At 45.1% G+C, this 55,337-nt stretch carries 71 protein-coding genes (2 of these 71 running past the window's edge); 65 read left to right on the top strand and 6 right to left on the bottom strand.

The annotated features are described in order from the left end of the window. The 5 genes in view from mtaB to OM95_RS07200 are tightly spaced (at most 1 nt apart) and all read left to right on the top strand, a layout consistent with a single transcriptional unit that may run on beyond the window. Positions 1–767 carry the 3' portion of a tRNA (N(6)-L-threonylcarbamoyladenosine(37)-C(2))-methylthiotransferase MtaB gene (gene mtaB, locus OM95_RS07220; RefSeq protein ID WP_041871934.1) on the top strand. The gene continues 577 nt to the left of window position 1, outside the view, so only the last 767 of its 1,344 coding nucleotides appear in the window; its start codon lies off the left edge, out of view; it ends in the stop codon at positions 765–767. Further along, positions 764–1,453: a ribonuclease III gene (gene rnc / locus OM95_RS07215; protein WP_041871932.1), complete on the top strand. Its 690-nt coding sequence runs from the start codon at positions 764–766 to the stop codon at positions 1,451–1,453. The genes mtaB and rnc overlap by 4 nt, the downstream gene beginning before the upstream one ends. A 1-nt stretch (position 1,454) precedes the next feature. Continuing rightward, complete coding sequence (era, locus tag OM95_RS07210) at positions 1,455–2,366, top strand: GTPase Era (RefSeq protein ID WP_041871931.1); 912 nt, start codon at positions 1,455–1,457, stop codon at positions 2,364–2,366. After that, positions 2,344–3,684: a ribosome biogenesis GTPase Der gene (der, locus tag OM95_RS07205; protein WP_041871928.1), complete on the top strand. Its 1,341-nt coding sequence runs from the start codon at positions 2,344–2,346 to the stop codon at positions 3,682–3,684. The genes era and der overlap by 23 nt, the downstream gene beginning before the upstream one ends. Next, positions 3,684–5,057, top strand: coding sequence for a sodium-dependent transporter (locus tag OM95_RS07200; RefSeq protein WP_041871924.1), 1,374 nt, complete (start codon positions 3,684–3,686; stop codon positions 5,055–5,057). The genes der and OM95_RS07200 overlap by 1 nt, the downstream gene beginning before the upstream one ends. Here OM95_RS07200 and OM95_RS07195 read toward each other — a convergent pair. Then, on the bottom strand, positions 5,040–5,807 hold the full coding sequence (locus OM95_RS07195; RefSeq protein ID WP_291515782.1) for an outer membrane beta-barrel protein: 768 nt from the start codon (positions 5,805–5,807) through the stop codon (positions 5,040–5,042). The two genes, OM95_RS07200 and OM95_RS07195, sit on opposite strands and share 18 nt — an antisense overlap. A gap of 154 nt (positions 5,808–5,961) precedes the next feature. Then, entirely contained in the window at positions 5,962–6,516 is a 555-nt protein-coding gene (locus OM95_RS07190) for a glutathione peroxidase (protein WP_291515780.1), read from the bottom strand. A gap of 161 nt (positions 6,517–6,677) precedes the next feature. Here OM95_RS07190 and OM95_RS07185 point away from each other — a divergent pair, with 161 nt between their 5' ends. The 7 genes from OM95_RS07185 (at position 6,678) to OM95_RS07155 (ending at position 17,678) form a co-directional block, all read left to right on the top strand. Further along, positions 6,678–7,973, top strand: coding sequence for a hypothetical protein (locus tag OM95_RS07185; protein WP_041871921.1), 1,296 nt, complete (start codon positions 6,678–6,680; stop codon positions 7,971–7,973). Then, the gene (gene purB / locus OM95_RS07180; protein ID WP_041871918.1) at positions 7,970–9,253 is read left to right on the top strand and encodes an adenylosuccinate lyase; all 1,284 of its coding nucleotides are present in this window, start codon (positions 7,970–7,972) and stop codon (positions 9,251–9,253) included. The genes OM95_RS07185 and purB overlap by 4 nt, the downstream gene beginning before the upstream one ends. A gap of 2 nt (positions 9,254–9,255) precedes the next feature. Continuing rightward, entirely contained in the window at positions 9,256–10,188 is a 933-nt protein-coding gene (locus tag OM95_RS07175; protein WP_041871916.1) for an LD-carboxypeptidase, read from the top strand. Continuing rightward, the gene (locus OM95_RS07170) at positions 10,185–11,246 is read left to right on the top strand and encodes a serine hydrolase (RefSeq protein ID WP_041871914.1); all 1,062 of its coding nucleotides are present in this window, start codon (positions 10,185–10,187) and stop codon (positions 11,244–11,246) included. Before OM95_RS07175 ends, OM95_RS07170 begins: the two co-directional genes overlap by 4 nt. A 27-nt stretch (positions 11,247–11,273) precedes the next feature. Then, on the top strand, positions 11,274–12,707 hold the full coding sequence (mpl, locus tag OM95_RS07165; RefSeq protein ID WP_291515779.1) for a UDP-N-acetylmuramate:L-alanyl-gamma-D-glutamyl-meso-diaminopimelate ligase: 1,434 nt from the start codon (positions 11,274–11,276) through the stop codon (positions 12,705–12,707). 148 nt (positions 12,708–12,855) lie between these two features. After that, a complete protein-coding gene (gene mutS / locus OM95_RS07160) occupies positions 12,856–15,360 on the top strand; it encodes a DNA mismatch repair protein MutS (protein ID WP_291515776.1) in 2,505 nt (834 codons plus the stop codon). Between the two features lie 5 nt (positions 15,361–15,365). Further along, positions 15,366–17,678 carry an HD domain-containing protein gene (locus OM95_RS07155; RefSeq protein ID WP_041871911.1) on the top strand — a complete coding sequence of 771 codons (2,313 nt, stop codon included), beginning with the start codon at positions 15,366–15,368 and terminating at the stop codon, positions 17,676–17,678. Here OM95_RS07155 and OM95_RS07150 read toward each other — a convergent pair. Continuing rightward, positions 17,675–17,869 carry a hypothetical protein gene (locus tag OM95_RS07150; protein ID WP_041871908.1) on the bottom strand — a complete coding sequence of 65 codons (195 nt, stop codon included), beginning with the start codon at positions 17,867–17,869 and terminating at the stop codon, positions 17,675–17,677. The genes OM95_RS07155 and OM95_RS07150 overlap by 4 nt on opposite strands. A 93-nt stretch (positions 17,870–17,962) precedes the next feature. Beyond that, a complete protein-coding gene (locus OM95_RS07145) occupies positions 17,963–18,226 on the bottom strand; it encodes a hypothetical protein (protein ID WP_041871906.1) in 264 nt (87 codons plus the stop codon). Between the two features lie 240 nt (positions 18,227–18,466). Here OM95_RS07145 and OM95_RS07140 point away from each other — a divergent pair, with 240 nt between their 5' ends. The 5 genes from OM95_RS07140 to OM95_RS07120 all read left to right on the top strand — a co-directional run bounded on the left by OM95_RS07140 (position 18,467) and on the right by OM95_RS07120 (position 21,949). Next, on the top strand, positions 18,467–18,937 hold the full coding sequence (locus OM95_RS07140) for a hypothetical protein (RefSeq protein WP_041871904.1): 471 nt from the start codon (positions 18,467–18,469) through the stop codon (positions 18,935–18,937). Positions 18,938–18,943: 6 nt separating this feature from the next. Next, positions 18,944–19,750 carry an App1 family protein gene (locus OM95_RS07135; protein WP_291515774.1) on the top strand — a complete coding sequence of 269 codons (807 nt, stop codon included), beginning with the start codon at positions 18,944–18,946 and terminating at the stop codon, positions 19,748–19,750. A gap of 3 nt (positions 19,751–19,753) precedes the next feature. Next, the gene (locus OM95_RS07130; protein WP_041871902.1) at positions 19,754–20,566 is read left to right on the top strand and encodes a hypothetical protein; all 813 of its coding nucleotides are present in this window, start codon (positions 19,754–19,756) and stop codon (positions 20,564–20,566) included. 2 nt (positions 20,567–20,568) lie between these two features. Continuing rightward, positions 20,569–21,003: a SufE family protein gene (locus OM95_RS07125; protein ID WP_041871900.1), complete on the top strand. Its 435-nt coding sequence runs from the start codon at positions 20,569–20,571 to the stop codon at positions 21,001–21,003. Positions 21,004–21,079: 76 nt separating this feature from the next. After that, entirely contained in the window at positions 21,080–21,949 is an 870-nt protein-coding gene (locus tag OM95_RS07120; protein WP_041871897.1) for a serine protease, read from the top strand. A gap of 58 nt (positions 21,950–22,007) precedes the next feature. On the opposite strand, the gene OM95_RS07115 is transcribed toward OM95_RS07120, so the two are convergent. Both OM95_RS07115 and OM95_RS07110 read right to left on the bottom strand, forming a co-directional pair. After that, positions 22,008–22,364, bottom strand: coding sequence for a hypothetical protein (locus tag OM95_RS07115; protein WP_041871894.1), 357 nt, complete (start codon positions 22,362–22,364; stop codon positions 22,008–22,010). 138 nt (positions 22,365–22,502) lie between these two features. Then, positions 22,503–23,180: a response regulator transcription factor gene (locus tag OM95_RS07110; RefSeq protein WP_041871891.1), complete on the bottom strand. Its 678-nt coding sequence runs from the start codon at positions 23,178–23,180 to the stop codon at positions 22,503–22,505. A 186-nt stretch (positions 23,181–23,366) separates the two neighbouring features. Between OM95_RS07110 and OM95_RS07105 the strand changes: the two genes are divergently transcribed. The 48 genes from OM95_RS07105 to OM95_RS17520 all read left to right on the top strand — a co-directional run. Beyond that, entirely contained in the window at positions 23,367–24,053 is a 687-nt protein-coding gene (locus OM95_RS07105; protein ID WP_041871889.1) for a class I SAM-dependent methyltransferase, read from the top strand. Between the two features lie 275 nt (positions 24,054–24,328). Beyond that, positions 24,329–24,490: a hypothetical protein gene (locus tag OM95_RS17180; RefSeq protein WP_291515773.1), complete on the top strand. Its 162-nt coding sequence runs from the start codon at positions 24,329–24,331 to the stop codon at positions 24,488–24,490. Then, on the top strand, positions 24,483–25,160 hold the full coding sequence (locus OM95_RS07095) for a hypothetical protein (RefSeq protein ID WP_041871885.1): 678 nt from the start codon (positions 24,483–24,485) through the stop codon (positions 25,158–25,160). Before OM95_RS17180 ends, OM95_RS07095 begins: the two co-directional genes overlap by 8 nt. Beyond that, positions 25,160–25,444 carry a hypothetical protein gene (locus OM95_RS07090; RefSeq protein WP_041871883.1) on the top strand — a complete coding sequence of 95 codons (285 nt, stop codon included), beginning with the start codon at positions 25,160–25,162 and terminating at the stop codon, positions 25,442–25,444. The genes OM95_RS07095 and OM95_RS07090 overlap by 1 nt, the downstream gene beginning before the upstream one ends. Positions 25,445–25,453: 9 nt before the next feature. Continuing rightward, positions 25,454–25,633, top strand: a complete 180-nt coding sequence (locus tag OM95_RS07085; RefSeq protein WP_041871880.1) for a hypothetical protein — start codon at positions 25,454–25,456, stop codon at positions 25,631–25,633. A gap of 341 nt (positions 25,634–25,974) precedes the next feature. Next, positions 25,975–26,202: a helix-turn-helix transcriptional regulator gene (locus OM95_RS07075; protein WP_041871875.1), complete on the top strand. Its 228-nt coding sequence runs from the start codon at positions 25,975–25,977 to the stop codon at positions 26,200–26,202. Beyond that, positions 26,186–26,512, top strand: a complete 327-nt coding sequence (locus OM95_RS07070; RefSeq protein WP_041871873.1) for a hypothetical protein — start codon at positions 26,186–26,188, stop codon at positions 26,510–26,512. The genes OM95_RS07075 and OM95_RS07070 overlap by 17 nt, the downstream gene beginning before the upstream one ends. 44 nt (positions 26,513–26,556) lie before the next feature. Beyond that, positions 26,557–26,775, top strand: a complete 219-nt coding sequence (locus tag OM95_RS07065) for a hypothetical protein (RefSeq protein WP_041871871.1) — start codon at positions 26,557–26,559, stop codon at positions 26,773–26,775. Positions 26,776–26,785: 10 nt separating this feature from the next. After that, positions 26,786–27,091: a hypothetical protein gene (locus OM95_RS07060; RefSeq protein ID WP_041871869.1), complete on the top strand. Its 306-nt coding sequence runs from the start codon at positions 26,786–26,788 to the stop codon at positions 27,089–27,091. Continuing rightward, entirely contained in the window at positions 27,088–27,492 is a 405-nt protein-coding gene (locus OM95_RS07055) for a hypothetical protein (RefSeq protein ID WP_041871867.1), read from the top strand. Before OM95_RS07060 ends, OM95_RS07055 begins: the two co-directional genes overlap by 4 nt. 400 nt (positions 27,493–27,892) lie before the next feature. After that, positions 27,893–28,123, top strand: a complete 231-nt coding sequence (locus OM95_RS07045; protein ID WP_041871862.1) for a hypothetical protein — start codon at positions 27,893–27,895, stop codon at positions 28,121–28,123. After that, positions 28,116–28,958 (top strand): DNA cytosine methyltransferase, encoded by an 843-nt coding sequence (locus tag OM95_RS17175; RefSeq protein WP_291515771.1) that lies wholly within the window; start codon positions 28,116–28,118, stop codon positions 28,956–28,958. The genes OM95_RS07045 and OM95_RS17175 overlap by 8 nt, the downstream gene beginning before the upstream one ends. A gap of 237 nt (positions 28,959–29,195) precedes the next feature. Further along, positions 29,196–29,606, top strand: coding sequence for a hypothetical protein (locus OM95_RS07030; protein WP_041871854.1), 411 nt, complete (start codon positions 29,196–29,198; stop codon positions 29,604–29,606). Positions 29,607–29,834: 228 nt separating this feature from the next. Further along, positions 29,835–30,170: a hypothetical protein gene (locus OM95_RS07020; protein WP_041871849.1), complete on the top strand. Its 336-nt coding sequence runs from the start codon at positions 29,835–29,837 to the stop codon at positions 30,168–30,170. Continuing rightward, positions 30,167–30,382: a hypothetical protein gene (locus OM95_RS07015; RefSeq protein WP_041871847.1), complete on the top strand. Its 216-nt coding sequence runs from the start codon at positions 30,167–30,169 to the stop codon at positions 30,380–30,382. Before OM95_RS07020 ends, OM95_RS07015 begins: the two co-directional genes overlap by 4 nt. A gap of 163 nt (positions 30,383–30,545) precedes the next feature. After that, positions 30,546–30,872: a hypothetical protein gene (locus tag OM95_RS07010; RefSeq protein WP_041871845.1), complete on the top strand. Its 327-nt coding sequence runs from the start codon at positions 30,546–30,548 to the stop codon at positions 30,870–30,872. Between the two features lie 70 nt (positions 30,873–30,942). Further along, positions 30,943–31,665, top strand: coding sequence for a hypothetical protein (locus tag OM95_RS07005; RefSeq protein ID WP_041871842.1), 723 nt, complete (start codon positions 30,943–30,945; stop codon positions 31,663–31,665). A gap of 154 nt (positions 31,666–31,819) precedes the next feature. After that, on the top strand, positions 31,820–32,164 hold the full coding sequence (locus OM95_RS07000; RefSeq protein ID WP_041871839.1) for a DUF1064 domain-containing protein: 345 nt from the start codon (positions 31,820–31,822) through the stop codon (positions 32,162–32,164). Beyond that, a complete protein-coding gene (locus OM95_RS17170) occupies positions 32,164–32,337 on the top strand; it encodes a hypothetical protein (protein WP_291515769.1) in 174 nt (57 codons plus the stop codon). Before OM95_RS07000 ends, OM95_RS17170 begins: the two co-directional genes overlap by 1 nt. Further along, positions 32,337–32,732 carry a hypothetical protein gene (locus OM95_RS06995; RefSeq protein ID WP_041871836.1) on the top strand — a complete coding sequence of 132 codons (396 nt, stop codon included), beginning with the start codon at positions 32,337–32,339 and terminating at the stop codon, positions 32,730–32,732. Before OM95_RS17170 ends, OM95_RS06995 begins: the two co-directional genes overlap by 1 nt. 18 nt (positions 32,733–32,750) lie before the next feature. After that, the gene (locus OM95_RS17165) at positions 32,751–33,101 is read left to right on the top strand and encodes a hypothetical protein (protein WP_291515768.1); all 351 of its coding nucleotides are present in this window, start codon (positions 32,751–32,753) and stop codon (positions 33,099–33,101) included. A 308-nt stretch (positions 33,102–33,409) separates the two neighbouring features. Then, positions 33,410–33,550, top strand: a complete 141-nt coding sequence (locus tag OM95_RS17160) for a hypothetical protein (RefSeq protein ID WP_291515765.1) — start codon at positions 33,410–33,412, stop codon at positions 33,548–33,550. A gap of 52 nt (positions 33,551–33,602) precedes the next feature. After that, a complete protein-coding gene (locus OM95_RS06985) occupies positions 33,603–33,845 on the top strand; it encodes a hypothetical protein (RefSeq protein WP_041871834.1) in 243 nt (80 codons plus the stop codon). A gap of 20 nt (positions 33,846–33,865) precedes the next feature. After that, a complete protein-coding gene (locus OM95_RS06980; RefSeq protein WP_291515763.1) occupies positions 33,866–34,285 on the top strand; it encodes a hypothetical protein in 420 nt (139 codons plus the stop codon). Further along, positions 34,282–34,644 (top strand): hypothetical protein, encoded by a 363-nt coding sequence (locus tag OM95_RS06975; protein WP_041871829.1) that lies wholly within the window; start codon positions 34,282–34,284, stop codon positions 34,642–34,644. The genes OM95_RS06980 and OM95_RS06975 overlap by 4 nt, the downstream gene beginning before the upstream one ends. Further along, on the top strand, positions 34,637–36,016 hold the full coding sequence (locus OM95_RS06970; RefSeq protein WP_041871826.1) for a terminase family protein: 1,380 nt from the start codon (positions 34,637–34,639) through the stop codon (positions 36,014–36,016). Before OM95_RS06975 ends, OM95_RS06970 begins: the two co-directional genes overlap by 8 nt. Next, the gene (locus tag OM95_RS06965; RefSeq protein WP_041871823.1) at positions 36,016–36,330 is read left to right on the top strand and encodes a hypothetical protein; all 315 of its coding nucleotides are present in this window, start codon (positions 36,016–36,018) and stop codon (positions 36,328–36,330) included. The genes OM95_RS06970 and OM95_RS06965 overlap by 1 nt, the downstream gene beginning before the upstream one ends. Continuing rightward, entirely contained in the window at positions 36,330–36,608 is a 279-nt protein-coding gene (locus OM95_RS06960; RefSeq protein WP_041871820.1) for a hypothetical protein, read from the top strand. The genes OM95_RS06965 and OM95_RS06960 overlap by 1 nt, the downstream gene beginning before the upstream one ends. Positions 36,609–36,655: 47 nt before the next feature. Beyond that, complete coding sequence (locus tag OM95_RS06955) at positions 36,656–38,698, top strand: hypothetical protein (protein WP_291515761.1); 2,043 nt, start codon at positions 36,656–36,658, stop codon at positions 38,696–38,698. A 139-nt stretch (positions 38,699–38,837) separates the two neighbouring features. Beyond that, the gene (locus OM95_RS06950) at positions 38,838–40,082 is read left to right on the top strand and encodes a hypothetical protein (protein WP_041871813.1); all 1,245 of its coding nucleotides are present in this window, start codon (positions 38,838–38,840) and stop codon (positions 40,080–40,082) included. Between the two features lie 61 nt (positions 40,083–40,143). Then, on the top strand, positions 40,144–41,337 hold the full coding sequence (locus tag OM95_RS06945; RefSeq protein ID WP_041871811.1) for a phage major capsid protein: 1,194 nt from the start codon (positions 40,144–40,146) through the stop codon (positions 41,335–41,337). A gap of 59 nt (positions 41,338–41,396) precedes the next feature. Then, positions 41,397–41,750: a hypothetical protein gene (locus OM95_RS06940; RefSeq protein ID WP_041871809.1), complete on the top strand. Its 354-nt coding sequence runs from the start codon at positions 41,397–41,399 to the stop codon at positions 41,748–41,750. A 79-nt stretch (positions 41,751–41,829) separates the two neighbouring features. Next, a complete protein-coding gene (locus OM95_RS06935) occupies positions 41,830–43,221 on the top strand; it encodes a hypothetical protein (protein WP_041871807.1) in 1,392 nt (463 codons plus the stop codon). A gap of 7 nt (positions 43,222–43,228) precedes the next feature. Next, the gene (locus OM95_RS17155; protein WP_291515759.1) at positions 43,229–45,037 is read left to right on the top strand and encodes a hypothetical protein; all 1,809 of its coding nucleotides are present in this window, start codon (positions 43,229–43,231) and stop codon (positions 45,035–45,037) included. A 9-nt stretch (positions 45,038–45,046) separates the two neighbouring features. After that, positions 45,047–45,238: a hypothetical protein gene (locus tag OM95_RS06925; RefSeq protein ID WP_041871802.1), complete on the top strand. Its 192-nt coding sequence runs from the start codon at positions 45,047–45,049 to the stop codon at positions 45,236–45,238. A 40-nt stretch (positions 45,239–45,278) separates the two neighbouring features. Next, positions 45,279–45,521 carry a hypothetical protein gene (locus tag OM95_RS06920; protein ID WP_041871799.1) on the top strand — a complete coding sequence of 81 codons (243 nt, stop codon included), beginning with the start codon at positions 45,279–45,281 and terminating at the stop codon, positions 45,519–45,521. Positions 45,522–45,611: 90 nt separating this feature from the next. Continuing rightward, positions 45,612–45,872 carry a hypothetical protein gene (locus tag OM95_RS06915; protein WP_291515757.1) on the top strand — a complete coding sequence of 87 codons (261 nt, stop codon included), beginning with the start codon at positions 45,612–45,614 and terminating at the stop codon, positions 45,870–45,872. Beyond that, positions 45,811–46,176 (top strand): hypothetical protein, encoded by a 366-nt coding sequence (locus OM95_RS06910; RefSeq protein WP_291515755.1) that lies wholly within the window; start codon positions 45,811–45,813, stop codon positions 46,174–46,176. Before OM95_RS06915 ends, OM95_RS06910 begins: the two co-directional genes overlap by 62 nt. Positions 46,177–46,237: 61 nt before the next feature. Then, positions 46,238–46,561 (top strand): hypothetical protein, encoded by a 324-nt coding sequence (locus OM95_RS06905; RefSeq protein WP_041871793.1) that lies wholly within the window; start codon positions 46,238–46,240, stop codon positions 46,559–46,561. After that, positions 46,561–46,935 carry a hypothetical protein gene (locus tag OM95_RS06900; protein ID WP_041871791.1) on the top strand — a complete coding sequence of 125 codons (375 nt, stop codon included), beginning with the start codon at positions 46,561–46,563 and terminating at the stop codon, positions 46,933–46,935. Before OM95_RS06905 ends, OM95_RS06900 begins: the two co-directional genes overlap by 1 nt. Then, complete coding sequence (locus OM95_RS06895; protein WP_041871788.1) at positions 46,932–47,150, top strand: hypothetical protein; 219 nt, start codon at positions 46,932–46,934, stop codon at positions 47,148–47,150. Before OM95_RS06900 ends, OM95_RS06895 begins: the two co-directional genes overlap by 4 nt. Then, positions 47,150–48,058 (top strand): hypothetical protein, encoded by a 909-nt coding sequence (locus OM95_RS06890; protein ID WP_041871786.1) that lies wholly within the window; start codon positions 47,150–47,152, stop codon positions 48,056–48,058. Before OM95_RS06895 ends, OM95_RS06890 begins: the two co-directional genes overlap by 1 nt. Before the next feature lie 8 nt (positions 48,059–48,066). After that, on the top strand, positions 48,067–50,802 hold the full coding sequence (locus tag OM95_RS06885; protein WP_041871783.1) for a hypothetical protein: 2,736 nt from the start codon (positions 48,067–48,069) through the stop codon (positions 50,800–50,802). Then, positions 50,799–51,353, top strand: a complete 555-nt coding sequence (locus OM95_RS06880; protein WP_041871780.1) for a hypothetical protein — start codon at positions 50,799–50,801, stop codon at positions 51,351–51,353. The genes OM95_RS06885 and OM95_RS06880 overlap by 4 nt, the downstream gene beginning before the upstream one ends. Before the next feature lie 18 nt (positions 51,354–51,371). Next, positions 51,372–52,028: a hypothetical protein gene (locus OM95_RS06875; protein ID WP_041871778.1), complete on the top strand. Its 657-nt coding sequence runs from the start codon at positions 51,372–51,374 to the stop codon at positions 52,026–52,028. Between the two features lie 8 nt (positions 52,029–52,036). Next, entirely contained in the window at positions 52,037–53,413 is a 1,377-nt protein-coding gene (locus OM95_RS06870) for a hypothetical protein (RefSeq protein ID WP_041871775.1), read from the top strand. Beyond that, entirely contained in the window at positions 53,398–54,957 is a 1,560-nt protein-coding gene (locus OM95_RS06865) for a hypothetical protein (RefSeq protein WP_041871773.1), read from the top strand. Before OM95_RS06870 ends, OM95_RS06865 begins: the two co-directional genes overlap by 16 nt. Then, positions 54,854–55,337, top strand: partial view of an HNH endonuclease signature motif containing protein gene (locus tag OM95_RS17520; RefSeq protein WP_363228101.1) — the 5' portion only. The gene runs 71 nt beyond the window's last position; the window shows 484 of its 555 coding nt (coding positions 1–484); its start codon is at positions 54,854–54,856; its stop codon lies beyond the right edge, outside the window. The genes OM95_RS06865 and OM95_RS17520 overlap by 104 nt, the downstream gene beginning before the upstream one ends.

Here is a 55,337-nt window from a genome sequence, read left to right as displayed (position 1 = left end):
CGCGTGAAGTCGTCCTCACTGGCGTGCATATCGGGGATTACGAAGATGAGGTCAGTGGCAAGAAATACGTGATGGAAGATTTAATCGAAAATCTTTTGGCGCGTACGAAAATGCCGCGCTTTCGTTTGTCGAGCCTAGAACCTGTTGAAGTTTCAGAAAGACTTTTGGAACTTTATCAGGATCCGCGCCTGTGTCCTCATTTTCACATGAGCATTCAAAGCGCCAATACTGATGTTCTTTTCCATATGAAGCGTAAATACACGCAAGAGGATGTGCGAAATTCGCTCAACGCGATTGCCAAAAAAGTTCCGAACTCTTTTGTCGGTATGGATGTGATTGTCGGTTTTCCTACGGAAACGGAAGAACAATTCCAAGACACCTATAACACCCTGGCTGAGCTTCCCTGGACGAAGATTCACGTCTTTCCCTACAGCGAAAGACAGGGGACCCGAGCGGCGGCGATGGATGTTTCCGTTTATCCTCATGTTCGTGCGGAAAGAGCGGCGCGCCTGCGTGATTTGAGTCTTTCCCGGTACGCGGATTTGGCGAAGTCGCAAGTCGGGTTGGTGAAGAAAGTATTGATTCTGAAGAATGCGGCGAAAGGTGGTCAGGGGCTAAGCCATGACTACTGGCCGGTGGATATTTTGGGCGCCGACAGCTTTATTGATCACTGGGCAGGACAAGAAATCGACGTGAAGATTTCTGGTTATGATCATTCCAACAAGCAACACATGGAAGGTCATTTGATTGGCGAGGTGGTGCCGTGACACATCTTGAAAAAAGGCTGGGTTATAGTTTTAAAAACTCGGCCCTGCTACAGCGAGCTCTGACTCACAAGAGTTACGCCAATGAGTTAAAAAATGCGACGGAACACAACGAGAAGCTGGAATTCCTTGGCGACGCCGTTTTGGATCTGGTGGTCGGGGAATTCTTGTTTGAGAAATTCCCAGAGGATACCGAAGGCGGGCTTTCGAAAAAACGCGCCAGCATCGTCAACGAAGAAGTTTTGTCAGAACTCGCTTTGGATATGGAGCTGAATAAACTTATGCATCTGGGAAAGGGCGAGACCATGACCGGGGGCGCGCAAAAGCCCCGCTTGATTGCCTCCTCTTTTGAAGCGATCGTGGGTGCGATGTATTTGGACGGCGGTTTTGAGGTTGTGAAAAAGTTTATCCGCGGTGAGTTTACCACGTTGACGGAAAAGGTCTGTGGTACCGAGGATTTTGAAAGAGATTATAAAACACGCCTTCAGGAACTGGTGCAAAAGTCCCTCAAAGAAACGCCTCGCTACGAGGTGTTGGCGGAAGAGGGACCACCGCATGACAGACAGTTTTTGGTGTGTGTGAAAATTAAAGAAGATGTTTGGGCCCAAGGGCGAGGGCGCAGTAAGAAAAATGCAGAGCAATCTGCGGCAAAACAAGCCCTGGAAATGAAGTATAAGGAGACAAATTAAAATGGGTTATAAAGCTGGATTTTTGGGATTGATTGGACAACCCAACGCAGGGAAAAGCACTTTGATGAACTACCTTGTGGATGAAAAAGTCTCTATCGTATCAGCAAAACCGCAAACGACACGCCGTCGTATTCTGGGTATCTGGAGCACGGAACAGGGGCAGATTGTTTTTGTCGATGCTCCCGGTATTATTAAAGCGGATAAAGGTCTGAATAATTTTTTGGCGAAAGAGGCCGAAGAAGTTATTGCGGATTCTGACGCGCTCTTGGCGATCGTCAGTGTCGATGAAGGCAAGCCTGAAGACGCAGAAAAAATTCTGGATTTGGTTTCGAAAAGTGGCAAACCTTGGATTGGCATCGTAACGAAAGCGGATATCGAAGAAAAAGCTCATCGCGTCCTGATTCTGAAAAAAATGATTGAAGATCGCGGCGGAAAGGCGATGTCTGTTTCCGTTAAGGATTCTTTGAACGATCAGGAAGAGCGTGAGGCTATGCTGATTGAGTTCTTAGAACTTCTGCCTGAAACACCGGCGCCACTTTATGATGTCGAGCTTTTCACAAATGAAAACGTGCGTGAAATGGCGGCAGAGATCATCCGTGAAAAGTGTTTTGAGTCTTTGCATCAGGAGATTCCGTATTCGCTTGCTGTGCGTATCATAAAATTTGATGAAAGTGCTGAACCCGTTCCGAAGATCTTTGCCGAGATCATCGTTTCCAAAGACAGCCACAAAGCAATCGTCATTGGTAAAGAAGCCAAGGTGATCAAGCAAATCGGCATGGATGCTCGTAAAGAAATTGAAAAACTAATGGGTGAAAAAATATTCCTCGACCTTCAAGTCATCGCGAAGCCTGAGTGGTTTGAGAACAAAAGAATGATGAAGGAGCTGGGTTATGCAACCAAATCTGAAAACTGAGTTTGCGCCCAAGGTGGCCATTATCGGCCGCCCGAATGTAGGAAAATCAACCTTGTTTAATATTATTACCGAGACTCGCAAAGCCGTCGTGAAAGACCAGGCCGGTGTGACTCGTGATATTATCATTGAGCCTGTGGATATCTGGGGAAAACAATTCGACTTGATTGATACCGGAGGTATCACTGAGGCGGGCGATATTTTCTCGAAGTTGATCCGTGAGCAAGTGACTGAATTTTTGCATTCCGTGGATCTGATTATTGCCGTGATGGATGGCCGGGCGGGATTGGTTCCCGAAGACCGCGATATTATCCGTGTCGCCAAACAGACGGGAAAACCCTTTCTGCTGGTGATCAACAAGGTTGATAAAGTAACCGAAGAAGAAATCGCCAAGGCTGATTTCTATGAGTTCGGCGTCGATATTATCTCGGCGTCCTTCGAACAACGTCGCGGCCTTTCCGACATCCTGGAATGGGTGACTAAGCAGATTCCGGAAAATCCTGGAACGCTTAAAGAGGGGATGAATATCGCCATCGTTGGTAAACCGAACGTGGGCAAAAGTTCCATCTGCAACTGTATTTTGGGTGCAAAACGTATGATCGTTTCAGACGTCGCGGGAACAACCATCGACTCGGTCGATTCCCCTTTCATCTTTAACGGACGAAAGTACACCTTGGTGGATACGGCGGGTCTGCGTAAATCCGCCAAGCGGGAAGAGGGGCTCGAAATTATTTCCGCTTTCAAATCTCAGGAAGCCATTCGTCGCGCAGACATCGTCTTGTTGATGGTGGACGGCACCCTTGGTCCCACGGATCAGGATGCGAGAATCATGCAGGCGATCCTGGAAGATCATAAAGGTGTGATCCTGGTTGCCAATAAATCTGACTTGGGCGGTAAAGAAGTTCCTGAATATCGCAAGACCTTCCGCGAACAAGTAGAACGCGTGTTCCACTTCTTTAAAGATGTTCACGTGGTGTTCACAAGTGCGAAAACGGAACAGGGTATCGGCGATCTTTTTGAGATGATCGAAAAAGTTTCTGATCAAATGAATTTCCGTGTGCCGACGTCGGAACTGAATGACTTCTTCTTTGAGACAATTCGCAAAGCGCCGGCGCCAGTGTGGGGAACGACGAACGTGAAGTTCTACTATTTGACTCAGACGTATCAACGTCCTCCGGCCTTTATTGCGTTTGCCAATCATCCTGACGGTGTGACAAATTCTTATCGTCGCTTCTTGATTAAAAACATCAAAGAGCGTTGGAATTTGCATGGGATGCCGATTCGCATCTTCTGTATGAAGTCTCGTCGAGGTAGCGAGTAATGATGAAACGCGGCTCGTGGCGAACACGCTTTGGATTTTATCTTTTGGCCATTGGTTCCGCCTGTGGTCTGGGAAATCTTTGGCGTTTTCCCTACGTGGTGGGTGAAAACGGTGGCGGCGCTTTTATCTTGATCTATGTTTTCATGTCTTTAGCAATTGGCGCTCCGATGTTGATTGCAGAGCTGATGATGGGGAAAAACAGCCGTCGATCCGTGATTGTTGCAACTCAACAGTTGGGACAAAAAGCTGGCAAGGGGTTTCGTTGGGCGGGGCGCCTGGCGGTGATCTTAAGCATCGTTGTGCTGTCGTACTATGCGGTTATCAGCGGCTGGGTGCTGCACTTTATGACCCAGTTCCTGATCTCTCTTTTCAGTCCGCCAGAGATGGTGACGGCGAAAACCAATTTGGCGGCGCTAATGTCCAATGGCTGGCTGCAACTTATGCTGGCAAGTGCGCATTTGCTGATTACCGTTGTGGTTGTGGTGAAAGGTGTGCAAGAGGGGCTTGAAAAATTCATCAGCTACACGATGCCCCTTTTTGCGATTTTGGTTTTTGTTCTGGTGATGCGCTCGTTCTCGTTGCCTTCGACACCAGAAGTTTTGCGTTTTCTGTTTTATCCTGACTTTTCAAAATTGACGTGGGCCTCTTTGAATCACGCTCTGGGACATGTGTTTTTCACTCTGTCGGTTGGTTTTGGTACCATGGTGACGTTCGGTTCTTATATGCGCGAAGAAGACCATGCGCCGACGGCGGGTTTTCGGGTGACGTTGGTGGATACGGCGATTTCGCTGATTGCCGTTGTGATGATCTTTCCCGTCGCCTTTCAGGCGACCAATGTTCCTTTGACAGACCCCGCTTTGATGTTTGAGGTTTTGCCGCGCTATCTTTTGGGAATTCGTGGTGGAACACTTTTCGGACTGGCTTTTTTTGCCTGTCTTTATATGGCGGCGTTAAACGCCAGCATTGGTCTTTTAGAGGTCGTTGTTTCTAACTGGGTGGATGCTCAGAAGACGATGGGGCGAGGTAAGGCCACGTGGTATTCCGGCTTGGTGGCGCTGGTGCTGACCTTGCTTCCGGCTCTTTCAAGTTCTGTTTTTAAAAATGTGCGAGTGGCTGGTAGATCGGTGATTGAGTCTTTGGATTCGTTGTTAATCAACTGGGCGCTTCCGGTGATTGCTTTGAGTGTTTTGGTTGCCTATAATTTAGGAACAACAGAAAAAGAAAAAGAACTGAGTTTTGTCGACAAAGACAAGTTCGTTTCTTATAGCATGTATCCGCATTGGAGCTTTACGTTGCGTTGGGCAGCCCCAGGAGTCATTATTCTAGGGCTTTTGCTGCAAACAATAGGCGTCTTCTTAGAAGTTCATCCCTAAGATGAAAAGGAAGTTGTAAAAGTCTCCGGTCAAATTTTTATCCAGCTTCTCGGACCCATCCACATAAGACTTATTCTCGTCGCTAAAATTCACGTAGTGATAAGTCCCTTGGATTCCCAGATAAGCTTTCTTTCGCATTAAAGGAATTTCTAGACCGGCACCTAAATCAAAACCCATCGTTGAGTCTCGGGAAAATCCATCCAGGCCCGCAATCGTATAGGTGCGATAGAATTGCGCCAAGCCGCCAAGAATATAAGGATTCAAATCAGCCAGACCACGGGTCACGTTCTGAGTATTTAGGTAATACTTCAAGTCCACGTTGACAGAGGTGATTGACACGTTCCCGGTATAGGTTTGCGATTGATTGTTCACTGTGAACTTAACGGCGTGATCACCCGTTTGAAAACCCAACGTCATTGCTAAGCGCAAATCAAAGAAGTAGCTTAAGAAAATTCCAAAAGTCGGCGCGGCCTCATAAGCATCGGCAAAGTTACCCGTAAAACCGCGATAACCCCCGGCGAGGCCAATCGTAAAGAAGCGACCGTTGCGGAAAAAGTTGATATCCGCCTCTTCGTCGGACTCTTCATCAAATTCACTATAGTCGGTGAAGGGATCGTAAGCTTCGTCGGGGTCGACCTGAGAAAGAAGATAGGATTTGTGATCCGATTGGGCGAGTGCCAGTGAAGGCGCTGCGAAAGTGCCCAATAGGAAAGCCAGAAGTATAAGCTGAAAAGTGGATGCGGTTTTCACAAAGGTCCCCCTCTGAATATTATCGAATAAAAGGGGGTAAAACTTCAAAAAAAAGTATCAAAACGAAGTCCAGACTTCGCGCTTTGTCTCAATCTGAAACGGATGCATCATAATTTTTCGCCGAGCCTGTGAAATCACTGGTTTTTTGTCGAATTTAAAGGGGCTCGGCCAAGGCTTTTTCGACGGCTTTGGTGAGGCTGTCTGAAGAGGGCTTTGTGATCGAACTCCAGCGCTCAACCACTTGACCGCGACGGTTGATCAAAAATTTTTCGAAGTTCCAACTGACGTCTTTAAACAAAAGGCCCGGCTTTTTCTCTGTCAGGAATTTATAAACCGGTTGTTTGTCGTCACCACTCACGGGCGCTTTTTCAAAAAGAGGAAAGGTGATGCCGTATTCTTTTTCGGCGAATTTTTGAACTTCGGTGTTGTCGGCTTTTTCTTGCTTAAAGTCGTTCGAAGGAAAGGCCAGGACGACGAAGCCACGATCTGCGTATTTTTTGTACATGTCTTCGAGTTCTTTGAGCTGAGGTGTGAAGCCGCACTGAGAAGCGGTGTTAACCACGAGCACCACCTTACCTCGGTAAGTCGAAAAATTCACTTTTTTGCCTGAAATACTATTGGCTGAAAGCTCAAAAAAATCACCCGGTGTTTGCGTCGCGTGAACCCACGGGGAAAGAAAAAACAGGCAAACAAGAGTCAGAAAACGCATAGGGACCTCCGGATTCAGAGAAGTCTATGGCCGGGCGATTGAAATCTCAAGAAAAAGGCCCTTCGGGGACTTTGGATGCAGTGCGCACCTTTGACTTTGCGAACGCCTGATTTTCTAATCATTAAGACAATTTACAGACTATTTCGAGGAGTTTTGTGTCGATGGAATTGGGAAGTCCTGTCATCTTGGTTTCGGCCTTTGGGCGCGGTCATTGGTTGGCAGCAGCTTTGGCGAAAGAGGGTATCAAAACCACTCTTGTCGACGTTTCCACAAAACTGGGTGTGTGGCCTTCTGAAGATGTGGAAGGACCTTTTGGTTTTTTTCGCACCGAAAGAATTTCTGAGTCACAAATGGAGCGTCTGTATTCCGACGATCACTTCGCCGAAGTGCCCAACGGTTTTACGATATGGTTGAAGGACGGGCCGTTTGAATGCAAAGGGCCTTTGACTAAATTCAAAATTGAAAAGTCGTCTCTATCCCCGCACATCAAGGACTTTTTGCTGTCTTCAAAAAACAGCAAAGCTCTGTATAAAAATCTGGAGGCTTTTAACTTCGACCAGAGTTGGCTGCTGCATCTATCTCATCAATGGGCAGGAACGACCTATATGCCCAATGCGCAAGGAGCCACCCGCGGCGAAAACCTGCCTCTGTTTTCATCCTTTTTAGTTCGTCAGGCTACGCGCAATGGTTTAGAGAAATCCTTGGAGTGGTTGAGCGCCAAAGGCGTGGAAGTTATACGTCCGCAACAGATCGTCGACGTTTCCTTCGGCGGCGGCAAATCCATCACGGGGTTTGAGATCTCGGGTGAAAAACAGGGGATCTTCCGACTTGAGCAGGTGGTATGGCTTTTAACCAGTGAAGAGACCTATTTCTTGAATGAACGTCTGGGGAAATACTTCTTCCCGGAAGGCTCGCTGGAGCCAGAGTGGTGCTGGGTTCGTTACCGTGTAGCACTGCAACCTTGTTTTGAAAGAGACCATCTTCCTTCTCACACTTTGGTGATGAATGATTTGCAGTCGCCCTGGACGCATGAAAATATGTTGATTCTGCAAAGAACCACCTTGGCGGATCAGTTCGATGTGTGGATGCGTATACCGACGGTGCAAAGATTCAACAAAGAATATCTGACCGTTCGCAGTGATCGGATGCGTGACCTGTTGTTGGCAAGAATGTCGTTGTCGGATCCTCAGATTCTGAATTTCCCGCAAGAGTATTATTATACCTATGCACAGCTGGGGGCTTCACGTTTCCCGGTTTTCGGCGACAAACAAAGCTCGCGTCGCGGGAAGGTGCTTTATAGCAACCTGCATTTGAGCAGTCCGGAAGAATGGCCTCATTATTCATGGGGAACCTATTTTGATCGCGACGAAATGATTTTGAATCGTTTGACTCAGTGGTGGAAAGAAAAACTTCTGAAAGAACAAAAAGAGAAACGAAGAAAGGAACAGGCAACGTGATCGAACGTTATACTCGCCCTGAAATGGGCCTTTTGTGGCATGCGGACCATAGGTTCGGTAAAATGATGGAAGTCGAGATCGCTGTTGCTGAAGTTCAAGCTCAGATGGGCATCATTCCCAAAGTTGCGGCGAAGTCCATTGCGCAAAAGGCGCGCTTCAACGTGAAACGTATCTCTGAAATCGAAAAGGAGACCAAGCACGACGTGATCGCGTTTGTCTCTAATCTGGCCGAGAATGTCGGACCTCACGGCAAGTACATCCACTATGGCATGACGTCTTCAGATGTTTTAGATACGGCTTTCAGTCTGCAGATTCGCGAAGCCGGTGTGGTTTTGATGAGTTCTATCACGGCTTTGGAAAAGTCACTTGCTGCTCTCGTAAAAAAACACGCCGAGACCCTCTGCGCGGGACGTACTCACGGTATGTTTGCCGAGCCGACTACTTTTGGTTTTAAGATGGCGGGATTCTTAGCGGAAACAGAACGAAATAAGAAACGTGTGAAAGCCGCTTTAGATAATATGATGATCTGTAAACTGAGCGGAGCTGTGGGCACTTATTCCAGTCAGCCCGCGAAAGTCGAAGCGGCTGTGGCTAAGAAACTGCGTTTGAAGCCAGAAACCATTGCGACACAGGTTATTCCCCGCGACCGACATGCTGAAATGTTGAATGCGCTGGCGCTTCTGGGGACGGGTCTTGAAAGACTGGCCGTTGAACTTCGCCATTTGCAACGCAGTGATGTGGGCGAGGTGACTGAAGGCTTTACGAAGGGACAGAAAGGTTCCTCGGCCATGCCTCATAAAAAAAATCCTATCAGTGCGGAAAACATCACAGGTCTGTCCCGTTTGCTTCGCGGTTACGCGATTGCGGGTCTAGAGAATGTGGCTCTTTGGCATGAACGCGACATCAGTCACTCATCCGTAGAGCGCGTGGTGTTTCCGGATGCGTTCATTGTTGCGGATTATGCTTTGAACCGTATGAGCATTTTGCTGGATGGTCTGGATGTAAATAAAAAACGCATGCTGGACAATATCGACAGTTCGCAAGGTCAGCTTTTCAGTTCGCATGTTCTTTTGGCTTTAGTCGGAAAAGGCATGTTAAGGGAAGAAGCCTACGCTTTGGTGCAAAGACTGTGTCATTCCCTGGGGTATGGCGAACATCTTAAAGATAAATTGCTTGTCGATGATCAGGTGCGAGAGCTTTTAAAACCCAAAGAGATCGATGAAATCTTTACCGGGAAAAAGCACAAAAAAGCCATTAAAGATATTATCAAAAGAGTTTAAGCGTGAGTTATTGGAAGTATTTTAAAGAAAACGACATTATTGATGTGGTGGCTCCCGGTTACCCTTCTTTGCCTCGTGATGTCGATGGATCGCGTGAATTTCTTTTAAAATGGAAGTTACAGCCGCGTATTCCGAAGGGCTTGATCAAGCCGCACTTTCTGCATGCCAACGATGACGAGCAGAGATTTGCATTTTTACAAGCGGCGGTGCAGGCAAAGGACTCTAATGTTATTTGGTGTTTGCGTGGCGGCTACGGCAGCAACCGTTTGGTGCCGATGTTAGCAAAGCTAAAAAAGCCCAAAGAGCCAAAACTTCTTATTGGCCTCAGTGATATCACATCACTCCATACGTTTGTTACGCAGGAGTGGGGATGGAAGTCTTTGCATGCGCCGATTTTAGATCGTTTTGGCAGAAAATTAATTTCCCCGAAACACGAAAAAGAAATGCACGACATACTTTTCGGCAAACAAGACACGGTGGAGTTTAAAAAACTCAAACCCCTCAATGAGGCGGCCCGCAAGGTGAAGAATTTAAAGTCCACCATCACTGGCGGAAATCTCACGGTGCTTCAGTCGACCTTGGGGACCCCTTGGCAATTAACCACCCGCAAGTCTTTGTTGTTTGTTGAGGATATCGGCGAGCGCGGCTACCGCATTGACCGTATCTTTGAACAGTTCCGGCAAGCCGGCCTGTTTAAACAATGTCACGGGATGATTCTAGGGGATTTCGTCGGTGGAGAAGAGCCTTCAACCGGAAAAGATAATTTCAAATTAGTATTTAAGCGCTGGGCGCAGGACCTGGATATTCCTTTATTTCAAGGCTTGGAGTCCGGTCATGCGGCGGTTCAAAGACCTGTCCCATTCAATACCCCGTGTGTATTGAATGTCGAAGAAGGACGGGGACATTTGACGATTCAAACAGGAGGGCGTAAATGAAGTTTTCAGTCCTTGAAAAGAACCTGATGAAACAATTGGAAGAACGCATTCGCGACACCACCCCGGGCGTGATGGTGCGGGCTTATCAGGGCGGGCGTATTATTTGTGACGTCTCGGTCGGGAACACGTTTGCTTATTATGATTTGGCCAGCCTGACTAAAGTGATTTTCACAACTCAGGCTATGATGTATGCCTTTGAACTTTCGAAGTGGAATTTCGAAACCAAAGTGGCCGATGTGTTATCGTGGTTTCCGCATAAAGAAACCAGAATCACCGAGTTGTTGACGCATTCTTCAGGCCTGGCTTGGTGGTTGCCTCTTTATCAAGAGATCAACACACAGTTGCCCGTGGAAAAAAGACGTGAACAACTTCGCGAGATCTTACAAAGCTTAAAAATCGAAAAGCAAGAAACAGCGATCTATTCCGATGTGGGTTTCCTGGTGCTGGGTTTTATTTTGGAAAAGTTTTTTGATAAGCCTCTGCATGACATATGGGAAGAAATCAAAAATAAATTCTACTTGGGCACGACACTGGAGTTTCATCCCAACAATCAGACGACGATTCGCACCAATCTTTTTGCGCCGACAGAAGAGTGCCCGGTTCGTAAAAAACTGATTCAAGGCGAAGTGCATGATCTAAACTGTTGGTCTTTGGGTGGGGTTTCCACGCATGCGGGCCTTTTTGGCAGTATCGACGACGTGGGTTGGTTTTCACTTCATCTGCGTTCCCAGTTGATGGGAATCGCCCGGTATTCCATTCGTCAGAAAACGGCGCAACTTTTTGCCAAACGGGCTTTACCAGAAGGCAAGGGTGACTGGGCGATGGGCTATATGATGCCGACCCCAGGTTCCGCCAGTTGCGGAAGTTATTTTTCCTTGGATTCGATTGGTCACACGGGCTTTACTGGAACTTCGATCTGGTATGACCCTAAGATGGATATGAGTATAATAATACTTTCCAATCGCGTCTTGTATGGATCGGACAATAAAGCCTTTGGAAAATTACGTCCTGAAATACATAATTGGATTGTTGAAAATTACCGCCGAAGCGGAGTTTAGGGCGCTCAGCCCTAGAGGGAGGCGCCTGTGGCGCCGGAACTGGAGTACGAAATGAATTTAAAACCTGGAAGTCACATTCATTTGATGGGAATCTGCGGAACGGCCATGGCGTCTTTGGCGGGCCTTCTTAAGGATCGTGGTTTTAAAATTACCGGAAGTGATTTGAATCCCTATCCGCCGATGTCAACTCAATTGGAAAGCCTGGGCATTTCGATAATGAAAGGTTATAAAGCCGAGAATCTTCATCCTCAGCCGGATTTTGTGATTGTCGGGAATGTTATTTCCGCCAGCAACGAAGAAGCGCAAGAGCTGATGAAGCTGAATATTCCCTACACCTCTTTGCCTAAGGCTATGGGTGAATTTATTATTGGTGATCGCGAGAGTGTGGTGATTTCGGGCACACATGGAAAAACAACGACCACTTCGATGATGTCGTGGGTGGCGGAAAATGCGGGCGTGAAACCAGGTTTTTTGATCGGCGGAATTCCCAAAAATTTTTCTCAATCCTTTAAAAATCCCGAAGGCAATTTTTTTGTTATCGAAGGTGACGAGTACGATACAGCGTTCTTTGATAAAGTTCCCAAGTTTGTCCACTATCGGCCAAAACATGTGATTCTGACTTCTGTCGAGTTTGATCACGCGGATATCTACAAAGATCTGCAAGCGGTCAAAGATTCTTTTGCGCGTTTGCTGACTTTGATTCCTGAAAACGGGACTCTTTTGGCCTGCGCTGAAGATGCCAATGTGATGGAACTTCGCCACCTGGCTAAATGCAAAAACTCTTTCACCTATGGTTTCGGCCCCGAGGCGGATTTCCGTGCGAAGGTGTTATTTCATAACGAAAAAGGAATCGGCTTTGAGGTTCATCACAAAGGCGAGATCTTGGGGCCTTATGCGATGCAGATTACGGGGGACTATAACATCCTCAATGCGACCGCGGTCGTGGCGATGTCCGTCTGTCTGGGTTTTTCTGAAAACCGCATTCAGATCGCTCTGGAGTCCTTTGAAGGCGTGAAACGTCGTCAGGAAATTCTGGGTGAGCCTGGTGGTATTTTGGTTATCGAGGATTTTGCCCATCATCCAACGGCTGTGCGCGAGACCGTAAAAGGGATTCAAAAAAAATATCCGAATCGCAAAGTGTTTTCAGTCTTTGAACCGCGAAGTGCAACGTCACGTCGCAAAGTCTTTCAGAAAGATTATGTGGAAGCCTTTAAAGGTTCCCACGAAGTGCTGTTGGCAAAAGCTTTTGATCAATCCAAGATTGATGAAGAAAACCGTTTTTCTTCCCACGAGTTGATCGAAGATTTGCGCAAATCCGGCGTCACAGCCGCGGACTTTGAAAGTGCGGATCAGATCGTTCAGGCTTTGCATGAGCGGGCCAAAAAAGGCGATGTTATCCTTATCATGAGTAATGGCGGCTTTGATGGTATTTACGGCAAATTGATGAAAGCATTAAGCTAGCATAGTGTAACATAACGCGCCGCACTCGCTAGGGGTGCGGCTTTGTCCGTCGAACTCTCTTTTTCCCTCACAGATGCGATGCGTTTTCGAGTGAATTGCTGCCCTGCCTTCGTTAACTTTTTGGGCTATGTCAAATCTAACGCCACTCATGAAACAGTTCTGGGACATCAAGTCCGTCCATCAAGACAAAATTCTTCTTTTCCGCATGGGGGACTTTTTTGAAATGTTCTTCGACGATGCGGTGAAGGCAGCTCCGGTCTTGGGAATTGCGCTGACACAAAGAAATAAAAAATCGGCAGATGAAACACCCATGTGTGGCGTGCCTCATCATTCGATTGCGGGCCCCATTAATAAACTTTTGGCGGCGGGCTTTAAAGTGGCGATCTGTGATCAGTTGGAAGATCCCAAGCTTGCAAAAGGAATTGTTAAACGAGGTGTGACGCGTGTCCTGACGCCGGGAATGGTGTATGACTCTGACACTCTGGATGGAACAAAGCCGCATTATTTGGTGAGTTTAGACAAGGACTCCATCAGCTTTTTGGATACGACCACAGGCGAAGCGTTCTTTTTCCGTTCACAAAAAACGACAGAGCTTCTTCGCTTCCTGCAGATTCTTCCTGTGGCTGAAATTGTCATTGCCAAAGAGGACGAATCCTTATTGACGGGCGTGGAAGGAATTTTAATCAGCATCCATGAGGATGTGGCGGATCCCCTTCAGGCCCTTTTGAAAAATGAAGCGCCTTTTTCCGCGGCTCGCCTGGTGTCCTATGTGACTCAGTTGTCGGGCGAAGAGTCTTTAAAAACGCTTTCGCCTTTTATCGAGAGAGATCTTGAACATCGTCTGGAAATTTCCGGCACAGTCCTTAGACACCTTGAGGTTTTTTCGACCTATAAAGGTGAAGGCCTGGGGAGTTTGTTTCATGCGATCAATCGCACACAAACTTCGGCAGGCAGTCGTCTTTTGCGCCAATGGCTCAGTTTTCCTTTGCGCGATACGAAAGCCATTGAGCAGCGTCTGGCGTCCGTGGAGTTCTGGCGCAGTCACGTGCTTGAATTAAAACGCGTTCGTCAGATCCTGGGGCAAATGGGTGATATCGAAAGACGTCTGGGAAAAATTTCTCAACCTCAATGCAACGGACGTGATCTTTTGGCTTTGGCTGGCAGTGTTCATGCGGGTGTGAGTGCTTTGGAAGTGTTGGTACATGCTTCGGGCGGGACGGCGAATTTTGAGCCTTTACGACAGTTGGCTTACAAAATCGAACGCACCTTGGTTGAAGATCCTCCTTTAGCAACAAAACAAGGTTATTTAATCCGTCAGGGTGTATCGGCCGAGCTGGATGAACTTATCGAACTTTCCACGCATTCGCAGGCCTTAGTGGCGCGCATGGAAGCAGAAGAAAAAGAAAAGACAGGAATTTCGAGTCTTAAGATTCGCTATAACAATGTCTTTGGTTATTACATTGAAATCACCAATACTCACAAAGACAAGGCGCCGGCGCACTATCAAAGAAAACAGACTCTGACCAATGCGGAACGCTATTGCACGGACGAGTTGGTGGAGCTGGAAAGAAAAGTTCTAAGTGCCAACACCAAGCGTGCGGATCTGGAGTTTGAATTTTTTGAAGCTCTTCGCAAAGAAATTCTGGCTCAGTGTCCGGCTCTATTGACATTAGCCCACGAGTGCAGCGAGGTGGACGTTGTGTCGGGTCTTGCGTGGTTGAGCCTTGAAGAAAAGTATGTCCGTCCGCAGTTTACCACGGAGGGCTCTTTGAAACTCAAGGCTAGTCGTCACCCCGTGGTGGAACAGACTGTGAAAAAGAACTTTGTCGCTAACGACATCGAGTTGCGCCCGCATTCTTGCTTGTTGCTGACCGGGCCCAACATGGCCGGTAAGTCGACGTTAATGAGACAGGTCGCCTTGATCGCGATCATGGCGCAAATGGGTTCTTTTGTTCCGGCGGATGAAGCCCATCTTCCCGTTTTTGATGCGATCTTCACACGTATCGGTGCGAGCGATCAGTTGTCAGAAGGTCTTTCTACGTTCATGGTTGAAATGACAGAAACTTCTGCGATGTTAAAAAATGCGACACAAGATTCTTTGGTTATTCTGGATGAAGTGGGACGCGGAACCAGCACTTTCGATGGCATGTGTTTGGCGCAGTCTATTTTGGAACATCTTTTAAGTGAAACCAAAGCTTTAACTTTCTTTGCCACTCACTATCATGAACTCACATCTTTGGATCAAAGCTTTGGACAGATCACCAATGCGCATATGACTGTGGCAGAAAGAAACGGAGAGATCCGCTTCCTTCACACACTGGTTAAAGGTCCCGCATTGAAATCCTACGGTGTTCAGGTGGCAGAGCTTGCTGGTTTGCCCGCGTCCGTCACGAAAAGAGCCAAAGGCCTTTTGCGCGACATTGAATCCAAGCGGGTTCAGGCGTCAAGTCAGCTCTCTCTTTTGGATCAACTGCATGTCGAGACCCCCGCTATGGATATGGACCCCATCACAACCTTTGTTTTGCCTGAAGAAATTAAAAGTCTGATGGCCGAGGTTGAAAAATACCCGTTGATGCAAATGAGTCCTTTGGACGCCATGAACCAGATTGCGAAATGGAAAGAAATCGTGGCTCGCAACGGACAGGAAGTTTAGCCACTATGGCGACAAGATCTTTTCTGTCTTCAGTCCAATGGGAGCAAGCTCAGGAAGTTTTAACTCCCCCTTTAATGACACCTGACGGAGATTTTCGTCAGGTGTTTTGTTTTTCTGCCGAGAATTTTTCCGGCTGGCTGTCCGCGCGTTTGGAAGAATTGTTTAAAAGTTCTCCGGAATGGGAAGAATGCCACCCCATTATTCTGGGCTCGTGGGCGCGGGGCGAGCTGTGCCCGAAATCAGATATCGACGTTCTTTTCTGTGGAGCGGAAGAAAAAGTAAAATTGTTCGTGGATAAAGCCAACGAGCAAGGCTTAAAACTTCGCTATCGTATGCCGCACAATCCAGAAGACTGGACGGAAAACGTAGAAGCCTTTGATATTCTGGCTCTGTTAAAGGCGCGCCCTTGGACGCCCGAAGGGGCTCAGAAACTGTTTGAACAGCAAAAGAGAATCTGGTCAAAAAAGAATTATCATCGGCGCATTCTATTAAAGGCGGTCAAAGAAGAAAGAAAAAATCGCGCGCGCCGCTTCGATTCCATTACTAATTATCTTGAGCCGAATATCAAATTCGGACCCGGAGGTCTTCGCGATCTTGAGCAAGGGTTGCAGATTTACGAGCTGTTTGCGGAAAAATTCACGCATCCCGGGCACGCGCTCAATGTGCTTCATTATTATCGGAATTATTTTTTAAGCCTTCGTCAGAAGCTGCACCTGGAAGGTCATGGCGACATTCTTTCCAATGCCGTGCAATTTGATCTTGGCAAGTGGATGGGATTTAAAACCCACAAAGACTTCATGCGCGATCTGCAACGGGGGCTTTCGCGAGTGCATTTTTATTCAGACTGGATCGTGGAAGTGGCGCAAGCTTCCGCGAAGGATTTGAAGAAATTAGAGCAGCTGGAATTTAAGAAGTTTGAAGATCTCTCAGCGGCGTTACATAAGAATCCCAGTGTTTTAGTTCAGAAAAAAGTGCGAGAGAATTTAGACCTTCTTTTGCCCGACAATAAAGTAAAATCCTTGGCAAAACGACGAGGGGTTGAGCTGGAAAGATTGTTGGATATTAACGCCTCTGACGAATTTTTGGTGAGTGTGTTTCGTTCACGTCTGATCGACAAGCTGGTTCCCGAAATGCGACGTCTGGTGGGGTATGTTCAACACGATCAATACCATCGTTTCACGGCGGATTCGCACATCATGCAGGCGTGTCGTGAAGTAAAAAGAATTTTTAAAAAACCTTCTCAACTGGGACCTTTAAAATTCCTGCAAAGCAAACTCAACAAAGAGGATTGGCGCATTCTTTCCTGGAGCTGTCTTTATCATGACCTCGCCAAGGGGCTTGAAAGCGGCGAGCACCATTCTGACTTGGGTGTGATCATTGTTGAAAAAGATTTTAAGTCCTACAGATTCTCAAAAACATTCACCGACGAAGTGAAATGGATGGTGAAAAATCATCTAGAGATTTCACAGGCGGCCTTTCGGAAGAATCCTAAAGATCCGAAAGTCTGGCAGGAGTTGCGGGAAAAAGGTGTCGACGGAGCCCGGCTGTATCGACTGGCTTTATTCACGGCGATCGACATCCGCGCGACCAACCCGGAGGCCTGGAACGAGTGGAAAGCCAAACTCTTACGTGACCTGGTGTTCAGCCTTGAATCGAAAAAGGCCCGGGACTATTTCGAATTTCAGACTTTGCGTCTGCGTAAAAAATTGCAGCTTTCTCCTGAAATCATTGAAGAGTTGGGTCCTGTTTTATTAGACAGTCTGGCTTTGGGTGATTTGGTGAATGATCTAAAAAAGGCGGAGCACTCGACAACCTCGCTGGCGCCCCTGGTTTATAAAAGCCGCAAAGGGGAAGTGTGGATTCGCTTTCATGAAAAAGAAGATCGTACGGGCCTTTTAAGCGATTATGTGGGGCAATTGTATTCCCTCGGGCTGGGGATTCGTCATGCTTCCATTCATACGTTGGCGAAGGTCGGGGTTTACGACTGGTTTCAAGTCTCGACAACCCGCCATCTTTCCCAGCTCGCCAAAATTTTGGAAAACACGAAGATGCAGTCTAAGGCCATTCCTTCCGTGAAATTTGATTCCATTCAGTTGATCAGTTCAGATGACAAAGAGTGGGTGATTAGTTTTAAGGGGCCGGATCAGGCGGGGCTTCTGGCTTCAGCGGCAAAATCTTTGAGTGAGTTAGGGATGAGTATTAAGTCGGCTCGTGTCCACACCTGGGGACGCCAGGTTGATGATATCTTTTTTGTGAAAGCCTTGGAAGGTGAGCCTCAAGAGCTGATTGCGAACTTGAGGCAGAAATACCAGATTTAGTTATTTTTCTTTTTCGTCGCACCGGTGATGCCGGTGTGATTGCGCCAGTTGTACTGTGGATCTGTTTTTGTACGATTGTGCCAAGCTTCCCATTTCTTTTTAGGAAGTTTGTGTGAAACATTTCCTTTTTCGTCGAAAATATCAGGATCTTTACCGAATAAAAAATCGCCGATGGCTTTTAGAACTCCCATGAAAACCGCTCCTTAGATAAGGCTCTAATATAAGCGAGGAGCGGCCAGAAGGGAAAGACGGAATCAAAGAACTTATGCTGCTTGTCAAAAGTCTTAAGAGCGTGGGTTTGCGCAAACGTCGATGATATCTAAGCCGCGTTCTTCAGCAACCGGGCCTTTGCCTTTATAGAAGTTAAAGCACTGCTGAGCGGCTTGCTCGTAGGCATCCTCATAGCTGGCTGCGGCTCTTTTGATTTCCAGGGACTGACCGGCCAATTTGTATTTGAAAACATATTCTTTAGACGGAGCCTCTGAGCTTTTCCAAGCAAATGAAGTGCAAGAGAAAGCCAGGATGGCGATGGTTAGAAGTGTTTTCATAAGTTCCCTCCGTTGGGGGTTGCAGTCGTTGTTTTTTAGAAGAGCAAGCGGTGGGCCATGGATTTACATGGTGTTTCATGGTGAGCCGATATAAGTGTTGAATATTACAAAGGATTATAGTCTCATTTTGGGAACCTTTAAAAGGTCCTCGTAGCCAGCTAACAGTGACAGGCTTAGGAAGGCGTCTGAATAAACTTTAGACATCGCCAAAGCCCTAAAAATCAAGTAAGGACGTATCGTATGAGAGCATTACTATTTGCACTAATCAGCCTCAGTGTTTCCAGTTCGATGGCGGTCACCCGCGGGCAATACCTGGGAATGCAGATGATCATCAATATTGCATCTGTCAGCTACGACGGCACCGTCGATGGCTCGCCTCAGGAACTATTTCTGGCGATGGATCGTCCCGAGCAAGACTCCATCTTAGGACGCGGAAAGGCTTTAGAGGCCCCACAAAAAGTACTTAACTTCATCTGCGCTAAAAAAGGCGAGAATAACTATCAATGTTCCATTTACATCCACAAGTCCAACGTGGCTCGCATCGGACCCGGCAAAGCCCATTTTGAAGTGCGTGGTGCGGAGGCCCAGGCGTTGTTTGCGCAATTTCATTCTGAGCAGGGGCTTTTTACCTACAAAGATGAGGCGCAAACTTTTGCTATTCACGCCACACCTGAGCGTTTCGTGATGTGGTATGACGAGTCCGGAATTTAAGGAGATATGGTGAAGTATTTTATCGCGCTTTTTATTCTTGTTTTTTCCCAGCTGCTATCGGCGCAGACGCTTTTTGTGAGTGATGTTGATGACACAATCAAGCTGGCGCACGTAAAGGATTTTAGTTCGGCGGCCCGTTATGCCTTTGATGATAAAAGCCGTTTTCTGGGAATGAACGCTCTTTATCAAGCCATCGCCAAAGAAAACTCAGACATTCAGTTTGTTTATTTATCCAAAGCTCCCGAATGGCTGATGGCGCGCACGCACCGAAACTTTCTTAAAAACGGAAGTTTCCCAGCGGGAACGTATATTGGCAAAAGTGAATATGATAGCGATGTTCATAAAATCACGCATCTGCGCCGCCTTATGGAAGAATATCGTCCCCGCAAAGTCATTCTTATCGGCGACAATGGCGAGCAAGATGCGGATATTTACGCGCAGTTGGCACAGGAATACGCCAACCAAGGGATTGAATTCCATCAGTTCATCCGTATTGTTTATAACGACACTCCTCGGGTCGAATGGAGCGCGATTCTGCATCAGGGACAGACGGGTTTTGTAACTCCTTTAGAAATTTCTTTTGAACTGGAAAAAGAGCGTATCTTGAGTTATTCCGCTGTGGAAACTTTGGTGAAGTCTCTGGTGCCTGAATTTTTGCAGGCGCGCAGTTATGCTGATGAAGGCGATGTGGCTTTTCCTTATTTCGTGAATTGCCAAACCTTCGTATGGCGGTGGGACGACAGTCTGCAAAGGTTTGATACAATGAAATTTTTAAAACAAAGACTGGTCGATCGCTGTCGCCTGAAAATGTAAAGAATGTTATTAAAATACCAACTGCCACGAGTTTATGAGAACCTCTTGCCCCGCGAGATTCTGGATTTTTCACCAGAGGAGAACAAAGCCACCTGTGATTCGTGCGCGATGTCTCGGCCTCGCCATAAAGGCAAAATTCACTACCGCGAAGATTTAAAGTGCTGCACCTTTCATCCTTTTTTGGCCAACTTCATGGTCGGGGCTCTTTTTAAGGAAGAGTCCTCCACTCAGGCCCACGCTGTTTTTCGTGATAAAATGGCCCGCCGCGAGTACGCTCTGCCGATCGGTCTGGTCGCCCCGGTGAAGTACCAGGTCGCCTTTAATAATCGGACGGAAGGGGAGTTTGGGCAAAAAGAAGAGTGGTTGTGCCCGTACTACAACAAGGAAAAACAAAACTGCAATGTGTGGCGAAATCGCGGTGTCGTCTGCACCACTTTTTTCTGTAAAAGTTCTTACGGCAAGGCTGGAATTAAATTCTGGGAAAAGATGAGCAATTACCTTTGGTTTGTAGAGCTGGCTTTATTGGAAGAAGCACTCGTCATGCTGGATTTTTCGCCACGTCAGATTATGGAGCTTTTGGACTATCATAATCGCTATGATGGCACGGCCGCGGAAAAAAAATCCTGGGTCTTGCCCGAGTCTAAAGCGAAAGATCTTTGGAATGGTTACTACGAAGATCAAGAAGGCTTTTATAAGAAATGTCACGATGTCGTGATGAATATGAACAAGAAGTCTTTTCATGAACTGATTGGCGAACAAGGTCAGTCTTTGGAAGAAGATCTATTTACCCTCTTGCCGAATTTGAAAGTGATATAAGTATGAACATCCAGGAAAGACAGCAAAAAGTAATTCAAGATTTTTCCGCTTTGAATCAGTGGGAGGATCGCTATAAAAAAATTATTGAAATGGGTAAAGCCCTTCCGGAAATGCCGGAAAATTTGAAAACCGAAGAAAACGTCGTCAAAGGTTGCCAGTCACAAGTCTGGTTGTCTGCAAATTTAAATGAGCAGGGTCAAATACAGCTTCAAGGTGATAGCGATGCTTTGATTGTGAAAGGTTTGGTTGGACTTTTGTTGTATGTTTATTCCGGAGCAAGTCCCAGCGAGATTTTATCGACACCTCCCGAGTTTTTGAAAGCTTTGGGCTTCGAAGGAAACCTTTCTCCTAGCCGCGCCAATGGTCTGCATTCGATGTTGAAACAAATCAAACTCTACGCGACCGCCTTCGATTATCTTCTGAAGACTAAAAAATAACGTTTGTCTTTCACTCTCACTTTTCTCAGACTTTTTAACAGAGGGATGTTCAGGAAGAACATTCAGAGGGGAAAAAGTGAAAAGGAATTCATTCGTAGCGACAATGAGTGTCGCGCTTGCAGCAACGTTTTCAGTTGGATTTGTTAACATCACACCCAAAGTTATTTATGGTGACGACAACCGAGTCGACGTCTACCAAGTAACCAGATCGGACATTCGCGAAATCGCCGACTCTACGGTGGCTTTGATTCCCACTCGCGATATTCAAAATCAAGGAAACGGCCTTATAAAAATTCTGGCATCTTCTTTTGGAACCAGCATGAATCTATGTTCTAGTGAGCCTTTCTTCGATCAGCCAGCGGCGGCGAACTGCTCAGGTTCGTTGGTGGGTGAAGATTTAATCGCAACAGCCGGTCACTGTGTCAGCAACGCCGATTGTTCTCGTTATGCTTTCGTCTTCGGTTACAAAATGACTGACGCGAAGACCGCTCCAGACACGGTGTCTGAAAGTGATGTTTATAGCTGTAAAGAAATCGTGGCCCGTGAATACACAGGCGCGCAAGATTACGCTTTAGTGCGTTTGGATCGCCCGGTTCGCGGTCACCGCGTTTTGACTTTGGCGCAAACGCCAGCGCGACCTGGTGATGCTATTTACGTTGTCGGCCATCCATCAGGTCTTCCTACGAAGGTGGCCGACGGAGCACAAGTGCGCGCTCAACAAGGAGCTTTCTTCACTTCGAATCTGGATACTTACGGTGGAAATTCAGGATCTGCGGTGTTCAACGCAAGAACGAATGAAGTGGTAGGTATTCTTGTTCGCGGAGCTCAGGATTTCACTTATGACAGAACGAAACAATGCACGGTTTCTAATAAGTGTACAGAGGCCGGTTGCCGTGGTGAGGACGTTACGAATATTTCCTACATCGTGAATGCCTTGAAAAAATAATTGAACGATGATTCAAAAATAAAAAAGGGAGCCTCAAAGCTCCCTTTTTTATTTTCAGCTACTGAAGATGAATTGGCGTTCCTGATTGGTTTTGTTCCGCATCAGGAAACTCTTGATCGGGGTTGGGATTTTGCTGAATAGCCCCTTCTTCAGGCTGACAATTTGAACTGTGATTTTCCAAACGAGCCAGTTCCTCTTTTTGTCCTTCATAACTGACCTGCGGACAAGGGACCAAAGAAGGGTCCTGTTCTGTGCTGGCAGGTTGACGATCCACGCGGTCGACCAAGTCCCTTTGGGTTTCTAATTTCATGGCATCCGTGGCAGAACCATTTAAAGGAAGTCCGGGTTCTTCAGGGGTTCCTTGAACCAAATGGGGAAGGATAAGGAGAGCTGCTACGATAAGAGCTTGTCTCATAACCACCTCCGTAACGTTGAATTACAAGCTTATTTTATCACGAATGGGAATAGGGGGTGGAGGTTGTCAACGCGCTTAGGACGTTTTGCAGCGAAGCTTTCATTCAAATAATTGCTGGTCATGTTTAGCGACAAATACTTACGATTGTTTTTCGAACCGATAGCCCGAGCCATAGACAGATTTTATCTCCCAGGGCGTGCCATCAAGCTTCTTACGAAGTTTCGACATATGCGTGTCGATCGCACGATCGACGACCGTGGTGCTGCCACCCCAGACCTGATCTAAAAGCTGCTGTCGGGTAATGACGGTGTCGCGGTGTTTTGCAAGATACAAAAGAATTTTAAATTCAATAGAAGTGGTGTCGAGATTCTTCGTTAGGTCCGGGGTTTCGCAACTGATTTTTTGCATGGTCAGGTCAAAATGAAGTCCGTCGATTTTCAAGACAGCCGACTCATTGTGTTTGTTTTTCTTGCGCAGTTTGGCTTCAATCCGCGCGCGAAACTCGACAGGCTCAAAAGGTTTGGTGACATAATCCTCGGCACCTAAAGAGAAGCCAATAACCTTGTCGTGCACCTCGCCGTGCACAGTGAGGATGATCACTGGAATGTCCTGAAGTTGTGCGTGATGATGCATGTAAAAATCAAACCCGCTGCCGTCGGGAAGTTGCACATCCAGAATCACCAAATCAAAAGGTGAAGTGATATGTAAGGTCGCTTCTTTAAGTGTGTTTGCGCATATTACATCGTGGGTTGAAAGAGTTTCTTTAACCACCAGTTGATTGGTCAGGTTGTCCTCAATAAGTAATATTTTCGCCATGCCTGAGTTCTTAGGATGTCATGGCCGCGACGGCAAGGCAAGAGATGACCTTAAATGAAAGGCAATTTAGTCCTGATTCGGTCCTGTTTAAAGGCAATACACATTTTAAATTCATCGCGCTCTAAAAGAAGCAAATGCCGAGCAATTTCCTTGTTGTTTTATTGGCAACCTGCCTAAGATCAATTCATGTCACAGTTTTTTTCCAAAGAATCCTCGCAGGCCTATGATGAGAAGAACAGCAAGCTGGCTCCTATTTCAGGGGCTATGCATTTTTTAATTCAACTAGTTTTGCAGGATTTGCCTAAGCAGGCACGCATCCTGTGTGTCGGTGTTGGAACGGGCGCAGAAATATTGTCATTGTCAAAGGTCTATCCTGAATGGACCTTTGTGGGAGTGGATCCTGCTGAAGGCATGTTGGCAGTGTGCCGTGAGCGCCTAGAGCAAGCCGGCGTTTTGAATCGCTGTGAGCTTATTCATGGATATGTTCAAGATGTTCCTCATGGCGAAAACTTCGACGCTGTTTTAAGTGTTCTCGTGGGTCACTTTGTAAAGCGAGACGAGCGTTTGGGTTTTTATCAAAATATGACCGCACGTCTTCGTGAAGGCGGTTATCTGATCAACACCGAGATCAGCTTTGATCTGAACTCTGCCCAATTCCCCCTGATGCTAAAGAACTGGGAGCAGGTGCAAGCTCTGATGGGTGCCACTCCTGAATCTTTAGCGACACTTCCGAAGCAACTGAAGGATATGCTCACTGTGCTTTCAACGCCAGAAACAGAGGATCTGTTGCGCCAAAGTGGGATTGCAATTCCCGTTCGATTTTTTCAAGCTTTTATGATTTCAGGATGGTATGGAAAAAAATGGTGCGAATAACTGGACTTGAACCAGTGACCTCTTCCATGTCAAGGACACATAAGCTAAAAATGTAAGTCATTAAATTAGCTGCGCTTTTCTCTGATTTTTCAGTAAATACAACAGTTTAAGCATTTGTTTTTTGCTGTCAGTATTTCTCAAATTTTATCAGGATTTTTGCGTTCCAGTTCTAAACCAGTTCTAAAAAATGGACCTAGATTACATCCCATGAATTTTAATTTTTCACCGCGTTGAAGGGGTTCGCGCGGTTGTTTCAGCACGTTCATGGAGGGGTTATGTCCAGCACAACAGGGCAGATCAAAAAGCTTCAGGAGCAGCTTCAAAAGCTCCGCAGGGACTTCATCAAAGCGGCCGACGCCGAAGAGCAGGCCATGATTAGCAATCGAATCAGCTACCACATTAAGGCTCTTCGTGAGCTTGGGGTTAATCATGGCTAAGAAGTTCACTGACGCCAATAAATGGCGAACAAAGTGGTTTAGAACGCTTTCAAATCAAGCAAAGCTAGTATGGATATACCTTTGCGATGAATGCGACGGTGCGGGCGTTTTAAAGCCCGATTATGAGCTAGCAACATTTCAGGTAGGATTCGAGTTTGGACCAGTTGATCTAAAAAACTGGTTCGGCAAGAAAATTCATTTCATCAACGAAGATACAATCTTGATCGTTCCGTATTTTGAATTTCAGTACGGATCTTCAAAAGACACTTGGTCTGCCAAAATCAAAGCTCGCGAAACATTGGAAAGTTTGGGTTTCACAATCCTCAACAACCAAGTCTTAATTTCACAAGAGAGCCACAGTCCCCCCACAGTGGGGACACAAGAAAACACTCTACTAATTAAAGGTATAGTTATAGGTAAAGGTAAAGTTAAAGAAGAGGTTCCGAATTTTCGCAAAGAAGCGGAGCGCTACCTTCAGGCTGTTCGCCTATATTCCTCCGATCATCAAGCTGAAGCATTCCTTGGTGAATCTCGAAAAGATTGTCTCGCCTACATCGGCGGCATTCCGTTCGTTCGAAAATTGAAACAAGAAGACAGCTGGGACGTTAAGCGTCTGGCCGATTTGATTAAAGATGCCTGGGAAACAATTAACCAGAAAGAGAGTGCGTAGTGAAAGGTGAAGAGATTAAAAAGCGTCTCGATGCAATGAACGCCTACATCAGAGAAATGGAAACACATTTGAAGTCATTTGGTTTCCTCGCTGGTGAATATTCGAATCTGAAGTGGGATAAAGACAAGCACAATAATTGGCGAATTCTTCTAGGTGAAAAACCATTAATTGAAGCGAGTCTAATGGACAGAATCGACAATGTGAAAAGCATTAATGGATTGATTGAAGTCATTGAAAAGAAATGTTCTGCCGAACTTGAAGTTCTGAAACATTTAGGAATTTAAGGAGAGCGCATGACGAACTCAGAAACAGTAGAAGAATTTCTGAAGCGCGGCGGGAAAGTAAAAAAGCTTTCTCCGATAAAGCCCAAAGACTCTGGAAAATACGGCAAAACGAAGTGGCGCTATCACATGGCCGACGTTCGACCTAGCGATAGTGATGTTCAAAATTCTTTTAAACGAAAAACAAAATAATTTTTAACCAACCTGCAAACGAGTAACGGCAGGTGGCAATAGGCCCGGGTTCTGTGGTGGTTCACCGGGCTGATTTGAAAGGGAATGAAGATGGAAACAAAAGGGAATGATCCGATTTTTAAATTTTGCGACGCTTACGGGAAAGTCGTAAATCACGGCCTCTCAAAGCGCGAGTATTTCGCTGCGATGGCGATGCAGGGGTTGTTGTCGAATCAACATATTACACAACAAATATCCATCTCTAGATTAAGCTCTGACGATGAATCCAAGGTGTTTGCATTGATTTCTACATGGAACGCCGACGCCCTAATAAAAGCCCTAAACGAGAAGAAGGGGGAGTGATGAAAAAACTTAAAATTGAAAAAGTTAGAGAAATTCTTGGAAAACGAATTCGTAAAAAACGAAGAGAATTAGATATTACACAAAATGAACTTGGCAAAAGAATTGGATGCGTGACGAGTTTCATTTGCGAGATGGAAAAAGGCAGACGATCAATGAGTACAGAAAATTTATATAAGCTTGAATGTGTACTTGGTCCACTGTGGGGTAATTATGACCCAGAAGCTTAATAGATATGACCTAACTGTTTACGAAGTTCCATTTGAGGGATGTCAAGGAGATATGGCCCCATCCGTTGATGGAAAATATGTGCTTTTCTCCGACATTCTGCCTTTGATTGAGGCTTTGAAGTTTTATGGGTCGGTAGATACCTGGATTAGCAAAGAGTTTGATGAAAAAAACAATCTTATTGGGTGGACACAAAAGAAGCCTAACGATGTTTCAATATTTCCATATTCGATAGGAAATTCTAACGGAAATTTTCATTGCTTAGGCAGAAAAGCCCGCGAAGTTCTCAAAAAGATTGGCGTAATACCGTAGCCCCACAAAACCCGAAAGTGAACCTTCCCGTGGAGAAAATGCAGATGAGTGAAATGGAAAAGAAAATCAGAGTGCTTGAGTTCTCAAACAGTGTTCAGCGTGAAATCATCAACCTTCAGCGTTTGTATATTCTTGATTTGAAAAAGACCTTGCCTCTATCCGACGAAACCAGATGGGGCATGATGCTTGAACACGCAATGAAGCGCCTGGAAGAAATCCACAAGCCGAAAAAAATTAAAGAAACTTCTTGCAAGTCAGCTTAAGTTTTTCCGCATGGAACTTGTTGAAGGAAAAATAAAGCGAACAAACCTTACCGATGCTGAAATTCTTGAAGTTGTGATGCGGACCATCACGCATCTTGAAGAAGGCGACTCTATATCGCTCGCCAGGAAAAAAGCGACCAAGGGTTTGAGCCCGACGGATAGAAGGCGCGTAATAACTCACCAGATGTACGTCGCGGCGTTAAATCAGTACTTGGTAAGGGTAGGTAAGGGGTTTCAATATCGCGTCTCTAATGGGCTTTTAGAAGTTATTAAAAAACTAGATGAAACTAAAGTAGTGAGGAATGTGGGAGTATGAAACCAGACCTAGTTAAAGCGTTGGGAGTGGAAGTAAGGAGAGTCTGTGTCGTTGATAATAGCTTTCCGAATAATACCGTCAATTATCGATCCGTAATCTATCTGGAAGATCTCCGCGCCGCCTTAGAGAAGCTGCCTGTGATGGAGGGCAAAATTACATTCGTTGGTACGCCAGATAATCCGCAAGCTTACGCTAAATTTGAAGTTGTAGATAAGCCTCACTGCACACACTCCGCTCGTCTCTTCGCAATCGAGGAGATTAAGAGGGAACCATTGAAGGTGGAGTACACAGTCGCCTTTCCAGAAGGTCATCGTGCTTTTGATGTTAACGGTACTGAGTTCGGATCACAGCTAGCGGGTGGTCGATTCAGAGTGCGTTTTGAAGAAATTAAAGAGGGGTAGTTATGTATGAAGTAATTAAACACGCAGCGGTCATGTCCGATCAAGGCTGGATCTTTCTTGGAAAGTGTCACTCTGATTGCTTTCACCAAATGAGAAATGTTGGCGTTGAGAACCCAAAGGGATCTTTCAACCAAGGGTTCGTTACAAATCACGGTCGTTTCGTTCCTCGCAACAGAGCTTTAGATATAGCGGTTGCGGCTGGGCAATGCGAAAGAGGACCTGCTGACGTATTGATTTCTGAAATGCTTTGGAGCGAACGTGACGCTGGCCGATTCAATTACGATTCAATCAATGGGTACACGCCGAAGCTTGTTAAGCAGAATTATAAATACGCCGTATGCAGAGGCTCTAAAGCTCTAGGGACTGCTTGCGGATCTTGTGAAAGATGTTTGGAGAATCAATGACCCCCTCAGACAAAAAGGCGAGTGAGATGGCAAACAACTTTAAGCCATTTAACTACGGAAATTCAGAGGAAGAACAGAGAGATGCTTTCATTGAAGGCTTCAAAGCAGCCCTCGAACTGGAAGAGGTAAAGGGGATGGAGGAGGCATTAAAATTATATGCGCCTCATGGTCTTAATGCCAATGAAGCCCTCACCGCTTGGAAAAAGTTTAGGGGGGAAGGTGCTTAATGGCTTGGATCTATTTAGCGGAATCGGGGGCATCTCACAATCCTTGGCGCCGTGGGTGCGAACAATTGCCTATTGTGAAAAAGAGCCAAGTGCTCAGCGCATCCTTCTTTCCCGGATGTATAGAGGCGAAATCGACAGAGCCCCTATCTGGGATGACGTTACTTCTCTTCGAGGATCAATGCTTCCACCAATTGATATCATTACCGGAGGTTTTCCATGCCAGGACCTCAGCTCTGCTGGGCTTCAAAAAGGCCTGGGTGGAGAGCGGTCGGGTTTATTATTCCATATTATCAGACTTGCAAAAGAAACAAAGGCCCCGATTCTATTTCTCGAGAATGTCAAAGGAGTTAGCCCCTTCATTAAGGCTATCCGGTCTGAAATTGAAATCCTTGGCTATAAGTGCCGGGATGGATTTATTTCCGCCGGCGACGTTGGAGCAAAACACAAACGAGAACGTTGGTTCTTATTGGCCTACTCTAGTGGTTTCTCGAAAAACTTACGACCGGCAAAAGAACGGATCTGTGACACCAAGCTTATGGTGGCTATGGAAGCACGGGAAACTTCCGACTTTAATGGCATCCGAATACAAGAGGATGTCGGGCAATCTTTCGGATTTAAAAAGAACGAGCCCTTCAGTATCGACCTTTTGGAGGGCGACAACTGGGACAAATATGCCGATTTCCTTTTGCGAATGGATAATGGGCTACAGCATCGGGGCGACGCGATCAGAGCCTTGGGCAACGGCGTGGTTCCGAAGCAAGTCGAAACAGCATTTAGAATCCTTAGCGGGATAGGAGTTAGAAATGAATCAACCCAACCCCAGGAGTGTGTGTGAGTAAAAAAGTAACCGTAACAAAAGCATATATCGATTCATTGAAGGCAGAGCGGGCTCGTCTAAAGAGTGAACTCGAAGAGGTCAAGTTAGACAGAGATAAGCATCGGAATTATTGGGTGAAAATTTATCGGGAAGTCATTTCAATCCACGGGCGAGGCCAACACGTCAGTTGCCCTTGGATAATGGAGTCTATGGCTAAGCATTTTAACAACGTAAAATCTTGGTATTGGGGTTGATATGACCGAAGAAGCGAAGAAGAGGATGGAAGCGATAATTGAAGACCTTTACAGCAAACCTCGTGGTCGTCGTATAGCGGAAGAATTATATAAAGCCGGAATGCAGGACCCTGATGCTGGGAAAGTTGTCGTTCAAGACCACCTTGGATTGTACGAGCGAATAGGTAGGGCACTAAAAGATACGGGCGTTCCCCTCACAAGTCACGAAATGGCAGAGATGAGACAAGTCATTCGTTCTTACACACAGATAAAAGCTGAAAACAAGAAACTTCGAGGAGCGTTGGAACAAGCTAAAGACGATTTGTTTTCTTGCGCAGATAAGTTTGGATATGTTTATCCATCTTATTGGGAAACGGCTTTATCAATGTTTGAGAATGCTCGTAAAGCCCTCTCATCTGGGGGTGAGGGGTGAAGAAAGCAGGTTTATACATCCATAAAAACACAGGAATAATCTGGCAGGTCGATAAGGTTGAATATTATCCAGCCTCAGTTGTTCCAGATGGAAGTGGCGAGTTCTCTCTAATTATTAGCGGAATGTACGACGGCAAGAAGAAAATAAATAGATGTCTTATTAGAGGATCGCAATACAAAAAGTTTTTAAGGCTGGGTGATCTATGACCACAAAATATGGAGGTGAGTGATGAAAAATGACGAATTAAAAAACAGATTTAGTTACGAGTTTGATTACTGGAAGTCCACACAAGGATTTGAACCAATCGAACTTTTAGCAACCTACGACAATGCGGTATCTTACGAGATGTCGTGTCTTCATGTATTTAAACTGAAGCGTGGTTATGCAACCGTACATGAATCAGGTTGTTCTTGCTATTGCTCTGGCGATGCTGAGATAGAAATATTCCCAACTTTGGTAGCGTTGAAAGAATCATTAAAGAACACGTCACGAGATGAATATAGTCACGGAGAACTTGCAAGAGAATGCCTTAAGCAGTTGATGGGGAAGAGAGACACCAAATGACCACACCAGTTAAGCCGAGGGAGAAATGGTGGGGTAGGTACTCGGGAGACCTCACTGTTAAAGATACAGAAGATATTGAAATTGTGGTGGCGCCTAAGGCGAACTATCAAAGAGCAATAGATGGACTGAAAGCCGTGCTCGATGAACCTTGTTATTGTTCCAATTGTCACGGCATTGCTGAAGAAACTCTTAAAGAATTGGGGGAATTGTGAGTAGAGTATCTAAGTTCGACGACAGAATATACTTTTGCACGAAAACAAAAAAGTTCATTCATCTCAAGTGGGATCATTCAGTTGATGGAGTATCTAAGTGGTGGTGGACTAACTTTAGTGATAATCACGGTTACATTTCTGGCAAGCTGAAGACTCCTAAAACATGGGTAAAAATGGCGGTCTATCCAGAAGGAACAATGTCAAATTTATTGAGGTCAAAATGAGTGAAGTGAAGTTTGATGAAACTGCATTTAAAAAATGGTATGAGTCGTCCCCAGGTGCATTTGGATATACTCCTGTAGCGTGTGCCCGCTGGCAATTTGAACAGCTCCAATCCGAACTCAAAAAGAAAGATGAGTTGTTGCGGGAGTGCGAGAAGGTTCTTGAAAAATACAAAAATCAAGTCTGGATTATTAGTCATGATGTAGAGTCAGAAGATCAATTTGCAGCAAGAAAAATGCTCCAAAAACTCCGCGAGGTGGGGAAATGAGTTTTCCACAGACCGAAAAAAATTAAAGATTTTTCTTGCACACCGAGGTTTATTTTCCTCGGAGGTGCAAATGTCATTTTTAAAACGAATTATTTCTGCGATTAAATTGGTTTTTTCCAAACCAAGTTCACCAAAAACTGATTCACCAGTTTCTTACCCTGTCCCGCCAATCAATGAGCCTGCAAGCTCAAATCCGAACGAACGAGGATCTTTGGCTTGGTATGGTGCTAATTACGACAAGGCTGAAATCAACCCAAAATACCTAAGCTCAGCAAAGAAAGCCGCGCAAACGGTTTTAGCTGGTAAAGAGCGATATAAGGTCATTGCTGACCACTTTGGACTTCCTTGGTGGGTGATCGGCTGTATTCATTGGCGTGAGGCATCTTGCTCATTTAAAGGCGTTTTACACAATGGCGAAAAGATCATCGGGACCGGAAGAAAGACTTCGTTAGTTCCAAGAGGTCGCGGTCCGTTCGAATCATGGGAAGAAGCTGCGATTGATGCGATTAAGTTCGATTCGATCGACACAAAATGCAAGCGCTATGGCCTGTCGCTAGAGGGTATTTTGAAAGCTCAAGAGGCGTACAATGGCATGGGTTACTTCAACTATCATCCAGATCAGTTGAGTTGTTACCTTTACTCATACACAAACCTAGTTAAGCCATACGGTCGCTACACTCATGACGGTAAGTACGACTACAACGCCGATGCGAACGATTACAGCGGTATCGTGCCAATCATTAAGCTATTAGCAGAGCAAGGCGAAATTGAGCTTGTGAGATTTCAAGCGTGACCAAAGACCAAGAGTTAATAGAAGAAGCCGCTCTTTGGAGTGAGCTTCTTAATCAGTTCACAATGCAGAGCTTGAGTATCCCGAGGGTGAAAAAGATGTTCAGGCTGATTAATGCGCATTTAGCGAGAGTGCAAAGAGAGATTAGGGAGGGGAAGTGAAACGTCCATTCCGAAAATACGGCAACAGAAAAACCACAATCGAAGATAAAACTTTCGATTCTCGAAAAGAAGCGCGGGAATACTTACGACTTAAAGCTTTGCAAGAGCGCGGGGACATCAAAGGTCTCAAATTCCAAGTGAAGTTCGATTTTCCGATCAACGGCAGGCCTGTGCGCTTTGTGGATTCAAACAGAGTCATGCACTACGTTGCAGACTTTGAGTATTTCGATTTATACGGCAATCGCAAGGTTGTCGACGTCAAAGGTTTTAAGACAAGAGATTATTTAATTAAGAAGGCGCTGATGATGGCGGTGCACAACATACTTATTGAGGAGGTCTAATGGAAATTGTTTTTACTGCATTAGTGGCTATTTTTTTTGGCTTTATATTTCATGGCGTCGGGAAAGATGACCAGAAAACTGAAATTATAGAAAACAAAGGCTTCTGCGTGGAAAGAAAAATCACGGGGGTCGATTTTAAGAAGTGCTACAAAATAGAAGAGGTAGGAAAGTAATGAATTTAGCATTGTATATTTATTTGTGTGAGGTAGTTGGAAGTTTAGACGGCATGTTTGCTGCCTTCTCTATTGTTTCAGGAATTTTAGTGTGTGCAGGAATTTTCGGCATCTTAATGCACCAAGATTTTGATCAATTCAAAAGAGGTGAAGAGTTAGTGAAGGCGAAGGCGGGTCGAAAAACTTTTATCACCGGCGTTAAAGTGTTAGCCGCACTATGTCCGACTTTCGCATTGATTGCTGCGGTTATCCCCTCCCAGAAAACAATGTACGCAATGGCAGCGGCCTACTACGGCGAGCAAGCTGTTAAATCAGAAACCTTCCAGCGCCTAAACGGAAAAGCCATGCAGCTTCTTGAAGTTAAAATTGATGAGTTATTGGAAACTAAAAAATAAAAACAAAGGAGGTCTTAAATGGCTTTAGAAACACTAAAAGGAATTAACAAAGTAAATGGTTCAGAATATGTGATTAGCTGCGAAATTGGTAAAATGAGTGAGCCGAGAGCACATATTCATGTGATTCATGATTACAACCAAATCTTATTCACACTGCAAAATGGCCCCGTTAAAGAGGTCGGAGTAAATGGTTGCCAGGTTGTTGATATGATCGCTGTTGCAAAGCACATCATTGAAAAACTTAACGAGAAGTTTCCGTCATCATATAATGAAGATACAATCAAAGCTCTTGGTGATGCATTAGATTTTCAAGAGATGCGAACGCTAGATAGAAAACGCAGGGAAGTAGAAGGCTTGTCAAAAGCTTAATTTTATCCCCCTCTTCGGAGGGGTTTTGTATCTTTTTGTGCATGAATGCAAACACTGCGGCGCCAAGATCAAAGCCACGGGATGGGAGGCGGTGTGATTAAAAAATGGTTCACGCCTTTTTGGTGTTATTTTTTTGGACATGACAAGTACTATCCTCATCCCAATAGGCATATGTGGGGGTGTTGTCGGTGTGGTAACGGGCCCGGTGATAGATGAAACCTAAAATTATCATAGTAACGTCATACCAAGACCAAATTGACGTTGAAATATGTCCTGATCGCTTTTGTCCGAAGGGATATATCTACTTCATGACTGATCGGTCAAAACCTCTGATTAATTACATCAAGGATCTTTATTCTACTGAGAAGGAACTTAACGAGTGGATCCGTGCTTATCAAAACGCTATTAATGGCCTGAACTATTGGAAACAAAAATCTTTACAACGCTAATAGCATTTGCAATGCTTTAAATGTAACTAACACGCGCACATTATGAGGATCTATGAAAGGCTTAGAGCAAATTCAGGCGACTCTTCAAGTACTGACAGATTCATTCCATGCAAGGTTTAATCGCAAGCTTTCCAAAAAAGAGTTAAAAGATTTTATTCTTGAATTAAGGCGGCAAAAAGAAATCATCACTCTTAAAACTCAGTTTGGAGATTGGACGCCGGAAGAGCTTAGCTTACTTATAAAGGAAATCGACGAATCACCGCTTACCACTTTTGCAGATAAAAAGGTCAAGTAATGTCTGGCTCTAGAGCAAGGATGCCCAATAAGACATCTTTGACCCTGAGATCAGAGCTTGAAAGGCGCGGCATTGACCTGCTCGAGATGCAGCTTGCCATCTACAACAAAGCCATGAGCGCATTTGACGAAAAAAGAGGGTGTGCAGATGGATATGAAGGCGATGAGGACAACCCGCCAAGTTCTCCAAAAGATACGGGCGCAGCTTATCTTGCCGTAGCAAATCAGGCTGTCGGAACACTTGCTAGGTACTGCTATCCAACTATGTCTGCCGTGAAAATAGAAAACATGGACAAAGAAGTTAACGAAAAAGTTATCGATGCAACAGAAGTTCGGGCAAAGATTTTGGCCGATCCATTTGCGGCCCAGGTCGCTCACAAAGCAACAACAAGCACAGACACTGGATTGCCGATACTCGTCGGCGGAAAGAAGGAAGAGTGATAATAGGTCATCTAACTAAAGAGCAAATCGAAGAAATTGGAATCGATCTTTTCGTTCAATGTGTGAAGTTTACAAGCGAAGATAAGATTGAAAACCCATACATCACGTTAAGACTGAATGTTCTGGGGATTATTTATTCAGTTCAGGTTCCAAAGCATGATGCAAATGATCCTGAAAATATCAAAGCAGCATGGAAACAATTAATCCATGATTTCGGCGTCATGCACATGATGGGGCAGTCGAAACGGATCCAAGACGGAAGCCGCGAGTTGACTGAAGAAGAATACAAGATGCTTGAGGCCAAAAGAGCCCCAAAAAATCGCAAGGAAAGACGGGCGTTAAAACTTATTGATGCTTAATGATTCTGAGTTAGCACTTTACGAGATACTCGAGGGCTTGCACCGTAACTGGAGCCCCCTCCCGTGGCAAGTAGGTCTCGGCAATGCTTTGTTTTATCAGAACATCAAAGACATCGGCGCTCAATGTGGCCGATCTTCTGGAAAGACAGACATTGCCGCCTACTGCACATGGAGATACGCCATGCAGTTTCCTGGCTCAGAGAATTACATTTTTGAACCATTACAAAAGCAGGCAAAAGAGATCTTGTGGGCTCCGAGTCGCATTCAGAACTTTGGACCCAAGGAATGGATGGATGGAGAGCCAAACAATACCGAAATGCGTATCAAGTTTAAGAACGGCTCTTTCATCAAGATTGACGGTTCTGACAACGTTGATGCGCTTCGCGGTATTAAGCCAAAGGGCCTAGTGGTTTACGACGAGTTGAAGGACCATAAGCCTGCATTCATCGATGCTATGGAGCCAAATAGAGCAAGGTATGATGCCCCCGCATTGTATTTAGGGACCCCACCTGAGGCTCACAATCACTATGTTGATTTAATGGATGATCTAAGGTCTAGATCGGACGCATTTTGGACGAGAGCAACATCGTTCGACAATGTACACAATTCGCGGGCCTTTTTGGAAAGACAAAAGCAGAAGCATATTGCAAAGGGTGAACTTAATAAATGGCTTCGTGAGTACGAGGCGCTCTTTGTAAAAGGCGGTAAAAACTCGATCTTCCCGCAAATCCTGAACAGGACATTTCCAAAGTTTGAAGACATTTGCCCAAAAGACTTAAATAAATGGATTTTGTGGGTTTGCTTTGACCCGGCCTCCACATCTACTTTTGGCGTTGTCTTACTGCTATTCAATCCGTACACCAAGCGCGTAATTGTCTTTGATGAGCTTTACATTCAGGAAGCAGAAAAGATGACGGCAAGGGCCGTTTACGATGCTGTGAGCGAAAAGCTTGAGCCAATTCGCGCAAAAGTACGAGAGGTTGAGTATTGTTACGATGAGGCGGCGGCCTGGTTTAAAAATGAAATCAATGAAATCGATCAAAAATGGTGGATGACGCCATCAAATAAGACCCAGTTCGGCGCAGACGGGTATATCAACTTAGTCCGCGCGGTTTTAAATAAAAACCTTTTAACGATTTGCGACAGCTGCCCCAAGCTTATTTGGGAGATGGAGTCTTACATCATTGATGAAAAAGGAAAAATCCCAAAGATCAATGACCACAACATCAATGCTTTACAGTATGGGCTTGGTGCTTGTGGATTAAATCTTGAAGAATTAGAAGAAAAAGTTATCATTCCAAAAGAAGAGCCTCGCGCCTTCCGCGTTGAGGATGAGATTTCTGTCGGAAACCCCTATGCGGAGTTTGACTAATGGAACAAAAGAAATGGCGACCCCAAGATTACTTTGGCTGGTCTGAATCAAACGGGTCCTCTATGGCTGAAGCTATGAGACGCGCTGTTGATGATTTAAAATCACAAGTTGAAATTCAACAAGAGCAAGAAAGAATGCTTGGACAAGGTGACGTGCCTATTAATCGAAGTGTTCAGCGCAGAATGATGCTTATGAAACAAATGGGAATTGATCCTAGTATGATTGACACACCACTAAACTCCGGCCCCTCTGAGGAAGATCATGAGAGGGCACTAGAACTCGGAATCAATCTGTATCCTCTGGGGGAAAGATAATGCTAATTGCTTCTTTCGTACTTTCAACAATCGCACTTCTTGCAAGCCTAGGGTGCCTAGTAATCATGCTTGCTAAGAATTATTTCTCAACTCATGTCGTGCAAATGCAGCCTGTTAATCCAATGGGTGACATGATGGAACAATTCTCTAAAGAAATCGGCAAAACTCTTGGTAATCCATATCGAGAGATTGACGACCCGATCGACGACCAAGAGCGGGAGTATTTAGAGCAAATTAAGAACAAAAAACAACCAGGGCCCCCACCTAAAGCTATCTAATAGACCACGCCGCGCTTTTATTTTCCTCATAGAAAGGGGACGTAAAAGTGAGCGAAGCAATAACATGGGAAGACTTGGAGCAGATGAATTATACTGCTCCGCCGAAGCCGTTTTTTGCAATTGATCATTCCGATGATGATGCAGTTTTAAATTGGCTTAAACAAGAGCTGCTAACTCTAAGAAATAAGCGGCAGAACTACCTTGAACGCGCAAAAAACAATGTTTTGCGATACAAGGGATATCAGTATTTCAATTCAATTTACTATCCTAGAGATGTCTTAGAGACGCAGAGAAAGTACACGCCACAGGTTGTACTTCCCATGATTTCTGATGCAATTGACGAGAAAACGTCTCGTCTATTGGAGATGAAGCCTGGAATTGTTGTTCTTCCGATGCACGATGAAACTCGTGATAAGGTTGATGCGAAAATAGCAAAGCGATTCTTGGGGCATATCGAGCGCAAGCAAAAGCTAGATCTTAAGTACAAAAAACTTCTGACAAGCTCACAGATTGCCGGTGAATCGTTCTTATGGACTAGATGGAACCCGGACATTGGCGAACCTTTGCAAGAAGTCGCAACCGCACCGGATGAGAACGGCACGGTTAAAAAGCAAAGACTTTTCCAAGGAGACGTTGAGGTAGTTCATAAAACTGTTCAATGGCTCTTTTATGAAGACGCTGACACTTGGGAAAACGTAAATTATTGTTTTATCATAGAGCTTGATTATGTAGATGCTTTGAAGCTCGATTATCCTCATCTTAAAGATAAAATCACAGAAGATGCAGAGGCGAAGGTATTCGACTTCGATACCATGCAGCAGGTAACACTTGCGGGTAAATGTCGCAAGATTACTTTCTATCATAAAAAAACCAAGTACATGCCTGAAGGCTATGAGGCTGTCTTTACCGTAGGCGCACTTCTAAAAAAAGGTGCTTTGTCATACAATCACGGCGAACTTCCAATTGACCGCATGGTTGATATTGAGAACGACGAGGAGCTTCAAGGGCAGTCTAGCATTGATAAAGTGCGTGGCATTTCCTCGACTGTTAACAACCTTTTAAATTCAGTCATTAAAATGTTCATGCTTGCGGGCTATGCAAAATGGTTCGTAGAAGGTGGATCCGTTGATGACCAACAGCTTAATAATGACGTGAACATCGTCAAAATTAAAGCGGGCGCAAAGGCCCCGGTGCTTGCGCAAGCAAACCCGGTAGGGCAGCAACACTTTAATTTTATCAGTGAACTAAAAGACTGGTTCTATACGTTCATGAAATCAAATTCTGTGGTTCGCGGTGAGCCGCCTCCAGGGGTAACGGCGGGCGTGGCCTTGCAATACGTTTCAGAGTCTGAGTCTCGTCGTATGCAATCAAGCGTGACTCTTTTCAATGCCGTGAGACTTGCGGTTAATGAAAAGATCTTAAAAACCTGCGCACAGTTCTATCAAAAAGATGATCAACGCAACATGCTTCTTTTGGGTAAAGACAATCGCTGGGAAAATTTCCCGATTGAGATTGAGTCTTTACAAAAAGACTATGCTGTTGAACTTCAGAATACGACGGGTCTAGCGGACTCTAAGGCTCTAAGAACACAGCAAGTCATTGATCTTGGTGAAAGATATCCAGAGCTTTTACCACGGGAACAAGTCCTCGAGATGACGGGTCTTGCTCAAGGTGACAAGTTCTATGACGTGGGTTCTGCCGCCGCTCGCGCTGCCGAAGATGAAAACGAATATATCCAAGACGGTAAGGGCCAAATAGATCCCCAGGTCTATGAAGATCAAATTACCCATTGGAAGATTCACGTTCAGAGTATGCAAGCGATGGGATTTAAGCAAAAGGCACCGCCTGAAATTCAAGCAGCAATGCAAGATCACATCATGGCTACTGAAATGCTAATGATGGATATGTCATTAAATAATCAAGCTTTTGCTCAAAGGATTATTGTGGAGTGCCCTCAGTTCCCGCTGTTCATGGAAGTTCCTCCGCCAATCCCGCAGATGGGCCCAATTCCGGCAGATGTTGAATCGCCAGCTCCGCAACAAGCTGAAGTAAATCCACAGCAGGAAGTTATGGCAGATTCTCAATTCTAAAAATAAAAAACCCCGATGCTCTTAACATCGGGGCAAGCCCTCACCAAAGCTTCGAGAGACCAACTCGCGCCTTATTGCGATTAACGCAAAATTGGACATCAAAGGCAACCGAAAAAAACGGACCTTAAAGGAGTAAAATATGTCTGAAGCGGCTACAGGTGCGGGTTCCACAAACCCAAATATTAACGTCACAAATCCAACAACATCAAATGACGGCAAGGGAAGAATTGAAATTGAGTCAGGCGGTGGACCACTCACGTTCGATGAACTTGAGCAGGTTTTGGGAGATAAAAAGCGTGGAAAATCGAAAGATGACAAACCCAAGCAAGATAAATCTCAGGACCTAACGAGCGACAGTGACAAAGGCAAAACGGCAAAGTCTGATGCAAAAGAAAAACCAGAACCTAAGGCGAAAGAGTCAAAAGATAGTGAGAAGTCGGACGCCGAAGAAAAGCCAGCAAGAAAAACAGTAAAAGCAAAATTTCAAGATACCGACCTGGAATTAGACGACGAAACACTTATTCCTGTAACGGTTAATGGCAAGGAAGAAATGTGGACTCTGAAAGAGCTCAGAGCAGACAAGTCTGGCAAAGTTGCATGGGATAAGCAATTTACTGAGCTTTCAAAGTCAAAAAAAGAAATTGGCACCAAAGAGCTAAAGCTTCAAGAAATCTCAAACAAGATTAGAGATGCATTTGAAGAACCAGACTCTGACATGAAAATGTTCAAGATGGCACAAATTGCTGGAGTTGACCCAATCCAGTTTCGTCAAAAATTTTTAAACGATAATATTTCTTTGCTTGAAAAATTTTATGCAATGTCTGAAGATGAGCGTAAGGCCGATGCCTTGGCTTATGAAGCTAAGATTCAAAAGCATCGCGCGGACACTCTTGAAGAGTCGTCGAAACAGGAGCAAGCGCACCGCGCACTCTCTGCAAAGATCGATAGTCTTAGAGCAAGTCATCAAGTTTCTGAGGAAGAGTTTGCTAGTAGATATGAGCAAATCGAAGCCTATGAAAGACAGATGGCTGCGAAATACTCTGACTACAAGCCCGCTCAAATAACCCCAGAAAGAATCATCGAAACAATCGAGAAGGATCGCCTTTGGAATGCGACCGAAGAAAGAATCAAAACGCTTAGCCTCGGATGGAATGAGGAAACTAAGCGCAAGAATCTTCTTAATATGGTCGATAAAGCTTACACATTAGGCTTTAAACCAAATGAGATGGCCGAAATGGTCGATGAACTTTGGGGATCTAAAAGAACTCAGCGAACTATCGAAGCAAAACAAAAGCAGAAAGACGAATTTCTTCACGGGAAGAAGGATGTTCCCAAGGTTGGTGGAAATTCAGAATCCGAGCCTTTGTTCTTCGATGAAATTTAAAAACTAAATAACAGAACTTTTTAACAACTATTGCCCAATAACTATGGGCCTAGGAGTAAAGATGTCAGCGTTTTCATTAACAGCGCAAAGTGCGTTGTTCAAAACGAAATTCGGGAAGCTTTCCGAGAATGCGTACAATAGTGCGAATCCTATTCTTGGAACTATTAAAAAAGATTATCAATTCGTCGGTGAAGACTACAAGGCCGCTGTGCCCACATTCTTCTCGGGCGGCGTTGGTTCTGGTCAATTGCCAACGGCAAACCCAGCATCTGCTGTAAAGGCGACACTTGTTGCAAAACGTGTGTATGCAACTACAGAAATCGAGCGTGAGGCATTAAAGGCATCAAGTTCAGATGAGGGCGCGTTTGTTGAGGCGATGAAATGGAACGTGCAAAAGACTGTTGAGTCTTGGAACCGAAATGCTTCGCGCATTATGTTCGGTGACGGGACTGGTGCTCTTGGTACTATTAGCGCAAATGCTACAGGTACAGCGGCGAATCCAGTAATCATCATTACGGACGCGACATGGGTTGAAGGACATTGGGAAGAAAATGACTACGTCAACGTAGGAACAGACGCGTCTGTATTCCGCATTGACGAAGTCATTCCATCGACTCGCACAGTTGAGTTGACTCGTCTATCTGGATCTTTGGATCTAACGTCTTCCGGCGCAAGTGCTATCGTGTACATGCAGAACTCTAAAGACAATGATCCAATTGGTCTAAAAGGCATCTGCGATGCGGTTCCAGGCGACACTCGCTACGGTGTTGCGGTTGCTCGTAGATTCCAATCTACTCAAATCGCAGCCGGCGGCTCTGGTATCTCTACCGACATCATGAATGAACTTGTTTCTAAAATCATGTTCAAGTCAGGTAAAGCGCCTAAGTTGTTGGTAACTTCTTATCTTCAAATGCGTAAGATTAAAAACTTCCTTGAAGATCAAAAGGTTTACCAAATCGACCCGCGCGCAAGCGAATTGAAAGGTAAAGTGTCTTGGTCAGGAATTGAGTACCTAGCAAATGGTTCTAAACTTGCAATCATTGAAGACCGCATGTGTCCAGATGACCGCATGTACGCTCTAAATACTGATTTCATCACAGCATATCACCGTCCTGACTTCGGTTGGTTCGATGACGATGGAACTGTATTCTTGCGTTTAGCCAACTCAGACGCTTACGGCGCTCGATACGGTGGCTACTACCAAAACTACATCATTCCTTCATTCCAAGGTGTTGTAACAGGCCTAGCGAAATAATTTGAGAGGAGCCTCGGCTATGTGGTCGGGGTTCCGCTCTTTCTTTGGAGGAATTTAAAATGGCAATCGGTATTAAATCCGTAAGCTCACAACAGCGCGGTCTTGAGATTATTGCAGTCACAAAAACAGGCTTAGGAACTCCAGTTCTTAGCGGTCTTTGCGCTAAATTCTGCACAATCGTAGATAACGGCGTTGGTGATTATACAATTAAAGTGAATGTTAACCGCCCAGGCGCACAACCTGTCATTGCAGCAGTTTTGCCTCATGGTCCTGGTTTCATTCATAAAGTTGTCGCTGAATCAGACAAATTACAGATCACAGTTAACTGTTTCGAAGAAGATGGGACAACCCCAGCGGAAATCGATTTTGATCTAATCGTTGTCGGATCAGATGCACAAACGCTTTTAGGTTAATTTTTAGCGGCGCGTTTGTTGTTTGGCGCGTCCGCTTTTTTCTCACTGAGACGGGCGTTAACGACCCCGAGGAGCTTTCATGTCAGGTACAAAGGGTTTTCCCTCAAATAAAAAAACAGATCTAGGGACGGGCATCACAGAGAATTTTGTAACCGTCATTCCTACGGATCCAAATCGAAATTCATTAGATGTTAATCGATTCGCATTTCGAGTCGGTGACGCATTAAATCCCAGAACGGCAGGCGTGGGCACTGGACTAGTCAATGATGGAAGTCGTGATCTTTTCTATGTTGCTGACACAAGCACGCCGGCAAGAGTCGGCGACTTGGTTAGATTTGAAGACGGCAATGCCGCTTTCATTGAAATTCCAATTGTAAAAGTCGAGACAAACAGATTTCTTCTTTCTATTAACTCGGGCTATTTGCCAAGTCCGGGTGATACATTCTTTATTCTTAGACATACCACTCAACGGGTTGACGAAACTGGTTCACAAATCGTCATAGCCCAGCAGGGCCCAACGCAGTTCGTGCTTGATGGAAATGACGTTGAGGTCGAAGAAGACACTGCAAATGCGGCAAATAACAAGCCGCTTCCTACTAAACTTTTTGATTCTACAAATAATCCGATCAACCCATCGACTATCGAATCGGTAAATGACGTCGAAACAGCCGTCTTAGCTGTTGACACAACAATTCAAGGGATTGATTTTGCGACCGAAACAACTTTGGCTTCCTTGGAAGCAAAAGTCTTATCAGACACTCAGCTTAGGGCGTCTCCTGTACCAATTTCAGCATCGTCTCTGCCTCTACCTACAGGTGCGGCAACAGAGGCGACGCTTTCAAGTATCGACACAAAAACGCCTGCATTAGTAGGTGGCGCAGTTCCGGTAACCGGACCCCTAACAGATGCCGAATTAAGAGCAACAGCAGTACCAGTATCGGGTCCATTGACCGATGCTGAACTTAGAGCAACGCCTGTTCCTGTAAGCGGTCCTCTAACTGATACACAATTAAGAGCATCTGCTGTTCCGGTAAGTGCTGCGACCCTACCCCTTCCAACAGGTGCGGCAACGGAAACAACTCTATCGGCAATGAGCGCGAAGCTACCGGCCACACTTGGTCAGAAAGCAATGACAGATTCACTTGCTGTCACTCTTTCTTCTGATCAGTCAGCTATTCCGACTAAGGCACCAGTTAACACAAACGGTTCCCAAGCAAATACCTCATTGACGGCTACAACAGCGTCCACCGCAACAGCACCGGCCAATGCTGTTGGTTTTATCATTCAAGCTCCAGACACGAACACAGACGCCATTAGGTACAGAATCGGCGGCACAGCATCTACAACGGCGGGTATGCAATTACAGCCAGGTCGAGACTCTGGATACATACCAGCGGCGGCTAACGTGTCTGTTTGCGCGACCACATCGGGAACAAACGCTTTTGAAATTCAATGGATTCTTTCTCAATAGGTGACTTATGAGATTAATATTAGCTATTTTATCATTATTTCCTAACATCGCATTTGCAGGGCTTCCACCAACAACACTTGGTGGACAACTATTAACTGGTTCGGCACCAGTAACTTTTAATTTTAAGGTTCCACTCAATCAAGCAACAAGGATTAATTCAACAACAGCTTTGATTGAGACAGGAAACGATAACAGACTAAAAAATCCTCAATTCCATAGCGTCAACGCTTCAGACGGATGGGTTATTGGTTCCGGCGTTACAGCGATTACAGATGACACATATTATTATACACCCCCTAAGTCTCTGCAATTAACTCTGCCGTCCGGGACTCAATCAAATCTAGACGTAATTTCTCAGACTTATACTGCATCGTTCGGCGATTTAGATGGAAGCAATTTACAGGCATACATTCGCTTGTCAGCGGCTGTTTTTCAAGCTGGCGTTGATCTAAAATGGTGTCTTGATATAAATTCAGTTCAAGTTCAGTGTGATACAATCTTGCCAAACGACATTATGCAATGGGCGATTGTCTCTCTTAACTATCCAGCCAAGGCGACAAGCCCTGATACAGTATATAGAGTTTATTTAAGGGCTAATTACACTGGAATAGTTGGTGCTGCGGCAATTATTAATGCGGCATCGTCTTATTTTGGTCCAGCTACTAACCTAGCATTTGTGTCTCCTCCAAACACATTCACCGCAATGGTATCGTCTGCATCTGGGGCATCATCATTGACAGGATCATCTGATTGGGTGTCTTGTACTTCCGCTTCGCCTTCAGTTTGTACATTTAAAACATCTCTATTTACTAGCAATCCAAATTGTGGAACATCAACCACTTCAACAACATCGACGAACACCTCAACAGCCGGGGCCGCATCTGCGTCTGGTGTAACGGTATATTTTAACGGAGCAACTACCGTAAAGCTTACTTGTGATAAAACGGGCGCTGACTATAACTTGCCAGCCATTGTTCCCGGGAAAGTGCAGGGCAATTTTTCAGGAAGCTTGTCTGGTTCTGGACAATGGACGACAACATCTGCAAGTTTCTCTGATTTTGGTTCTGGCTCTGGTACAAGTCTCACGAAAATAAATGGTTCTAATTTGGTGTGCTCAGCTATTTCTGGAAATTTACCAGGAATTACTTGTACATCTCAATATCCAGGTCTTTATCAAGTTTGTGTAAACGCGACAGCATGGGGAAGTTCTGCTGGGTCAACAAACGCTCTTAGATTAGTTGATGGATCTGGAAACGTAATTAACTCTGGCGCCGCATTCCAAGATGCAACGGCTGGATACGCACAAACATATGATTTATGTGGAATCGTCACGGCTGATTCAACTTTTAGTATTAAAATTCAGGGTCAGACAACTGCCGGGACCATGACTCTCAACGCATCTACGGCAACATATAGACCAACATTCACGGTAATTCCCGCTACAGCCAACATTCCAGTTCCAATTTTTGTCGGAAACGTGACCACGCCGTCGACACTTACATCTGATCTCATTTTTAGAGCAAATGGCGTTACATGTGGGGCATCATCGTCAATTACAGGTGGAACTGGTGGTGTTTCAATCGGAAACTACTCGACAGGGTCATGCGCTATTACCTTTTCTCCGGCCTTTTCTTCTTCAAACTATAGTTGCGATTTCGTAGCTCTTGGTTCGTCAACATCTACAATTGATTCATATAAAGTTACTTCTAAAACTGCATCTGGCTTTACGTTGGTTGGAATTACTCAAAATGGGGCGACGACATCGGCGGCAAGCACAGGATTTCAGTTTGATATGAAATGCCAAGGGCCAAGATAAGGAGATTTCATGACTGAGCTTCTCACGATTTTAACAACAGCAAAAGAGGCAGGATTTGAGGCCGGAACGATTGTTTCGATCATGGGCATTGGTTTCCTTCTTTATCGTATGACGAACAAGCAAGTCGATAAAGTGGTTAAAGCTCTCGACGGTCTGAAGGAAGAAATTAAAGAGATTAAAGCCCACGTCGGGCTAAAATAACAACAACTCATTTGCCCGAGAACACGGGCCGGAGGATTTTATGTCAGAGTTGAAAAAAGGTGGAAAATTAGAAGTTAAAGATGCAGTCGTAAAAATTGGTTACGAAGTGTCTTACGATAAAGACCAAGACGGTCGCGCATCTGCTGGCATCAAGGCGGAGGCTTTTGCAGACCTTCCAGAGATTCTTGACGAGTCTTTGAAAGACAATGCAACAGCACAACTGTTGGCAAAATGGTTTGACGCAAACAAAGCATTGCTTCCCGCTGTAGAGAAAGAAATCTAATTGGGAAAATTCCTTAGCTTTCTAGGAAAGATTTTAGACAACAAAGGAAAAGACCTTTTCTCTGTTCGCCTTGGATCATCTTTAATTCTTATGAAGCTAGGGATTGTCGGCGTGGGGGCTACGGCCCTCATGCCTTTTGTGGCTGGCTTTCTCGGCCTTGTGTATGAGCTTGGCGTATTCCAAATTGATCTGTCGCTTGATTCTCTCAAAGAGGGCTTAAAGCTCGACGAATTTAAGAGCGAAGCAAAAAAAGCATACGACCATGCAACAAAAAAGGTTTATACCGAAGATGAAAAAGAAAAGATTCGCCAAGATTATCTTGCTATCATTTCTCGCTTTGGCGCTATGTAACTGCGCCGCAAAAGACGTTGTTCCCGACGTTGAAATATGCGCCGAGATCCCCTTTATTGATGGAAGAGAGGGCGCGTGCGCGACGAATCTTTCCAAGAAAAAGCGCATAATTTCAAACCAAGAATGGGAAGCCCAGCGGCCCTACATGATCATGGTGCATGCTGATCAATGGTCAAAGGTTAAGCTTTCTTGGAAAAAAGCCTGCCGTTACGCAGGCGATGAGTGCAATGTCGCTTTGGAGTCTGTGGACTCTGTGATTAAGGCGCTTGATGGGCTTGTCGAGAAGGTTTCGCTGACGAAGTAGGCAAACTATATTCGTTGCTTATTTTAAATTCAAAAACAATAATTACTCTTAGGAGTTGTTGATGGCTAAAGTAATTCACAAATCTTTCAAAAAAACTCTGACAGTTTCGTCTGATCAAGTAATCGGTCAGATTGACGTTACAAATTGCAATGGAATTTCTGTCCAGATCAATGGAATAACCGGAACTGCTGGCTCTATGAAGCTTCAAAGAAGCAATGACAATACCAATTGGGAAGATATTCCATCGGCTACTGTGACACTCGCCGCGAATTCAGCAAAGACAATCAACGTGCCTGATTTATATTCTGGTCACGTTCAGATTCTAGTTACTCTTTCGGCGGGCGCTGGCGAATATAACTTTTACTGCTTAGCAAAGGAGTATTGATGTCTTGGCTAGACGAACAACTTAAAGAATTTGAAAAACCAAGAATGGGTTCTGAAAAGTCATACATTACTGGAAAATCAGCAGACGCTTATGAAACATCTTCTTATCCGGCAAGCTATCAAACTGCTGACTTTGCATCGTCTGGTGGCGGTGAGGCGGCGGCCGCATCTGGAGCTGGAGCTGCGGGGATGTCCAGTCCTGCGGCTGCCGGAATCATGGCGGGTGGACAGTTTTTATCTAATTATCTAGCGCAAAAAGCAGCAGATGAGAGGGCGAGACGAGACAGAGCTGCGCAAATTGAACAACAATACGCACAAAATCAAAACCAAGGTTTCGACACAATGATGAAGGCCTTTGGAGGAGCATTAAAATGAGTGACATTAAAGAAAAAAATCCAATGATGGAAGCTATCAATTCTATGAAGCAGGCCGTTTCTGCGATTGAAAAGCATTACACCATGCAAGAGGGAACCCGCACAGGCGAGCAAGACGGAAACATGGGTGAGACTGTTGACGGCGAGCAAGATTATTCGAAGTTTGAAAACGTAGCAAAAAAGAAGAAGCTTATCTCTGCAATGATGGGTGAGTAATGCAAAGAGTAGAGAACCTCATCACGATTATCAGAAAAATGACTGGCAATACGCGCTATGATTCAGATAGCGGTATTCCTCAAGACGTCATGGTTCAAAACCTAAACGACGCTCAAGACTTCTTGGCAAAGCAGGTTCATAACCTTAAGACAAAGTTTTTTGATATTACAGTAGAGGTTCCGGTCGTTTCCGGTCAGCGCATGTATGACTACCCGGAAGACTGCTATGTTCGAGACATCGACACTATCCAATGGTCTGACTCTAATAGCGGGGTTTACTTTAAAACTCTGTACAAGTCTTACACCAAAGAGAAGGTAACAAGACAACTAGGTTATCCATTTGGGTATCTTACGCGCCATGATGGGATTGAGTTTAATCCTCCCGTAACAAGTGGCATCTTTTACTTTACCTATGGCAAGACAATTCCTAAGCTTCAAAAGAAGTCAGGGCAAATCACTGTGGCAACAGTCGCGGGTGGCAATCTCACGGCTTTAGAAGTAGCTACAACAGAGCCTTATGATGAGACTGAAATCAATTCAGACTTTTTCTTATGTGTCTGCGATAAATATGGAAACGTAAAAGCTAGGAATATCGAATATGAATCTTGCGCCGGTGGAATTTTCACTCTTAATCCTTTCACTCTTGGTTCTGGCGACACTGTTGCCGTAGGTGACTATATCTTAGTTGGAAAGAACACGACAAACGTGCCCGAATGGCCAGACGCTTGTGAGCCTTTCTTGCGCAAATATGCAATTTATCAGGTTCGATATGGTGACGCATCAAAATGGTCTAAAGAAGCTCTTGATGATATGACTACTGAGTTTGAGATGATTTCCGGCGTCTTTGCAAGACCTTCGAGTGATATGGCAGACATCGCCATAACCAACTTAGATTACATTGGCCTTTAGGGGGATTCATGCCTCATAAGTTAGAAAAGTTTTATTCAAGCTTCGGCGGCGTCGATACGCGCTCAAATAAGCTTGTCGCAGATTCACGCACGTTTCGAAAAGGATCTAAAAACTTTCGCTATAACTTTCAAGACGAAATTCAAAATGCTAATGGATGGCAGCACAAAACAGAAAATACGCCAGTTAGTTTTGTGGACATCTTTGAGTATAAATACCGAGACGTAAACACGGGCGAATCTAAGTCTCAAGTGTTAGCCGTTGGGGCGGACGGCAATCTTTATCGCAAAGTTCAGCACACTTTAAAATGGATTGCGACTGGTGCAGCGACTTCATACTCATTCTTTTATGATGAGGTCGGCGACACTTTTAAAGTGACCGTGAATGGCGTTGGTTCGGTAAATATCTCCGACTCCATGACTTTAGATCAACTAAAGACTGCCCTAAATGCTCTTACTGGCATCACTGTTGATATTGTCGACGGCGATGGGGCATCGGTAACATCATCTAAGCTCGCGTACCTATTGGACGTGCGCATTGAAGATAGTTTTAATTTAAACTCAAGTTGGTTTTGGGAAGTGGTTCCGTGTTCTAGTGTTCCTTTTCCAAACGCAATCTCTCAACCAAAGGGGTATGAGGGTGTTTCAAGTCTAAACATAAATAACGCCTGCTTCATGACAGATGGCTGGTTTATCATGAAGTATGATGGCTATTCTGTTTATAGAGCAGGAATGCCAAAATTCTCAAGAGAGCTTGGAATTAACGGCGTTACTTTCTTCGACTACGCAACGGGTGCGCTGACTGCAAATTCAAATTATCGGTACGCATTTCAATTTGGATTTGTCGATCCAAATGGTGTAGAGACACTCGGCAAAGTCACCGAGGTTGACTACGTTCAAGTAAACCTTCCATCTGGGAAGCAGGCTATTGAAATCCCAGTCTATCCTTTGGGAAATGCAGATGTTACAAATGATTGTTTCCCTGTTTATTCGTGTGCCGTGAATGGAAATCAAACTCTTTCTGGAACTGGTTCTAAAACGCTTACGGTTGATGCTGGACACAATATAAAAGTTGGAATGTGCTTAAGGGTGCCAGTCTCTAATGGCGGGTTCTCTGGCACCAATAAAGGTATTTCTTTTGCTTATTTAGAAGTCACCGGGGTTACTGCCACAACAGTTTCCTTCAACAAGACAAAGTCTGGCATAACGCTTCTTCAATCTGGAACATTCACCTCATACTGCGCAATGGCGCTAAATAACACGTCTACTCAGTTGCCAGATGTTTTCCCGGATGAGTTAGTTCTTAACGGTTGCTATGTTCCAGAAGAAGTAAAAGGAATTTTCACGGAGCCTGAGGTTTACGATTCTGAAACACTTGGTCTTACGCAAGCATGGTCGCCGCAAATTGTTTACGGATCATTCGTTCGTATTTTCAGATCAAAAGGCGGGATAGTTGACAGCCTTTATAAGTTGATCGACGCACCTATTTCTCACCAAAATTTCTACAAGATTTTAGATCAACTTGCAGATACGGACCTTTCTGGCTCTGTTATTGGTTCGTTAACTACTATTCCCATCGACTATTCGGCGGGCGACGAGATTCCTCGGGCGTGTAAATACTTAACCAAATGGCAGAATGTAATTGTTCAGGCGGGGCGTCCAATCAATGAGGCTGAGATTTTAAACAAGCCTTACCCATGGTATTTTGCTCCTCCACCTCCAACAACTGGCAACAAGTGGGGAATGTCTATTCCTTACCCACCGTGGATATACCAGGAAAATAACCTTTGCGATGAGCAATCAATCTACTGGGCTGATCCTTTGACTCCAGAGGGTTTTCCGCAAGACGGCCTTCATGAGTTTTCGATTGATACTGAATACAATGACGCAATCAAGGGCATTGCTCCAAATAAAGATGCACTCTTTGCTATCAAAGAAAGATCAACAGGCATTCTTACTGGCGACATTGGAACAAATGAGATTATTTTGGAAGTTTTAGAAGACGACATCGGCCTCGCTTCTCATAAAACACTTCAGCAAACAAAAGGTGCTCTCATCTGGCTTGATCCAATTAAAGGATTCTATGCTTGCGTTGCCGGAAGACTACCTCAACACATTGGGTATCCTATTTGTGATTACATGCAGATCAATTCTGACAAGCTAGATTATTCTAAAGCTTCGGCGATGAATGCCCGGGCAATTGGAATGTATATCTGTGTCGTGGGATCAACATGGTTCGTCTACGATTACTCGGATACTCAAAACGGATCTAGAAACTGTTGGTATATTTGGGAGCGATTTAACGCAAAATCGGCGCTATTCACATCTGACTCAGAGATTCTTTTACTTTCAGATAAAATTTGGAAGATGAAGGTCACAAACACTCGCTTTGACATGACCGATCATAAATCAGCGATCGAAATGGACGCTAGACAGGCATGGTGGAATGGTGGCCTGCCTACCATTGACAAAATGTTTGAAAAACTTTGGGCAAACTCCATTCAAGGTGGATTTACGCTCTCTATCGATCAATACGCGAACTATTTAGACGATAGAATCGCGTCGATTGATGTTGGGTTTAAAGAGGCTCCGAAGAAAACAGTCAAAGATTACGCTAAAGCAGCAATTCCGAAGCTTTCGGCAATATCTTTTGGTTTGAGAAATGCTGAGAAGAACAAACTTGTGCGCATTCAAGGATTTGAAATCGAATACGCGCCAGATTTCGACACTTCGGAGCCCCGACGATGACGAATCTTAAGGTTAAAAACAAGCAGCTTGCAAAGCTCCGCGAGTTTAGAAAAGGAATGGACGTTGAGGACTTCTTGCAGAATGAGTTTAAGCAGATTTTAAGGGCGTTGCAGAATCAATTTGTGTCTGTAGATGAGTCACCAGGCGAATCGACCATGGTGATGCTTGGAAGTGCTGACTTGTACGCGCAAAACGTACCCTCTTTCGGAGTGGGGACTGTTTCTCTCACAGATAGAGTCTTAAAATCTGGAAGCGTCACTTCTAACGTGTTTTACCCGTCGAGTTCAGGAAAGTTTTGGATTGAGTACGGATGTGAATTTGCGCCTGGAACGTCTGGCACGGTTACAAATAATCTAATAGCCAAAAATTCTAGTGGAACAGCAGTACACACTCTTCAAAAGCGCGTTGATACAACTATTGGCGGACCTAAATACGTCACTGGTAAGTTTCTCATGAACCTTACTACAACTCTAGGCGTTTACTTTGATTTCACTGGAGACTCTAACACAGTTGGATCTAATTTTTATTGTTCTATCACAAGGGTTAGTTAAAATACCCTAGGGGGTTTTATGGGTTGGTTTGATAACTTAGTTGACTCGACCGCAAATTTTATGACGGCCGGAACTTATGGCCTCATCAAAGACGGCAAGCTCGGCGGGAATGTTCTCATGGGAAAAGATGAACAGGGAAATCCTATATATTCTAGCGATCAACGGGCAAAAGACAGGCAAGCCGACATGGATGCGGGTTACGCCAAAGGGAAAGAAATTTTCTACGATGACCCAGAAATGAAGGCTCTAAAGGCTAGGCGCGAAGACCTTGCGAAAGGCTATTCTGGCGAAGAACTCGGCGCTATTCGTGGTGTTGCCAGGGGCGAAATTGCAGGGCAAAGAGACGCCGATCAGCGTAGACTTTCCAGTAATCTTGCTCGTGGTGGCGTAGGTGGCGCCCGTGGTGCGGCAATTCGAGGGGCTGCCGATCAGAAAGTAGGCGCCCAAGTCATGGATGCTGAACGAAAAATGGCTCTAGATTCTGCAAACATGGTTCGATCTGGAACGAATGACCTACAGGATTTCATTTTTAGACAGAAATACGGAACGCTTGGAACTGGTCTTGGTTACGCTCAACTTGGTGTTGCTGATCGAACTGCCGCAGCACAGGCAGCCGCAAATAATCAGAAGCAGGACAAGGGCGTGGTTGGCGGTATTTTAGACTCATTTTTCTAGGGGAATAAATGGCAGATTTATCATACATCGACAAATTTTACGACAAAGTGGTGCGCAATCTCCCAGATGAGGAGCTTGATGTAATCTCAAGAGCTCCAGCGAATGTGCAAGTCCAGGATGAAACAACGGCCGACATCGGAATTATTACCCCAACGCCGAATTATGACTTTAATTCTGTCGCTGAAAACTTCCGTAAAAATGAAGTCTCTAATATTGCATCTCAAGAGGGCATTGAAAGAGATGCACGAGGGCGTGCAAACAAAGCATCGGTCGCTGAGTTGGCATCTAGAAACAAAGCAAGAGAGGCCGTTAACGCAGTTAATAGCCCACAAGACGTTTATCAAGACAACCCAGAGCTTCTCAGACAGATTGAAAACGCAAAAGAAAAAGCAAATGCTGACACAACTCAACCGAGAGATATTTGGAGTGAGTTGATTCTTTCGTTCGGTCCGGCCATATTAGGTGGGCTATCGGGCGAAAGCGGTCAAATTGCTCAGCTTCAGGCTGGAAAGTCTGCGCGTGAGATGTATGAAGGTAGACGCAAAGAATCCATTGAGCAGGCAATTAAAGCCAAAGAAGTCGCGCAAAAACAATACGAACAGCTTCTTAAAATCAAATCAGAGCAGCGCGAGTCATGGGATAAGTCTCAGCAGCGCACTCTTGATAGACTCAAGTCTATTGCCACAGCAGAGGTCGACTTCGCGAAAATGGATGCGCAAAGAGCTACCGAGTTCACTAAGGAAGCCAATAAGATTTCAGGTGAGATCACAAAAGCTACCTCGGCAGGAAACAAAGAGTACGCGGCTCTTGCGAATAAAGGTCTTGAAGAAGAGGGTAAGGCTAAGAGAGCTAAGATTATCGCCGAGGGTCAAGATCTTAAGCAGGCAACGAATCTTCGCAAAGAGTTTAATGCTGATCCAGTTGTGAAGAATTTTAAGGACGTTCAGCAGTCTTATCAGAAGATTACTGATATGGCGAAAAAACCAAGTGCGGCTGGTGATATTTCTATGATCTTCTCTTACATGAAGATGCTTGATCCTGGCTCCGTAGTGCGAGAAGGAGAACAGGCTACAGCTCAAAATGCCGCTGGGATTTCTGACCAATTACGAAATCAATACAATCGATTGCTAAATGGCGAAAGACTCACTCCAAAACAAAGGCAAGATTTCATTAACCAAGCAAGATCTATCTATGATTCTCAGCAGTCTTTGGTATCAAATATCGAAAAAGATTATAAGGGACTTGCTTCAGAATACGGTACAAGCCCTAGTTTAGTTATTCCTAGGTCATCCGCTCCTCTTGCTCCTATTTACAAAGACGGAGATACAAAAACAATTAAAGGACAGACCTTTATCAGAAAGGATGGCATGTGGCTTCCGAAGTAAGACAACCCAAAGGTTTCACAGATGAGGAAATGGAAGCGATTGAAGCCCAAGAAAGTGCGGGCTTTACGGATGACGAAATCGAAGCCTTAGAGGCGAGCGTTTATGATAAATATCCTGCGTGGCGATCTGCTTTAGCGGGCGCGGAAGATACAGCACTTATGGGATATGGCCCAAATGTTAGAGCGGCAATATCGACAGGAAGTTTCTCGTCTCCTGAATACATTTCAGAACGTGACAGAATTAATGCCGAAAACAAGGCAATGAAAGAAGAAGATCCAGGCTCTTTTCTTGCTGGTCAAGTCGGCGGTGGGGCTGCGACTCTAGCTATTCCCGGCGGCGCTGCTTTAAAGGCCGGAAAGCTTGCGACCCGATTAGGTCGGGCGGCAATGATTGGCGCAGGACTTGGCGCGGCGGCTGATACGCCGGACGTTGAGGGGCAGGTCACTAGCCCTTTGTCATCTGAAGATCTAAAAGAGCGAGGTGCAAATGTTGCGATGGGTGCAGCTGTTGGTCCGGTGGCAGAACTTGGAGTCTCTACAATAAAGGCGGTCACTCCTGATGAATTAGCCAGAGCGTTTTCAGCGCTTCAGCCTGGTAAGGCCGCAAGAAGAAATGTGCGATTAGCTGAAGAGTCAGGGGCTCTTTCAACTAAAAAGAACATCATTGGCTTTGCAAAGGAAGAAGGGATGCTTGATGGCCTTCCGGGGTCTAAGGACCTTTATGATCGAGCTTTAGCTTCTAAGTCTAAGTACGGAGATGCATTGGATAAGATCTATCGCAGAGCTCAAGAAGTTATGGACAACCTAATTGCGTCCGGCAATCCAACCGCAACCCCTCCAATGAAGAATATTGACTCAATTAAGAGCCAGGTCCTTCAAGAAATTAAGACTAAAAAATGGGCAGATGCCGATAAGGACGCAGCATTAAAGCAGCTCGGGGATTATTTTGAGAGTCTAAAATCTGAAATAGGCCCAGATCCAAATCTTTTGCAGCTTCATGACATCAAGAGCTCTATTGGTTCAAAGTCATTTAAAGAAAGCCGCGCAGAACTTCCTACATCAACCGAGGAATTTTGGAGAACTGCAGGACGAATCGTCGATGATGAGATTAAACAGCGTGTCGATAGCCTTGCGACCTTGGCAGGACGAAGCCGTGACAAAGAACTTGGCGCAGCTTTAAGAGAAGCAAATCGTCGTTACTCATTAAGCTCAGACATCTACTCGATGGCAGCGGATGCAGTTGATTCTGCAGCGGGAAGATTACCAAGAGACCCGGGTGATGTTTTTGGAAGTGTATTAAGAGCTCCAGAACTTCAAGTGGGTTTATCAAAGGTAGGCCGCGTGAATGAGGCTATTCCTCAAATGTTAAAGCCTTCAGGACCCGTGGTAGCAAACACCATTCAGCAAACGATTAACGATGCCACAAGGCTGCCTACGCCAAATGAGATATATCAGCAGCGCATGCCCATGCCCATGTCTAACATCGAAAAAGCTAAGCGGCGAAATGAGCAAATCAAAATGCAAAAACAGATGCTTGGGCAATAAATATGTTGAATTAGAGGATGACATTTTTTATGTAAGCACTATGAATTTACATGATTTATTCGAAAAACATACTATTCCGGAGCCTAATACGGGCTGTCTTCTCTGGACCAAGGGAGTGCATGAGTACGGAACTATCTCTGTAAACGGAAAGACACTATACGCCCACAGGTTTGCGTTCTCATTGTTTAACGGCAATATTCCGAGCGGAATGTTGGTCTGCCACAAATGTGATACCCCTGGCTGTGTAAACCCAGAGCATTTATGGCTGGGTACTATAAACGAAAACAATGCTGATAAAACAAGAAAAGGTAGACATCCTTTTGGGTCCCGAAATCATTGCGGCAAAGGGCATCAGTACACACCTGAAACATTGAGAATAT

It is taken from the genome of Bdellovibrio sp. ArHS (assembly GCF_000786105.1).
Taxonomy (GTDB): domain Bacteria; phylum Bdellovibrionota; class Bdellovibrionia; order Bdellovibrionales; family Bdellovibrionaceae; genus Bdellovibrio.
The sequence above is the reverse complement of the archived record's forward strand: the minus strand, read 5'-3'. Positions and strand labels throughout refer to the sequence as shown.

Coding starts and splice junctions, on each gene's coding strand:
- OM95_RS07115 (WP_041871894.1), bottom strand. CDS start 22,364: ATGAGACAAGCTCTTATCGTAGCAGCTCTCCTTATCCTTCCCCATTTG.
- OM95_RS07045 (WP_041871862.1), top strand. CDS start 27,893: ATGACCCCCTCAGACAAAAAGGCGAGTGAGATGGCAAACAACTTTAAG.
- OM95_RS06925 (WP_041871802.1), top strand. CDS start 45,047: ATGACTGAGCTTCTCACGATTTTAACAACAGCAAAAGAGGCAGGATTT.
- OM95_RS07185 (WP_041871921.1), top strand. CDS start 6,678: ATGGAATTGGGAAGTCCTGTCATCTTGGTTTCGGCCTTTGGGCGCGGT.
- OM95_RS07070 (WP_041871873.1), top strand. CDS start 26,186: ATGACCCAGAAGCTTAATAGATATGACCTAACTGTTTACGAAGTTCCA.
- OM95_RS07170 (WP_041871914.1), top strand. CDS start 10,185: ATGAAGTTTTCAGTCCTTGAAAAGAACCTGATGAAACAATTGGAAGAA.
- OM95_RS06905 (WP_041871793.1), top strand. CDS start 46,238: ATGGCTAAAGTAATTCACAAATCTTTCAAAAAAACTCTGACAGTTTCG.
- OM95_RS07110 (WP_041871891.1), bottom strand. CDS start 23,180: ATGGCGAAAATATTACTTATTGAGGACAACCTGACCAATCAACTGGTG.
- OM95_RS07105 (WP_041871889.1), top strand. CDS start 23,367: ATGTCACAGTTTTTTTCCAAAGAATCCTCGCAGGCCTATGATGAGAAG.
- OM95_RS07010 (WP_041871845.1), top strand. CDS start 30,546: ATGGGTAAAAATGGCGGTCTATCCAGAAGGAACAATGTCAAATTTATT.
- OM95_RS06920 (WP_041871799.1), top strand. CDS start 45,279: ATGTCAGAGTTGAAAAAAGGTGGAAAATTAGAAGTTAAAGATGCAGTC.
- OM95_RS06945 (WP_041871811.1), top strand. CDS start 40,144: ATGTCAGCGTTTTCATTAACAGCGCAAAGTGCGTTGTTCAAAACGAAA.
- OM95_RS06885 (WP_041871783.1), top strand. CDS start 48,067: ATGCCTCATAAGTTAGAAAAGTTTTATTCAAGCTTCGGCGGCGTCGAT.
- OM95_RS07150 (WP_041871908.1), bottom strand. CDS start 17,869: ATGGGAGTTCTAAAAGCCATCGGCGATTTTTTATTCGGTAAAGATCCT.
- OM95_RS07060 (WP_041871869.1), top strand. CDS start 26,786: ATGGAACTTGTTGAAGGAAAAATAAAGCGAACAAACCTTACCGATGCT.
- OM95_RS06895 (WP_041871788.1), top strand. CDS start 46,932: ATGAGTGACATTAAAGAAAAAAATCCAATGATGGAAGCTATCAATTCT.
- era (WP_041871931.1), top strand. CDS start 1,455: ATGGGTTATAAAGCTGGATTTTTGGGATTGATTGGACAACCCAACGCA.
- OM95_RS06960 (WP_041871820.1), top strand. CDS start 36,330: ATGCTAATTGCTTCTTTCGTACTTTCAACAATCGCACTTCTTGCAAGC.
- OM95_RS06985 (WP_041871834.1), top strand. CDS start 33,603: ATGAAAGGCTTAGAGCAAATTCAGGCGACTCTTCAAGTACTGACAGAT.
- OM95_RS06880 (WP_041871780.1), top strand. CDS start 50,799: ATGACGAATCTTAAGGTTAAAAACAAGCAGCTTGCAAAGCTCCGCGAG.
- OM95_RS17155 (WP_291515759.1), top strand. CDS start 43,229: ATGAGATTAATATTAGCTATTTTATCATTATTTCCTAACATCGCATTT.
- OM95_RS07155 (WP_041871911.1), top strand. CDS start 15,366: ATGGCGACAAGATCTTTTCTGTCTTCAGTCCAATGGGAGCAAGCTCAG.
- OM95_RS07125 (WP_041871900.1), top strand. CDS start 20,569: ATGAACATCCAGGAAAGACAGCAAAAAGTAATTCAAGATTTTTCCGCT.
- OM95_RS07015 (WP_041871847.1), top strand. CDS start 30,167: ATGACCACACCAGTTAAGCCGAGGGAGAAATGGTGGGGTAGGTACTCG.
- OM95_RS07130 (WP_041871902.1), top strand. CDS start 19,754: ATGTTATTAAAATACCAACTGCCACGAGTTTATGAGAACCTCTTGCCC.
- OM95_RS07095 (WP_041871885.1), top strand. CDS start 24,483: ATGGCTAAGAAGTTCACTGACGCCAATAAATGGCGAACAAAGTGGTTT.
- OM95_RS07190 (WP_291515780.1), bottom strand. CDS start 6,516: ATGCGTTTTCTGACTCTTGTTTGCCTGTTTTTTCTTTCCCCGTGGGTT.
- OM95_RS07065 (WP_041871871.1), top strand. CDS start 26,557: ATGAGTGAAATGGAAAAGAAAATCAGAGTGCTTGAGTTCTCAAACAGT.
- OM95_RS06950 (WP_041871813.1), top strand. CDS start 38,838: ATGTCTGAAGCGGCTACAGGTGCGGGTTCCACAAACCCAAATATTAAC.
- OM95_RS07140 (WP_041871904.1), top strand. CDS start 18,467: ATGAGAGCATTACTATTTGCACTAATCAGCCTCAGTGTTTCCAGTTCG.
- OM95_RS17180 (WP_291515773.1), top strand. CDS start 24,329: ATGTCCAGCACAACAGGGCAGATCAAAAAGCTTCAGGAGCAGCTTCAA.
- OM95_RS07005 (WP_041871842.1), top strand. CDS start 30,943: ATGTCATTTTTAAAACGAATTATTTCTGCGATTAAATTGGTTTTTTCC.
- OM95_RS06935 (WP_041871807.1), top strand. CDS start 41,830: ATGTCAGGTACAAAGGGTTTTCCCTCAAATAAAAAAACAGATCTAGGG.
- OM95_RS07145 (WP_041871906.1), bottom strand. CDS start 18,226: ATGAAAACACTTCTAACCATCGCCATCCTGGCTTTCTCTTGCACTTCA.
- OM95_RS06870 (WP_041871775.1), top strand. CDS start 52,037: ATGGCAGATTTATCATACATCGACAAATTTTACGACAAAGTGGTGCGC.
- OM95_RS07085 (WP_041871880.1), top strand. CDS start 25,454: ATGACGAACTCAGAAACAGTAGAAGAATTTCTGAAGCGCGGCGGGAAA.
- OM95_RS06970 (WP_041871826.1), top strand. CDS start 34,637: ATGCTTAATGATTCTGAGTTAGCACTTTACGAGATACTCGAGGGCTTG.
- OM95_RS06995 (WP_041871836.1), top strand. CDS start 32,337: ATGAATTTAGCATTGTATATTTATTTGTGTGAGGTAGTTGGAAGTTTA.
- OM95_RS07075 (WP_041871875.1), top strand. CDS start 25,975: ATGAAAAAACTTAAAATTGAAAAAGTTAGAGAAATTCTTGGAAAACGA.
- OM95_RS17165 (WP_291515768.1), top strand. CDS start 32,751: ATGGCTTTAGAAACACTAAAAGGAATTAACAAAGTAAATGGTTCAGAA.
- OM95_RS06915 (WP_291515757.1), top strand. CDS start 45,612: ATGAAGCTAGGGATTGTCGGCGTGGGGGCTACGGCCCTCATGCCTTTT.
- OM95_RS06940 (WP_041871809.1), top strand. CDS start 41,397: ATGGCAATCGGTATTAAATCCGTAAGCTCACAACAGCGCGGTCTTGAG.
- OM95_RS07030 (WP_041871854.1), top strand. CDS start 29,196: ATGACCGAAGAAGCGAAGAAGAGGATGGAAGCGATAATTGAAGACCTT.
- OM95_RS06875 (WP_041871778.1), top strand. CDS start 51,372: ATGGGTTGGTTTGATAACTTAGTTGACTCGACCGCAAATTTTATGACG.
- OM95_RS06890 (WP_041871786.1), top strand. CDS start 47,150: ATGCAAAGAGTAGAGAACCTCATCACGATTATCAGAAAAATGACTGGC.
- OM95_RS07200 (WP_041871924.1), top strand. CDS start 3,684: ATGATGAAACGCGGCTCGTGGCGAACACGCTTTGGATTTTATCTTTTG.
- OM95_RS07135 (WP_291515774.1), top strand. CDS start 18,944: ATGGTGAAGTATTTTATCGCGCTTTTTATTCTTGTTTTTTCCCAGCTG.
- OM95_RS07055 (WP_041871867.1), top strand. CDS start 27,088: ATGAAACCAGACCTAGTTAAAGCGTTGGGAGTGGAAGTAAGGAGAGTC.
- OM95_RS07020 (WP_041871849.1), top strand. CDS start 29,835: ATGAAAAATGACGAATTAAAAAACAGATTTAGTTACGAGTTTGATTAC.
- OM95_RS06900 (WP_041871791.1), top strand. CDS start 46,561: ATGTCTTGGCTAGACGAACAACTTAAAGAATTTGAAAAACCAAGAATG.
- mutS (WP_291515776.1), top strand. CDS start 12,856: ATGAAACAGTTCTGGGACATCAAGTCCGTCCATCAAGACAAAATTCTT.
- OM95_RS17160 (WP_291515765.1), top strand. CDS start 33,410: ATGACTGATCGGTCAAAACCTCTGATTAATTACATCAAGGATCTTTAT.
- OM95_RS06980 (WP_291515763.1), top strand. CDS start 33,866: ATGCCCAATAAGACATCTTTGACCCTGAGATCAGAGCTTGAAAGGCGC.
- der (WP_041871928.1), top strand. CDS start 2,344: ATGCAACCAAATCTGAAAACTGAGTTTGCGCCCAAGGTGGCCATTATC.
- OM95_RS06965 (WP_041871823.1), top strand. CDS start 36,016: ATGGAACAAAAGAAATGGCGACCCCAAGATTACTTTGGCTGGTCTGAA.
- OM95_RS06910 (WP_291515755.1), top strand. CDS start 45,811: ATGAAAAAGAAAAGATTCGCCAAGATTATCTTGCTATCATTTCTCGCT.
- OM95_RS17170 (WP_291515769.1), top strand. CDS start 32,164: ATGGAAATTGTTTTTACTGCATTAGTGGCTATTTTTTTTGGCTTTATA.